This window comes from Loktanella sp. PT4BL (genome assembly GCF_003201935.1).
Classification (GTDB): Bacteria; Pseudomonadota; Alphaproteobacteria; order Rhodobacterales; family Rhodobacteraceae; genus Yoonia.
The window spans coordinates 855,417-913,087 of sequence record NZ_QJJL01000001.1 but is presented as its reverse complement, the minus strand read 5'-3'; the positions used below and the strand labels follow the sequence as shown (position 1 = coordinate 913,087).

Below are 57,671 nucleotides of genomic sequence, written 5' to 3'. Positions count from 1 at the left end.
GCACCTGCGTGATGCCATAGTGATCACGCAAATCAATGAACAAGATGCCCCCGTGGTCGCGCACACGATTGACCCAGCCCGACAGGCGGACAGTTTCCCCGACATTAGCGGCGGTCAGATCGGCACAGGTATGGCTGCGATAGGCGTGCATGGGTCAATTCCTCAAGGCATTAGGACGGTGCGGTTGGTCGGCCCGATACACCCCTTTGCCCGGATGAAGTCAACCGTTCCTCATCATCTTGCAAGAAAAACTCCCGCCGGAGGCACCAAAATGCGCCGAATTTTGGTATCAAGGTGCCTGACCCTAGCCCCGGTTCAGAACAAACCGGCACGCAGGCGCACCCGTCGCACAACAGCTTTCCTCGACACAGCGCAGACGCGGGTCCACCAAGCTGCGAAAAAGCGTCTCGAAGACCGCAGCATGCCAATGGCACAGCGGCGTTTCACTGACTTCCCCGCGCACGATGGGATTGTCCCTGATCTCGAAAACCAAAGGACCCGTCACCGCAAATTCACCTGACCCCGCAAAGGTCCATGCATGTTGCGCAATCGCCTTTGACAGGACCGGCCCAGCCAGCGCAGCGGGCAGAACCCGCAACAACAGCTGCGCAGGTTTCGGAATGCGCCGCGCCATAATATAGCGCGCCGTCCGCTCACCGGCGGCCCAGGCCAGCGACGGGGCCATTTCCGGTTCGATCGCGCGCAGGGCCTGATGCATGCGCGCGGCAGGCCCCTCCGGCATCATTCCCTCATCGCTTGGCGGCGCAAACACCCCTGCAGCGGCCATCACCTGATCACGCAAAGGCTGGCCACCGGCGCGTTCCAGCACGGGCAACAGTTGCAGGATCGCGTTCGGCCCGATCAGGCCCGCACCGCGATTGGCATCGTCAGGCGTCCTCCATTTGTTCGGACCCGCCGCCGCAGGCCTTAATCTGGGCACCATTCGGCATCTTGAAATCGGCCGCACGTTCCGCAGCCCTTTCCTTGCCCTGCGCACGGATCGCGGCACGGCGCTCGGCTGCTCTCGCGGCCTTATCGGCGCTGGCCTCCCAATCCTCCATCTGTGCCTCGGCAATCGTGCGGGTCTCATCGAAATGGAAATCAAGGTTCTTCTTGGATTGCGGCCCCGTATAGCCCACCTTGCCCAGATCATAGAAGGTCCGCGCAAAGCCCGCCTTCATGAACGCCTTCAGACATCCAAGCAGATAGCGCCGCCGGAATCCCGTGCCGCGCCAAGGATAATGGAACAGCGCCTTTTTCATATAGAACCGGCGATAGTTGTTCATCACACCGTCCAGCAATTCACCGCGCGTCATCGCTGCCGGTTTCATGATCGGGGTCACAAAGTTGTAGCGGCTGAAGTCGAACACCTCGACCTGATCCTTCAACTCCTGAAACAGCGGCGTGAACGGCCAGGGCGTGTACATCGCCCAGTTGGCAAGATCCGGCTGCCAGTCCCATGCCATCTTATAGGTCTCGTTCAGGGTCTCGGGCGTCTCGTTGTCCAGCCCCACAATAAACTGCGCCTCGACCAGAATATCGGCCTCGCGCAGCAGGCGGATGGCCTCTTTATTCTCTTCGACCTTGGTTTCCTTGTTGAACTGGTCCAGCTTCATCTGCGCTGCGGCCTCGGTCCCCAGACTGACGTGAACCAAGCCCGCCTCGCGGTAGAATTTCAGCAATTCGCGGTCACGATAGATGTCCGTCACCCGTGTATTGATGCCCCATTTTACCTTATCAGGCAGCCCCCGCGCGATCAGCTCCTCACAGAACTGGATAAATTTCTTGCGGTTGATGGTGGGTTCTTCGTCGGCAAGAATAAAGAACCCCACCTGCTGTTCGTTTACCAGACGCTCGATCTCGTCGACCACCTTTTTGGGGTCACGCACGCGGTAATCACGCCAGAACTTCCACTGGCTACAGAACGAACAGGTAAAGGGACAGCCGCGCGCCATATTGGGAATAGCCACGCGCGTGTTCAGCGGAATGTAGATGTATTTCTCCCACTCCAGAATGGTCCAGTCAGGGTCGATCCCGTCCAGATCCTTGACGGTGCTTGCCGCAGGGGTCGCGACAATCTCGTCCGCATCAATAAACGCAAGCCCCTTGATCTTCCGCTTCTCGGCGGGCCAGCGGCCATCGCGCACCGCAGACATCAGCTCGGTCACGATCTCCTCGCCCTCACCCCGCACGATCACATCGACCCACGGCGCCTCGGAGAGCACTTGCTTATACATAAACGTCGCATGAACCCCGCCCAAAACACGCAAAGCGCCGGGCGCATGCTCTTGCGCGATGCGCAGCACCTCTTCGGCCTTATAGATCGACGGCGTGATGGCGGTGACCCCGATAACATCGGGCTGCAACGCCGCAATTTTCTCGGCCAGAAATTCATCGCTGTGATCGTTGGTCATCGCGTCGATGAAATGGATGTCATCAAACCCGACACGGCGGAGCGATCCTGTGAGATACGCAACCCAGGCAGGCGGCCAGCTGCCCGCAATCTCGGCCCCACCCGAGCGGTAATTGGGGTGAACAAACAGAATGCGCATGGACAGCTCCTTATTATGTAAGTCTAGCTTTACATATTTAGCTGTCTATTTTTGTTGACATAGATCAAACGGCCCGTTCCGCAATCCGGCGCATCAAATCGGCGACAAATTTGAACTGCCTCTTGCACACCGCGTCGCCATCCCTATAACCCACGACAATTTGCAGATATAGGGGGCACTGCCATGCCAAAGCGTACCGACATCCAGTCGATCATGATCATCGGCGCGGGCCCCATTATTATCGGACAGGCATGCGAGTTTGACTACTCCGGCGCCCAGGCCTGCAAGGCCCTGCGCGAAGAGGGTTACCGCGTCATTCTGGTCAACTCCAACCCCGCCACAATCATGACCGATCCGGGGCTGGCGGATGCGACCTATATCGAACCGATCACCCCCGAAGTTGTCGCCAAAATCATCGAAAAAGAACGCCCTGACGCGCTCTTACCGACGATGGGCGGACAGACCGGCCTGAACACCTCGCTGGCGCTGGCCGACATGGGCGTGCTGGAAAAATTCGGGGTCGAGATGATCGGCGCGAAACGCGAAGCCATTGAAATGGCCGAAGATCGCAAGCTGTTCCGCGAAGCCATGGACCGCCTCGGGATCGAAAACCCCAAGGCAACCATCATCACCGCTCCCGAGGTCAACGGCAAACGCGACATCAAGGCGGGCCTGCAACTGGCCATCGACGCCATCGAATACGTGGGCCTGCCCGCCATCATCCGCCCCGCCTTTACCTTGGGCGGCACTGGCGGCGGCGTGGCGTATAACCGCGAAGATTACGAATACTATTGCCGCACCGGGATGGAGGCGTCCCCCGTCGGCCAGATCCTTGTCGACGAGAGCCTGCTCGGCTGGAAAGAATTCGAGATGGAGGTCGTGCGCGACAAGGCCGATAACGCCATCATCGTCTGCGCCATCGAAAACGTCGATCCCATGGGCGTGCACACGGGCGATTCGATCACCGTCGCGCCCGCGCTGACGCTGACGGACAAAGAGTATCAAATCATGCGGACCCACAGCATCAACGTGCTGCGCGAAATCGGTGTCGAAACAGGCGGCTCCAACGTGCAATGGGCGGTCAACCCGTCAGACGGGCGCATGGTGGTCATCGAAATGAACCCCCGCGTGTCGCGGTCTTCGGCGCTCGCATCCAAGGCCACGGGTTTCCCGATCGCCAAGATCGCCGCCAAACTGGCGGTCGGCTATACGCTCGACGAACTCGACAACGACATCACCGGCGTGACCCCTGCCTCGTTCGAACCCACAATCGACTATGTCGTCACCAAGATCCCGCGTTTTGCCTTTGAGAAATTCGCAGGTTCCGAACCGCACCTGACAACGGCGATGAAATCCGTGGGCGAGGCGATGGCCATCGGCCGCACCTTCCACGAGAGCATGCAAAAAGCACTGGCCTCGATGGAAACCGGCCTGACGGGCTTTGACGAAATCGACATCCCCGGCGCACCGGATGCCGCAGCCATCACCAAAGCGCTGGCCAAACAAACCCCCGACCGCATCCGCGTGATCGCCCAGGCCATGCGCCACGGTCTGTCTGACGACGATATCCACGCCGTCACCAAATTCGACCCGTGGTTCCTTGCGCGCATCCGCGAAATCATGGACGCCGAGGCCGACATCCGCAAAAACGGCCTGCCCGTCACCGAAGACGGCCTGCGCGCGGTCAAGATGCTCGGCTTCACCGATGCCCGCCTTGGCAAGCTGACCGGCCGCACCGAGGATCAGGTCCGCCGCGCGCGCCGTAACCTTGGCGTTAACGCGGTCTTCAAACGCATCGACACTTGTGCCGCCGAATTCGAGGCGCAAACGCCCTATATGTATTCGACCTACGAAAGCCCCGTCATGGGTGAGGCCGAATGCGAGGCCCGCCCCTCGGACCGCAAGAAAGTGGTCATCCTGGGCGGTGGCCCCAACCGCATCGGGCAGGGGATCGAGTTCGATTACTGCTGCTGTCACGCCTGTTTCGCCCTGACCGATCAGGGCTATGAAACGATCATGATCAACTGCAACCCCGAAACGGTGTCCACCGATTACGACACCTCGGACCGTCTTTATTTTGAACCACTGACATTCGAACACGTCATGGAAATCCTGCGCGTTGAACAGGACAACGGCACGCTGCACGGGGTGATCGTGCAATTCGGCGGGCAGACGCCCCTGAAACTGGCCAACGCACTCAATGACGCGGGCATCCCGATCCTCGGAACCACGCCCGACAGTATTGATCTTGCCGAAGACCGCGAGCGTTTCCAACAGCTTGTGCAAAAGCTCGGCCTGCGCCAGCCGCACAACGGCATCGCCTCAACCGACGAAGAGGCGCTCGCCATCGCCGAAGGCATCGGCTTCCCTCTCGTGATCCGCCCCTCCTTCGTGCTGGGTGGCCGCGCGATGGAAATCGTCCGCGATATGGACCACCTGCGCCGCTACATCTCTGACGCCGTCGTGGTTTCGGGCGACAGCCCCGTCCTGCTCGACAGCTACCTTTCGGGCGCTGTCGAAGTTGACGTCGACTGCCTCTCTGACGGCACCGCGACCCATGTCGCGGGCATCATGCAGCACATCGAAGAGGCGGGCGTCCATTCGGGTGACAGCGCCTGTTCGCTGCCGCCCTACTCGCTCTCGGACGCGATGATCACGGAAATCCGTGACCAGACCGAAAAGCTCGCCAAGGCGCTCAACGTCGTGGGCCTGATGAACATCCAGTTCGCGATCAAAGACGAAACCGTCTACCTGATCGAGGTGAACCCCCGTGCATCGCGCACAGTGCCATTCGTGGCCAAAGCGACCGACAGCGCCATCGCCTCAATCGCGGCACGGCTGATGGCGGGTGAGCCGCTGTCAAACTTCCCGCTGCGCGCGCCCTACCCCGCGTCCGAGAACCCGATGGACGTGCTGCCCATGGGCGACGCCTTCACGCTCGCCGATCCGCACACCCCGTGGTTCAGCGTGAAAGAGGCTGTCCTACCCTTCGCCCGCTTCCCCGGCGTCGATACGATCCTCGGGCCGGAAATGCGCTCGACCGGTGAGGTCATGGGCTGGGACCGCTCCTTCCCGCGCGCCTTCCTCAAGGCGCAGATGGGTGCCGGCACCAACCTGCCCACGGAAGGTACCGTCTTCATCTCGATCAAGGATATGGACAAAACGGCGGATATGATCGAAGCCGGAAAAATCCTCCTGCAACTTGGGTTCAACATCGTAGCGACTCGTGGCACGGCCGCATGGCTGAGTGAAAACCAGATTGATTGCGAAATCGTCAACAAGGTCTACGAAGGCGGGCTGACCATCGTCGACCGCCTCAAGGACGGGCACATCGCACTGGTCTTCAACACCACCGAAGGCGCGCAGGCGGTCGAAGACAGCCGCGAAATCCGCGCCGTCGCCCTCTACGACAAAATCCCCTACTTCACGACAGCCGCCGCGTCACATGCCGCCACGCTGGCAATGCAGGCACGGGAAGAGGGTGATGTTGGGGTGCGAAGCTTGCAGGGATAATTCCCGACGCGAAACAAAGGGCAGCGCCCGGACCTCGGGGAGAAGCGAAGCGCCCTCCCCATGGGGGAGGTCCGGGCGCTGCCCGGCAAGGCCGGGCGGGAAAGCCGATCTGACTTGCCTCAGCATCAATTCAACGATGGTTTAGCGGCCGCAACTGCAATCGCCCCTCACTTCCCCATCTCCTTCAAAAGCCGCGCCCGCCGCTCTTCCAGATCCGCTTCCAACTTTTGCAAGCCGCCCCAGCCGGGCCGTTCCATAAGTGTCTTGTCCAGCCGCTCGGGGTGCAGCACGTAGTCCGTGGTGTCCGGTCCGTCGATAATCGCGGCCAGCCGGTAGTGCATATAGGCCCGCAGCACGCGGTTGATGCGCGGCTGATACCCCGGCCCCATCGCCTTGAAGAACTTTACCACATCCGCGTCCAACCGGATTGTCGCCCGCACGCGCTTGGGGTCGCGACGGTCCTTGTCCTGCCAGATCTCGTCCCACTCGCGGGGCAGGCAGCGCAGTTTCAGCGCCACCGAATGCAGATCATATTCTATCATCCGCAGCGCATCGGTGGCATAGCTCCAATGGATGCGCTGCGTCTTGGTCATGTCTTTGGGGTCGGTCATGGGCCTGTCCTCCGCTGGCCTTCAAAATGCCGGTAAAAGGTAAACAGCGGGATGCCCAAGCGTGCGCACAGGATGTGTACAGCCTGTGCACGCATTGTGTACGCAGCGTTCCGGTAGACTTTATCCCCCCACCCACCCTAGTCTGTCGGCAACAATCCAAGAGGCCAGAATGCACAACGTCGCCATCACAGGAACAGGGGTTTTCACCCCCTCACAGGTTATTACCAATGATGAATTGGTCGCCGCGTTCAACGACTACGCGGACCTCTGGAACGCCGAGCATGCAGATGCCATCGCCGCCGGCGAAGTCGAGGCCAAACCCCATTCCTCCAGCGATTTCATTGTTGCAGCCTCCGGCATCGAGCGCCGCTATGTTCTTGATAAGGCAGGCGTTCTTGACCCCACCCGCATGTTCCCCAAGCTTGAAAAACGCCCCGATGACGCCCCCGGCTATATGGCCGAGATCGGCGTGGATGCCGCGCAAAAGGCGCTGTCCGAGGCGGGCGTTGATGCTGCCGATGTCGATCTGGTGATCTGCGCTGCCTCGAATATGGAACGCGCCTACCCCGCAATTGCTGTTGAAATTCAACAGCTTCTGGGTGCGGGCGGCTTCGCCTTCGATATGAATGTCGCCTGTTCCAGCGCCACTTTCGGCATCCAGACCGCCGCTGATATGATCCGCGCAGGCTCCATTCGCCGCGCGCTGGTGATCAATCCCGAGATCTGCTCGGCCCACCTCGAATGGCGCGACCGCGACTGCCATTTCATCTTTGGCGATGTGGCCACAGCGACGCTTCTGGAACGCGACGAAGACCTCGAAGGCCAGCATTTCAAAGTTCTCTCCACCCGTTGCGCCACCCAGTTCAGCAATAATATCCGCAACAATAACGGCTACTTACGCCGGACACAGGATGCCATGGAAGACAGCCGTGATATGCAGTTCATGCAAAACGGCCGCAAGGTTTTCAAAGAGGTCCTCCCGCTGGTGAGCGCCCATATTGCGGATCACATGGCCGAAGAAAACATAGCCCCCGAAGACCTGCGTCGGCTCTGGCTACATCAGGCCAACAAGACCATGAACGACTATATCGGCAAAAAGGTTCTGGGACGCGCCCCGACGCCAGATGAACAACCCAACATCCTGCAAGACTATGCCAATACATCCTCGGCCGGGTCCATCATCGCGTTTTCCAAACACTCCAGCGACCTGGCAACTGGCGATAAAGGTTTGATCTGTTCCTTCGGTGCAGGCTATTCTGTGGGATCTGTCATCGTTGAGCGCGCATAGAACCAGGATCGCCCCATGAAGCTGCTTATCACCATCTTACTGCTGCTTACTCTCGCCGCCTGTGGTGTACCGTTTGTTCCGCTGATCTAGCCGGCCGCGTCCAATGCGGTGATCTCCGTCACGACGTCTCTTCCAGATGCAGCTTCATATCCAGCAACACCTGCTGGAGCGCTGTCGTTTCCCGCAGCATCCGCTTGGCCTCGTTAATGGTAATGACCCCGTCCGCAATGGACTGGTTATACTCTGCCATCAGCATGGCAAAACGCTGGCTCAGCTTGATAACATCGGTGTTGATTTCACCCGTGCTATTGGCGCGATCTGTGTCGTAGGACAGGGTGACACCCTTCAGTTCGGCCAGCGCTGATGTGACGTGCGGATAGGCCGCCGCCGCTTCGAGAGCGGCCACAGCATCGACCGGCATGAAACGATCCGCGTGCTCACTACTATCCGAATAGTAGCGCCCCAATGTCGCTTTGGATTTCCCTGTCAGCGCGCAGGCAGCTTCGATACCGACATCTTTGACCAGGGCCTCGGTATGTTTCTTCAAATAGCCGCCATAACCCGCCATAGGTGTACTCCGTCATCGTGCTGCTGCCTCTTGCGGCAGGGGAAAATCATTTCGCTATTCCCATACAACGCCAATGCCCCGTGTGACAGAAATAATTCAGTCTCGTGTTTTGGGGCTGGTTAAAGAGTTGTCGCGCTGAGCGGTGCGATATGTTTGGACCGCGGTCCGTTATTCTTGGGGGTCATTTACTTCCAAAGCTCAACTGACGCCAATTTGCGTTGCGTATCGGTCTTGCCAAGTTGGCAAGACCGGCGCTAATCACTTTTCATGGCAAAGCTCTATTTTAACTACTCCACCATGAATGCGGGCAAATCGACCGTGCTCTTGCAGGCGTCGCACAACTACATCGAACGTGGGATGCAAACCTACCTGCTGATCGCGCGCTTTGATGACCGTGCAGGCGTTGGCCGCATCGGAAGCAGGATCGGCATCGGCGCGGATGCCGACACCTTTAGCGCCGACGACGACCTCTTCGAGATGATCGCTGCCCGCCTGAACGAAGGCCCCTGCGCTTGTGTGTTCCTCGACGAAGCTCATTTCATGACGCCCGCCCATGTCTGGCAACTGGCGCGCGTGGTGGATGATCTGAATGTACCCGTCATGACTTACGGCCTGCGCGTCGATTTCCGTGGCCGCCTGTTTCCCGCCTCTGCATCCCTGCTGGCGCTGGCCGATGAAATGCGCGAGGTCCGGACCATCTGTCATTGCGGCAAGAAGGCCACGATGGTGGTCCGCCGTGACGAGAACGGCAATGTGCTGGCAGCAGGCGATCAGATCGTCGTGGGCGGGAATGAACGCTATGTCTCGCTCTGCCGCCGTCACTGGCGCGAGGAAATGGGCGACTACGCCGATCCGAATATCGTCTAGCGCTATCATCTTGCCCGAAATACTCCCGCCGGAGGCTCCGATGCGCTAGTAAAAACTCTGCGGGTCGATATCGATCGCCATGCGCAGATTTGCAGGCAGACGGAACTGCCCCGCCCATTTGGCAAGCGCCTGCTGTAGCGGCGCGGATTTTTCTGCCTTCACCAGCAGCCGCACCCGATGCCGCCCGCGCACCCGTGCAATGGGTGCCGGTGCCGGCCCAAAGACCTGCGCCCCGATCTGGCGCAACGGCCCATCCATGCGCGCCATTTCCGCGCCCAGATCAAAGACCTCCTGCACATTCGGGCTGCTCAGGATGATCCCCGCCATCCGACCATAAGGCGGCACGCCTGCGGCTTTGCGCTCTGCCGCCTCAGCGGCCCAGAAGCTTTCCTCATCGCCCGCCAGAATAGACCGGATCACTGCATGTTCCGGCTGATAGGTCTGCAAGAGTGCCTCGCCGGGGGTCTCCGCCCGCCCTGCACGGCCCGCAACCTGCCGCATCAGTTGAAAGGTCCGTTCAGCCGCGCGCAGGTCCGATCCTTGCAGGCCAAGGTCGGCATCAATCACACCGACCAGCGTAAGCAACGGAAAGTTATGGCCTTTGGCCACCAGTTGCGTGCCAATGACAATATCCGTGCCACCTTCGGCAATCTCTTCGATATGCGCCTTCATCGCGCGGGCCGAGCCGTAAAGATCAGAAGACAGCACAGCAACACGCGCGTCAGGGAAAAGTGCTGTGACCTCCTCGCCCATACGCTCCACGCCGGGACCAACAGCACTGAGCCGGTCTTCGGCATCACAGCTTGGGCATTTGGTAGGCAAAGGTTTTGTTTCGCCGCACTGATGGCACATCAACCGCTTGAGAAACCGGTGCTCGACCATCCGCGCATCGCAATGATCACAGCCAATCTGGTGCCCACAGGCCCGACAGAGCGTGATCGGCGCATAGCCGCGCCGATTAAGAAAAATCAGCGATTGCTCGCCCTTCTCAAGCCGCTTCCGCATCGCGTCCCGTAGGGTGGGTGAAACCCACGTCCCCGCGGGCATATCCTCAACCCGCATGTCAATCGCCGCCATCTTCGGCATCACCGCCGCCCCAAAACGCGATGTCAGTTCCAACCGCGTGTATTTGCCTGCCTCGACATTCGCCCAGCTCTCAAGGCTGGGTGTGGCCGAGGCCAAGACCACCTGCGCCCCATTGATTGCCGCGCGCAGAACCGCCATATCGCGGGCGTTATACAGCACGCCGTCCTCTTGTTTGTAGGAGGTGTCATGTTCTTCGTCGACAACGATCAGCCCAAGATTCTGATAGGGCAGAAACAGCGCCGAGCGTGCGCCAACCACTAGTTGCGCATCCCCCTGCCCTACCATGCGCCAGCAGCGGCGGCGTTCTGTCATGGTGACGCCAGAATGCCATTCAGCCGGCCTCATCCCGAACCGCGCCTCGACACGGTTGATGAATTCGCCCGACAGCGCGATTTCCGGCAACAGCACAAGCGCCTGACGGCCCATGCGCAGACATTCGGCGACCGCCTCAAGATAGACTTCGGTCTTGCCTGATCCGGTGACCCCTTTCAGCAAGGTGGTGCCGTAAGTATCACTGCGCAACGCGGCGCGCAGCGTTTCGGCACCTGCTGCCTGATCCGCGCTCAACGCCTTGCCGCCATAGTCGGGATCAAGCTGCGGATAGGGCACATCACGCGGGGCCTCCTCCTCGGATACCGCGCCCAGTTTGACCAGCCCTTTGACAACGGACGTGCCCACCCCCGCCATCTCGGCCACTTCGCCCAAGGTAAACGACAGCCCGCCATAGTCGCGCAAGACGCCCAGCACCTTTTCACGCGCATCGGTCATACGGGCGGGTGTCTGATCGCCCAAACGGTAGATTTTGCGCATCGACTGCGCCTCTCCAAGGCCCGGTGCGCGGGTCGCAAGGCGCAGCATCGCGGTCATTGGCGTCAGGGTATATTCGGCAGCGCGCGTCAGGAAAACGCGCATCTCCTCGCGCATCGGGGCCACATCCAGCACGCGGATGACCGACCGGATTTTGGCGCGGTCATAGTCGCCCTTGCCCGCACCCCACACGACACCCAGCACCTTGCGCGGGCCCAGGGGCACCTCGACAAAGGCACCAAGGTGGCATCCGCCCTCAGGTGCTTTGTAGTCAAGCAGGCGATCAAGCGGTTGCGCTGTCAAAACACCAACAAGATCACCTTCGTGGAAAAAGCTATCGGTCATATCCGCCTTTGAGGGTTTCCGCCGCCTTGCAGATCAGGTAAATGCTGCATCATCAAACACCAACCCCGCTTTGGAGTGAACAGATGAAGTTTTTCGTAGATACCGCCGAGATCGACCAGATTAAAGAACTCAATGACCTCGGGATGGTTGACGGGGTCACGACGAACCCCTCGCTGATCGCCAAATCGGGCCGTGACATTCTGGAAGTCACGAAAGAGATTTGTTCCATCGTGTCCGGCCCCGTCTCTGCCGAGGTTGTGGCGCTGGACGCCGACACCATGCTGGCAGAGGGCCGCAAGCTGGCCAAGATCGCTGACAATATTGCAGTCAAAGTACCGCTGACATGGGCGGGTCTGAAAACCTGCAAGACGCTGTCGGACGACGGGATCATGGTCAACGTCACGCTGTGTTTCTCCGCGAACCAGGCGCTTTTGGCGGCCAAGGCGGGTGCGACTTTCATCAGCCCCTTCATCGGACGGCTGGATGATCTGAACATGGACGGTCTGGAACTGATCGAGGATATCCGCACGATCTATGACAACTACGGGTTTGACACGAATATCCTTGCCGCCTCGATCCGGTCCGCCAACCACATGAGCGAATGTGCCAAAATCGGTGCGGATGTCGCGACGGCACCGCCAAATGTGATCAAGGCAATGGCAAACCATGTCCTGACGGACAAAGGTCTGGACGGGTTCATGGCGGATGTCGCCAAGGCCGGTATCAAAATTCTCTAAAGACAAGTCAGGTAAGGTGGATCTTGATCCACCTTACCTTCAGCAAACTAGGGCAAAAGTGCCACGCCCTTTGACTTGTCCGCAAAAACCCTGCGACAAGCCCCCCAACCCTCTGCTAGTTTATCAAAAAACAAAGCAGAGCAGGCTCATGAATAAAACACTGATGGCCGATGACCTTCGCGAGAAGATCATCGCAAACCCCGATGTTCTTTTGGACGATGTGGACGTGATGCGCGCCCTCGTGGGGGCGAAGGCAGACCAGAATGCCGGCAATATCGTCGATCTCCGGTCGGTCGCCATGGAACGGCTCGAGGCGCGGTTCGACCGCCTTGAAGACACCCACCGCAGTGTTATTGCGGCCGCCTATGACAATCTTGCAGGCACCAATCAAATCCACCGCGCGATCCTGCGGATGCTGGATGCAAGCACCTTTGAACGCTTCCTCGCGGATCTTTCCGGAGAGGTCGCGGATATCCTGCGCGTTGATGCGGTCCGCCTTGTGCTGGAAAGCAACCTGCAAGACACGCAACGCGCCACAGGCGACGCTATAGCAATCATGCCCGAGGGTTATGTGGACGGATATATCACCCTAGGTCGCAACATGCCTGCCCGCCAGATCACCCTGCGTGAATTCCACAAAGTCGGCGGCAGCCTTTATGGTGCGCGCGCAGAATACATCAAATCCGAGGCCTGCCTGAAGGTTGACCTCGGCCCCGATCGCCTTCCCGCCATGCTGGTCATGGGCAGTGAAGACCCGCAGCAATTCACACCGCAACAGGGCACCGACCTACTGACCTTCTTTGTTGGAGTCTTTGAACGGGTCGTCCGCCGTTGGCTGGCCTGATGCGATGATCGCGCCTGCGCTCTCAGACGCCTTGGGCGCGTGGCTCGCAGGCCAGCGTGCGCTGGCCGGGGCCGCCGAGAATACATTGAAGGCGTATCAAACCGATGTGCTCGGGTTTCTGGCGTTCATGACCGCGCATAATGGTGGCAGCCAGGGTCTTGCTCCCATCGCCCGCGTCACGATCCGCGACATGCGCGCATGGATGGCCCATGAGCGTGCCCGTGGTGTCGGCGCGCGCTCTTTGGCGCGGTCCTTGTCGGCGGTGAAATCCTTCTACCGCTGGCTCGCAGAGCGCGAAGGGTTCGAGCCCACAGCCGTCCTGGCCACCCGCGCCCCGAAATTCCAGCGCAAACTGCCGCGCCCGCTTGAAATAGACGCCGCCTCGGAGATGATCGAGACGGTTGAACTGCAATCGAACGATCCTTGGATTGCCGCGCGGGATGCTGCGGTTGTGACACTCCTTTACGGCTGTGGCCTGCGAATTTCCGAGGCCCTGGGCCTTACGGGCCGCGACGTGCCCTTGCCTGATGTGTTGCGGATCGTCGGCAAAGGGAACAAGGAACGGATCGTCCCCGTGATTGCCCCTGCGCGTGATGCAGTGGACGCCTACCTGCGCCTGTGCCCCTATCCCGTCGCCGACGACGCCCCGATATTTCGCGCCACCCGTGGCGGCGTCCTGTCACCACGCGCGATCCAGAAGGTGATGGAAAAGGCCCGCCTGCAACTGGGCCTGCCTGCCACCGCAACACCCCATGCGATGCGCCACTCATTTGCCACCCATCTTCTGGCCGCAGGCGGCGATTTGCGCACCATTCAGGAGCTGTTGGGCCATGCCTCTCTTTCAACCACACAGGCCTATACGGCAGTCGATGCGGCACACTTGATGTCTGTTTATGAAAAGGCACATCCAAAAGCCTGAGAATTGGTTGCCCCTCCACTTGTTTTCCCCCATGACGGTTTCATGACACTTCGCGCAAAAGCTCTTCTCGTTCACCTCCTCACTGCAACCGGTGCCGTTTTTGCCATGCTGGCCATGCTAGCCGCAGTCGAAGAACAATGGAGCCTGATGTTCCTTTGGCTCGTGGTTGCGTTCTTTGTCGATGGCATTGATGGGCCGCTGGCGCGCAAATATGACGTCAAAACCAACGCGCCCGCCTTTGATGGTGTGCTGCTCGATCTGATCATTGATTATCTGACCTACGTCTTTGTACCCGCCTATGCGCTTTTCAAATCCGGCCTTTTGCCCGGTTGGACGGGGTGGTTCGCGATTATCATCATCACCTTTGCGTCCGCCATGTATTTTGCTGATACACGCATGAAAACTAAAGATAATTCATTCTCCGGCTTTCCCGGATGCTGGAATATGCTGGTGCTGGTGATCTTTGCTTTGCAGCCCAATTTCTGGGTGTCCCTTGTACTGGTCGGCAGCCTTGCCATCACCATGTTTGCGCCGCTGAAATTCGTCCATCCGGTCCGGACCGAGCGTTGGCGGGTGGTTACCTTGCCGATGGCCTTGGGGTGGACGTTCTTTGCAGGCTGGGCCGCTTGGGTGGATTTCCATCCCAACAGCTGGGCGCATTGGGGCTTGGTCCTGACTTCGGTCTACCTGCTTTTTGCAGGGGTTGCCCAGCAGGTCATTCCGGCCCGCGAAACCGCCTAAATCAACAAACCGGCTGCACCTTCAAGCCGCAGCAAGGCGACCTTCGCCTCAATCCCGCCAGCACCGGAATATCCGCCCAAACCATCCGCCGCCAAGACCCGGTGACACGGAATAATGATCGCGATCGGATTGGCCCCGCAGGCCTGCCCGATGGCTTGCGCGGAAACATCAAGCTCTTTGGCCAGATCGCCGTAGGTGCGGGTTTCGCCATAGGGGATGGCGCAGAGTGCCGCATAAAAGCGCTGTTGAAACGCACTGCCTCGCGGCGCCACCGGCGTGCGGAATTGCCGGAGCGTTCCTGCAAAGTAAGCCGAGAGTTCATCGGCCATCTGCTGGTGTAGCGGCCCTTCGGTCAGCGTACCCTCGCGCCCCCAATGCAATGCCGTCACGGCACCATCAACCGCATCTGCCCCCAACGCGCCCACAGGCGAATGAGCGCAAATCACGGCTTGAGTCCGCGCACCGCCATCATCGTGGCCGTGATCGTGGCGATCGTCTTTTCCTGCGTTCCGTCGATCGCGATGGCGCGGCCTTCGGTGAAGGTCAGCGTGCGGCCGGACTTGAGCACATTGCCCTCAAACCGGAATGACTGGCCCTTTGCGGGCGCCATGAAGCTGCATTTGAATTCCACGGTCAGCACTTCGCTTTCCGCGTCCATCAACGTCAGCGCGGCAAAGCCGCAGGCGCTATCCATGCCCGATGTGACCGTGCCTGCATGGATGAATCCGTGATGCTGGGAAAACGCCGGATTGAACGGCATTTGCAGGATCACGCGCCCTGGTGCCACATCCGCGACGGTGATCCCCATAGTCTGCATCGCACCCTGACGGTCGAAATCCGCCAGCATGCGTTCCACAGACTTGGGATCACCATATTCCATCAGCCGAGTGCTTCGTTACAGCGCCCGCAGACACCTGCGTGTGTATGGGTGCCGACATCGGGCAGGATTTTCCAGCAGCGCTGGCATTTCTCGCCTTCCGCACGGCCAAAGACCACCGCGACATTGGCCACTTCGTCCAGCGTGAACGCACCTTCTGGCGCGTTATCCGTTGAAACAACGATGCCTGATGTGATGCAGAGATCATCAAAGCTGACGGTCTCCAACAGCTTGGCGGTGTCGGCGTTGACATAGACAGTCGGTGCCGCCTCAAGCGAGGCGCCAATGACCTTTGCGGTACGCTCGACCTCCAACGCGCCGGTCACAACGCGGCGGACCTTACGCACCTCGGCCCATTTCGCAGCCAGCGCATCGTCGCGCCATTCGGCAGGGGTTTCGGCAAAGTCCTCAAGGTGGACCGAGCTGTCGTCCGCCCCGAACCGCTCCAGCCAGACCTCTTCCATCGTGAAGGTCAGCATCGGGGCTAACCATTTGGTCAGGCGGTGGAACAGGATATCGAGCACAGTGCGCGCAGCACGGCGACGGGTCGTGTCGCCGTCGCAGTAAAGCGCGTCCTTGCGGATATCAAAGTAGAAGGCCGAGAGTTCAACGGTGGCAAAGGTAAAGACAGCCTGGAACACGCCCTGGAAATCATAGCGCGCATAGCCTTCGCGCACTTGGGTATCCAGTTCCGCCAGACGGTGCAGAACCCAGCGTTCCAGCTCGGGCATCTCGGCAGGTGCGATCCGGTCACTTTCGGTGAAATCGGCCAGCGAGCCCAGCATATACCGCATGGTGTTGCGCAGGCGGCGATAGCTGTCGGCCACACCTTTGAGGATTTCATCCCCGATCCGCAGGTCGGCCGTATAGTCCGACTGCGCCACCCAGAGCCGCAGGATATCCGCGCCATATTGGTTGACCACCTGCTCGGGTGCGATGGTGTTGCCGATGGATTTGGACATCTTCATGCCCTTCTGATCCAGCGTAAACCCGTGGGTCAGAACCCCGCGATAAGGTGCATGGCCCATTGTGCCACAGGCCTGCAGCATGGATGAATGGAACCACCCGCGGTGCTGGTCTGTGCCTTCGAGGTAGAGATCGGCCATGCCGTCCTCGGACCCGTCGGCGCGATCGCGCAGGACGAAAGCGTGGGTCGAACCGCTGTCGAACCAGACGTCAAGGATATCGAACACCTGCACGTAGTCCTCGTGATTCACCGTGTTGCCCAGAAACCGCTCTTTCGCGCCCTCTTTGTACCAAGCATCTGCACCTTCAGTCTCGAAAGCGTCCAAGATCCGTGCGTTCACCTCTGGATCACGCAGCAGATAATCAGGGTCTGTGGGCTGCGTGTCCTTCTTGACGAAACAGGTCAGCGGCACACCCCATGCGCGCTGGCGCGACAGCACCCAGTCAGGGCGCGCTTCGATCATCGAATAAAGGCGGTTGCGGCCTGTTTTCGGGGTCCATGTCACCAATTCGTCGATAGACCGCAACGCGCGCTCGCGGATCGTCGTGCCGTAGTCGTCCTGACCGTCACCGACGGGTTTGTCGATGGCGGCAAACCACTGCGGGCGGTTCAGACGGATCACAGGCGCTTTGGAGCGCCAGCTATGCGCGTCCGAGATCGTGATGCGTTTACGCGCCAGCAGCGCGCCGACCTCGACCAGTTTGTCGATGACGACCTTGTTCGCACCACCGGGTTTTCCGTTGGGTTTCAGGATGCACTCGCCCGCAAAGAACGGCAGGTCATCGCGGTAAGAGCTGTCATCAAGGATGTTATAGGTCATCGGCAAGCCGTGCTTGACCCCGATGGCATAGTCATCGTCACCGTGGCTGGGGGCTGTGTGCACAAAGCCGGTACCGGCGTCACTCGTGACATGTTCGCCAGCAAGCAGGGGTACATCAAAGTCCCATTCACCGCACGCGCCTTCGGCGCCGCGCAGCGGGTGGGCGAGGGTCAGCGCCGCGAGTTCCTCAGTCGACACATCGCGGACGCGGCGGATCATCTCGTCACCGACCAAACGACCAGCAGCAAAAACCTCTTCAGCGAGCGCGTCGGCCACGAGGATTTTCTCTCCGATAGTCGCCCAGCATTCCTCGGGACGGCCGATGACTTCATAGAGGCCATAGGCGATGTTGGGGCCAAAACAGACCGCGCGGTTCTGCGGGATGGTCCAAGGCGTTGTCGTCCAGATCAGGACTGTCGCGTTCTTGAGATCGGTTGCGATATCGAACAGAGCGTCGTCAAAATCAGTGGCTTCGTCGAGCAGCGCCAGTTCCTCACCCGCAGGGGCCACAGGAAACCGCACCCAGATCGCATCGGTCTGGCGGTCGTGGTATTCAACCTCGGCCTCGGCCAGCGCGGTTTTCTCAACCGGCGACCACATCACGGGCTTGGAGCCCTGATAGAGCGTGCCGTTCATCAGGAACTTCTGGAATTCCTCGGCGATCACGCGTTCGGCGTGGAAATTCATCGTCAGATACGGATCGGCCCAGTTGCCGGTGATGCCCAGACGCTTGAATTCCTCGCGCTGGATATCCACCCAGCCTTCGGCGAACTTGCGGCATTCCTGACGGAAATCGACGACGTTCACGTCATCCTTGTCACGGCCCTTGGCGCGGTATTGCTCCTCGATCTTCCATTCGATCGGCAGACCGTGGCAATCCCAACCGGGCACATAGCGGGCATCGCGGCCCATCATCTGCTGGCTGCGCACGACCATATCCTTGAGGATCTTGTTCAGCGCGTGGCCGATATGCAGATGCCCGTTGGCATAGGGTGGGCCATCGTGGAGGGTGAAAGGTTTGCGTCCTTCGGCCTTTTCGCGCAGGCGGTCATAGACGCCGATCTGCGCCCAGCGTTCCAACCACTCGGGCTCGCGCTTGGGCAATCCGGCGCGCATGGGAAAATCGGTGCGGGGCAGGTTCAGGGTTTGTTTATAGTCGGGTGTTTCGGCGCACATGGGTGGCGTCCTTTAGCAGTCATATGGATTTATCACGTTGGATCGGTGCGCGCACGCTGACACCTTTTCCCGGCAGGCGTGAAAGGTTTCAGGCCGCCGGGCAAATAATGCTTATGATCATCTGCCGCAACATGTGTGCGCTTATAGGCCTAGCGTTCAAAAGGGTAAAGCACGACTTGGCACGGATCAGCGGCAGAACGACCCGCTGCGATAGCGTGCGGTGTCAAAATGAAAGTGATCGCGGTGGAAGCGGTTCGCCTCGGGGCCAAGCACTGTCCCAAATGGTCCGCACGCCGCCCGCCACATTGCGCGCAATTGCGCCCCATGATCAGCCGAGTTCCAATCTGTCAGCAGCGTCATCTCGCTGCCATCGCGCAACTGGATGCCTGCAATATCAATCGCCCGTCCAAAAGCATGTTCCGAAAGGCGCCCACCAGGTTGGTTGTTCCGCGTCCGGCAGGCATAGTGTGACACAACGCGCAAAGAGGACACGCCACCACCCTCGCCGCCCACTGCAGGCAGAACGCCACGTTCGACCCACGTATTCAGCGCACGCGCTGTGCGGCAATCAATCGTCGGCTGCGGCCTGAGAGAGACACCGGCAACAGAGCGTAGTTTCACCGCATCCGTCACCCCGCAGGCCCCTGCCCCGTTGATCGTGCCGACAACTGTGCCTTGGATCGCGGGATTGCCACAGACCTGTCCGCGCGCGCGCGCAAGACGCCGCTCTTCCGCGGCGGCTTCGATGGAGGCGGGGCGCACCGCAGGGCGCAAAGACAGCGCGATGGCATTCGGACTAAAGGCGAAAAGGTTGCGCTCGGCGCGGAACACTGGTCGCGTCTGCGCGCCATATTCGAGAAGCGGGCGCGCAACGGGGCGCGCAACTGGCCTGACGGTATTTTCAGGCAGCGTTTCTGAAACAGGGCGTGCCACAGGGCGAACGATATCCTGCGCAATCACTGGGCCAGACAGGACCATGGCGATACAGAGGATCGCCCAACGCTTCACTCTTTGCGCACTTTCACGCGGCCAAAATCAGGTGCGTCGGTATCCTGGCCTGCCTCGATAATGCCGCGCCGGATCGCGCGGGTGCGGGTAAAGTAATCATGCAAATGATCCCCGTCCCCTTGGCGGATGGCGCGTTGCAAGGCAAAGAGCTCTTCCGTGAAACGTCCCAGAATTTCCAGTGTCGCTTCTTTGTTGTTCAGGAAAACATCGCGCCACATCACAGGATCCGAGGCCGCGATACGGGTGAAATCGCGAAAACCGGCAGCAGAGTATTTGATGACTTCGCTATCGGTGACACGGCGCAGATCGTCGGCGACACCAACCATCGTGTAGGCAATCAGGTGCGGCGTGTGGCTGGTCACCGCCAGCACCAGATCGTGGTGCTCGGCGTCCATTTCATCAATCAATGCGCCCATGCCGCGCCACAGGTCAATCAGCCGGTCAACGGCGGCACGCTCGGACCCCTCAATAGGAACAATGATGCAGAAACGGTTGTCAAAAAGCTCTGCAAAGCCAGAGCGCGGACCCGAATGTTCGGTGCCTGCCAGCGGGTGCGCGGGAACAAAATGTACGCCCTCGGGGATATGCGGACCCACGGCCTCGATCACCGTGCTTTTGACGGAACCGACATCACTGACCGTGGCACCTTGTTTCAGGACCGGAGCGATTTCCTGCGCGACGCTTTCCATGGCGCCGACCGGCACGCAGAGCACCACAAGGTCTGCGTCCTTGGCGGCCTCTGCTGCCGTGTCATAGACATGATCGCAAAGCCCGATCTCGCGCGCCGTATCGCGTGTTGCATCAGACCGTGCATACCCCACGATCTCACCGGCCAGACCTGCACGACGCATGGCGTGGCACATGGAGGAGGCAATCAGGCCAAGCCCGATCAGCGCAACGCGGTCGTATACCTTGGCCATCACTTGGCCCCTTTGAACTGCGCGACCGCATGGGCGACGCGGCGACAGGCGCTTTCATCACCGATCGTAATCCGCAGGCAGTGCGGCAGGCCGTAGCCCGCAACACGGCGCACAATGATCCCATTTGCACGCAGATGCGCGTCGCAGGCTGTCGCCTCGGCCTCATCGGCAAACCGCGCAAGGATGAAGTTGGCAGTAGAAGTATCAGATGGCACGCCCAGTTCGGCCAGAGCATTCGCCAGCCAATCACGCCATTTGGCGTTCTCGATACGGCACTTTTCGGTATGCGCGGTATCGCGCACCGCTGCTTCCGCTGCAGCGAGTGCAGCTGAAGAAAGATTGAAAGGCCCTCTGATGCGGTTGAGCACATCAATGATCGGCTGAGGGCCATAGCCCCAACCCACACGCATGCCGCCGAGGCCGTAGATTTTCGAAAACGTGCGCGACATGAAGACATTCTCGCGGGCTTCGACCAAGGCTTTGCCTGCATCGAACCCGTCGACAAATTCCGCATATGCGCCGTCCAGCACCAAAAGCGCTTGCGGCGGAAGACCCTCGGCCAGACGTGCCACCTCGGCGCTGCCGATCATTGTGCCCGTGGGGTTGGCCGGATTGGCAATAAAGACCAGTTTCGTCTTGTCCGTGCAGGCCGCAAGGATCGCATCCACATCAACGACGCGCTCGTTCTCGGGCACCACGACGGGTGTCGCACCGCAGGCGTGGGCATAGATCGGATACATGGAGAAGCCGTGTTCGGTAAAGACAACCTCATCACCGGGGCCGGCATAGGCCTCGGCCAGAAGTTTCAGGACATCGCCAGAACCAACGCCACAGAAAACGCGTTCGGTATCGACATGCCAAACCTCTGCAATCGCTGCACGCAGTTTCGCGTGGTCTGTTGGCGGATAGCGGTGCAAATCATGGGTTGCCCGCACGATCGCCTCTTTGACGGCGTCGCTTGGACCTAAAGGATTTTCGTTTGACGACAGCTTGAGCACATTGCTGACGCCGTCCAGATGTGCATCGCCACCTTTGTAAAGTGCGATGTCCAGAATGCCCGGTTGGGGTTGAATGCCGTCCGCCATGAAAGTCCGTTCCCGTCTCGTTTCGCCCGTTCTATCGCCCCGCAGGATGCAAAGCCAGTGGATTGGTGGGCCTTGGAAATGAAAAGGCCGCCCCGGATCGGAGCGGCCTTGAAGAGTGTGCTCCGGCATATCGCCGAAGAATTGCCAGGATTAGTTCTTGGCGTAGAATTCGACGACGAGGTTTGGTTCCATCGTGACCGGATATGGCACATCGCCTAGGCCCGGTGTGCGCACGAAAGTCGCTGTCATCTTGTTATGGTCGACGTCCATGTAATCAGGCACATCGCGCTCTGGCAGTTGGGACGCGACCAGAACCAGCTCAAGCTGCTTGGACTTCTGGCGCACTTCGATCACGTCGCCTTCCTTTACGCGGTAGGACGGGATGTTGACGCGCTTGCCGTTCACTGTGACGTGGCCGTGGTTCACGAACTGGCGCGCAGCAAAGACGGTTGGCACGAATTTGGCGCGGTAAACAACGGCATCCAGACGACGCTCGAGCAGACCGATCAGGTTTTCACCTGTATCGCCTTTTACACGCTCGGCTTCGCCATAAATGCGGCGGAACTGCTTTTCGGTCAGGTCGCCGTAATAACCCTTCAGCTTTTGCTTCGCGCGCAGCTGTGTTCCGAAGTCGGACAGTTTGCCCTTGCGGCGCTGACCATGCTGGCCGGGGCCGTATTCACGACGGTTGACGGGTGATTTTGGACGACCCCAGATGTTTTCGCCCATCCGGCGGTCAATTTTGTACTTGGCAGCGGTACGTTTAGTCATACGCTGATCTCCTTCTTTTATATTGCGAAGGGCGTTGTCCTTTCCCCGGATTTGGCCGGGACGACAGGGTTCCGCTTGCGCGGGCCACCAACACCAATGAATAAGCGGCTTATAAAGCGGCTGCATGAGGTGTCAACGACGAAACAACATATTCATCTTCTGTTATCTGAACGACTTGGGAATGTACTAATTAAGACGAATTATCGACAAACGTGTACTACATAAGGTATCGTGGGGCAGTAAAATGGATCGGTGTTGCCAGTGAGTATTTTGTTCTTGTTCATGAGTGTTGTGGCAATCTGGCTTTTTGGTCATCAATTGGTGCGGCGTCGCTTCGCCAAGTTGAATCATCAATTGGCTGACCGGTATCTCACAACATTTGCTGCCCCAACTCTTGATGACGCGGAACAGAGCCTGATGGCGCTTTGTGTTGACCTGATGCGCAGGGAAACCTGTGAGGTGCCTTTTGACCAGTTGACTGCGCAGGAAAGAAAGATGGTCCTGCATGCCCATGCGGTTGAAGAGCTGCCCTCGTGGATGTCGCGCTATGCATCTTACGGGCTGCCCAGGGCCGGGCGGGAGCTGATCCGCAAACTGCGCGATATCAAATCGTCACGTCCCGAGCGGCCCAAGCAATATTTTGGTGCGATAAAGCGCCAACAGCAATTGCGTTCCCGCGTCTAAAGAGTGACACCTGCGACTATGTCGCAGCCTGAGCTTTCAAATCATCCACTGCATTTTGCCGCCGCCTTTGGCACGGGCGGGTTGTTATCCTTTATGGTGCTCTTCAATGGCACATTGGCCGCCTACGGGTCGCTGTTCTTTGCATCATGGGTGCCCCATCTAACGGGCAGTGTCGCGGCGCTGCTATTTTTGCTGGTCTTGCGTCCGAAACGTGCGCAGGCGGCGCGCCCGCCGCTTTGGGTCTATCTGGGGGGTGTGTCGGGGGCGGTAACGGTTATGTTAACATCGGCGACGTTGAATTCAGCACTGGCCCTGTCGGGGACCATCGCGCTGGGGCTGGCGGGCCAGATGGTATTTAGCCTGTTTGCAGATATGCGCGGGTTGTTCGGCCTGCCCCAGCGGATGCCGATGTGGCGCGATTTTGTGGCCTTGGCACTGATCATCGCGGGCAGTCTGATCCTGATCTTTTTTGGCAGCAGCACATGATCTTTTTTGCTGCCCTCGCCATTCTGGCTGGCGTTCTGGTGTCACTCAGCCGCCAAATTAACGGGCGGCTGGCACTCTCGACCTCGGCAATGGAATCGTCGTTCTGGAACCATCTTGTGGGGCTGGTCTTTATCACCTGCGTGGCGCTGGCAGTGGGCGGGTTATTCGCGGGCGAACCGGCGCAGGCTCCATGGTGGGCCTATCTGGGTGGACCTGTGGGCGTGGTCTTTATCGCGGCCGGCAGTTGGTTGATCGCAAGGATCGGGGCAGCCCAGACCGCGCTGATGATCATCGCGGGGCAGATGATTTCAGGTGTGGTACTGGACATCATTATGGGCGCGCCCGGCAATATGTGGGCGCGCACACTGGGGGTCGCGTTGATCCTTGCGGGCATGTGGGTCGCGCAAGGGCGCAAGCCTTAGGTCTCCTTGCGGTCATCCACCACGCCAAGGGCGGCCACGCCGGAGTTGCCCAGTTCCACCGTCGCGAAAGGCCCGCCGATGCACAGATTTGCAAGATCCTTGTTGTCCAACGGCGGGGTGTCGGCAAAGACCGCTTTGGCAAAAACCTCGGCGTTGTCTTTGGGGCGATACCCCAGATGGCCCGCCTTGCTGTTATCCACCACCGCGCGGTCATTGTTGGAAATGCCGTAGACTACGGTGAACCCCACCACGGGGCTGTCGATGGACCGCTCCACAAGATGGATCAGATCGTCATAAGACAGCCAGGTGCCGATGCTGCGGGCGTTGGTGGCCTGCGCACAAGAGAAAATGCGCATGCACACGCTCTCGATCCCGCGTTTATCCCAATAAAGGCTCGCCAGATCCTCGCAGAAACACTTGGCCAGTCCATAGTAGGTGTCAGGGCGGTGGGGTGCGTCCAATCCAATGGTGTCTGTTTTCAGGTGCATGCCCACCGCATGGACGGAACTAGCATAGACCACGCGCTTGACACCACAACGGTAGGCCGCCTCCCAGACATTATAGGCACCGATGATGTTGGATTGCAGGATATCGTCCCAAGGGGCCTCATCCCCGATGGCCCCGAAATGAACGACCATATCGGCCCCCTTGATGACCTCGAGCATGGCATCAAGGCTGGAAAGATCGGCCTGCACATAGCTTTCACCCGGATAAAGCGTGCCGATATCATCAGCGCGATCGGTCGAGACAAGCTCATCGCACATCTTTGTCAGCGGCTCGCGCAGATATGATCCAAGGCGGCCCGCGGCCCCTGTGAGAACGAGTTTTTTCATGTGTTTTCCTTTTCTGTCGTGGCGCGTATCTGCGCCAGCAATGCATCGGCCCCTTTGGCCAGCAAATTCGTATCGGTGCCGCAGGCCACAAACGTGAAACCGTCAGAGAGCAGCTTTGCCGCGAACACAGGGTCCGTCACCAAGGTGCCCACAGGAATGCCCGCATCCATCAGCTTGCGCGCCGCAGGCAGGATCAGGTCCCAGACCTCCTGCGACATATGTTTCCCGAGCAGCCCCATATCGGCGGCGATATCGGCGGGACCAAAGAAGACGCCATCCACACCGCCGACCTGACCGATCTCTAGCGCCTGCGCCACGGCCGCGCGGGTTTCGACCTGCACCAGCACGGCTGTTTCATCGCCTGCTTTGGCATAATAGTCGGTGATCCGCCCAAAGCTGTTGGCGCGGATGGACCCGGCCACGCCCCGCACACCTTTGGGTGGATAGCGGCAGGCGGCGACTGCGGCCTGCGCTTCCTGCACCGACTGGACCATCGGGAAGAGCAACCCTGGCGCGCCCATATCCAACAGGCGCTTCACGATCACAGCGTCGTTCCATGGCGGGCGCACGATGGCGGTTGAACCATGCGGCGCGATTGCCTGCAATTGGCCCAGAACAGTCGCTATATCGCTTGGTGCGTGCTCCATATCGACCAAGAGCCAATCATAGCCCGCACTTGCCACCACCTCGGCGGCATAATTGTGCGACAGGCTGATCCACAGCCCGATTTGCGGACAGCCTGCGCGGATTGCGGCCAGAAAGGCGTTGGGCGCCATCTTCATATCACGGCCTTCTCGACAAAGCGGGCACCCTGCGCGATGCGGGTAAAGTTCAACGGGGTCAGATCCAGCGTGCGGTATTCCCCATAAGTGATCAATTCCGCCGTGCCGCGCCCGATGGCGGGGGACTGCTGCAAACCATGGCCCGAGAATCCGTTCACAAAGACAAAGTTCGCGACCGCGTCATGTGCCCCCAAAATCGCGTTCTGGTCGAAGGTGTTGTAGGCATAATGCCCGACCCATGAATTGCGCAGCTTGATCGCCTCGAATTGCGGGATACGGGTTGCGAGGATCGGCCAGACCTTGTCTTCCCAGATACTATGGTCAGCGGCAAAATCGGCATAATCGACAGGCCCGTCGTCATCGGGCGGACAGCCCGCCATATAATAGGCGCCGTCGGTACGCATGTGTACGCCCGAGGGGTCAATCGTCAGCGGCAGATCGCGGTCCAGCGGCTTTTCGGCTGCAAACACAAAGGTGTAACGTTTGCGCGGCTCGACAGGCATGTCGATACCCGCCATACGGGCAGTGAGCAAAGCGCGCGGGCCCGAGGCGTTGACGACCGTGCCGCAGCCCACAACCTCGCCTGATTTGAGGATCACACTCTCCACGCGGGTGCCTGCGGCGTTGCGGTTCATCGCAACCACTTCGTTGGTCAGGAAGGTCACGCCGCGCTCTTTGGCCATGCGCCGCCACCAGTCAAAAAGCGTGTGACCGTCGAAATACCCTTCATCAACTGTATTGTGGTTGCCCGCGATGATGTCATCGAGCTGATAGAACGGATAGGCCTGCGCAATTTCATCACGGCTCATATGCTGTGTGCCCGCACCGCAAGCCGCCTGAATTTTCTGGGCTTCGCGCAGCGCTGCGGCAAAACCTTCGTTATCGGCCAGATAGAGATAGCCGAAACTATGGATCAGCGGTTGCGGGATGCGGGCATCGCCGCCCAGATAGGCGCGGAAATTCTTGATGTAATCTACCGCGAACTGGGAAATCCGCACGTTGATTTCCTCGCTGAACTGCTGGCGGATGCAGGAATTGGTGTGCGAGGTCGAGGCGAATTCATAGGTCGGGTCGCGTTCGACGACCAAGATCGTGCCGTCAAAATCGGGGTTGTCAGTCAGGAACCAAGCGACGGCCGATCCGTAGATCGCCCCACCGACGATGACGACGTCATAGTTTGCGTGCTCAGGCGCTTGCATCACACGGTTTCCCCTTTGCTGACAGCCGCAAGAACAGCCGCAATTTCGTCCGCGCTCAGACCATAATCATCACGGGCAGATGTCGCCGAAATATACCCACGCGCAAGATCGCGTTTCACAAGCGCGGGATCGCGTGCGGAGGCGAGGCCATAGCCTGCGCCTCCGGGCAAAGCCAGCATGACGCGTCTGCCTTCAGGGACAAACTGCTTCCCCTTACCTTGCATGACGCTGCCATCATCCTGTGCAATTGCCGTCGGCGCGCCATCCTGCCCGCCCTGCCGTCCACGGGCGGGGTGATGGACACGGTCGAACATGGCCGAGAAATCAAATTCATGCCCTGCCGTGGCACCGACCTCCATATATTGTCCCAGACCGCCGCGGTACTGCCCGGCGCCACCGCTGTCAGGACGCAGTTCCTTGCGCCAGATGATGACCGGGCCGGTGTGTTCTGTCGCCTCGATCGGCATGGTCATCACGCCCGAAGGAAAGGCCGTCGCATTCAGCCCGTCCACGGTGGGCCGCGCACCTGCACCGCCGGAGTTGAAAGTCAGCACCTCGGACCTGCGCCCTTGGTGGCCGGGAGCGGGGCGCAAAGAGACCTGGAAATTGCACAGACACCCCGCCCCTTCGGCAGGCACAGTGGCAGGCAGGATTTTATCCAGCGCATCATACACCGTATCGGGGATCATATGGCCGATGATATGGCGCAAGGCGACAGGCGCAGGATGGACTGCGTTGACAATACTCCCTGCGGGGGCCGTCACTTCGAACGGCGCCAATGATGCCGCATTGTTGGGGATTTCCGGCGCGATAGCGCATTTGAGCGCATAGCAGGCATAGGCTTTGGTATAGACCATCGGCACGTTGATGCCTTTTTTATCCACTCCGGATGTGCCCGCGAAATCACATAAAATGCGGTCCCCGGCGATCTCAAGCCTGACTTTGAGATCAATGGGCCGGTCAAACCCGTCGATCCGCATCGCACCCTTCGCGGTTTCGCGGGGCAAGGCTGCGATCCGTTCCAGCGTCGCGCGACGCGAGTTTTCGAGGATGAAATCACCGATACCTGTCAGGTCGCTGAGGCCGAATTCGTTCATCATTTCGGTCAGCCGCCGGTGCCCGATCTCGTTGCAGGTGGCCAGCGCATAGATATCACCGATCAACTGATCGGGTTCGCGCACATTGCCGCGCAACAGGCGGATCAGGGTCTCATCCACCTTGCCACGATCCGCGAGTTTCATGATCGGGATATAGATGCCCTCTTCGTAAACGCTTGCCGCATCCGCGCCAAAACCCCGCCCGCCGATATCAACCACATGGGCTGTACAGGCGAAAAAGCCCACATGGTGACCGTTATGAAATGACGGCGTCACGACGGTGATATCATGCAGATGGCCGGTGCCTTCCCATGGATCGTTGGTGATATAGACGTCGCCCTCTTGGATATTCTCACGGCCAATCCGGCGGATGAAATGGGCGACAGCATCGGCCATCGCATTCACATGGCCAGGCGTGCCTGTAACCGCCTGTGCCAGCATCAGGCCGTCAGCATTGTAAACGCCGGCAGAAAGATCACCTGCCTCGCGCACAGAGGTGGAAAACGCGGTGCGGACCAGCGCCTGCGCCTGTTCCTCGACAACCGAGATCAGGCGGTTCCACATGACCTGAAATGCAACGTTGCTCATGTGCGTTTCTCCGTAATGTCGATGGTGCCATCGGGGCGTGCTGTGGCGGTGCGGCTTGCGGGGACGACAATGGTCGTCTCATCCTCGGTGATCAGCGCAGGGCCCGCGACCCAATCACCCGCAGAAAGGGCCGCGCGCGGGACGATGGCCGCGGCGGAAGGCGCGCCTTTGATCGGGTCGAAAAGTGCACGGCTGTTCAACACCTCCGCAACCTTGCCGCCCGGTGTTGCGCCAATCGTTTCAACCGCCGCCACCTCGGTCGTGGCATTCACCGCCCAGACGGTGATTTCAACATCCATCCCTGCCACTGTGCGCCCGAAGAGCGTGGTATAATCCGCCTCAAAAAGTGCAAGGAACTCTGCCGCGTCAGGGTTCTGCGCTTGCTCGGGCGTCAAGCTGATCGGGATTTCCCAGCCTTGGCCAGTGTAGCGCATATAGACCTTGTATTCGGCTTTGATCGGCGCATCAGCGTCACAGGTGCGTACGAAACCCGTGGCCTCGGCCTCCATTTCAGCAAGCAGTGTCTTGACCACCTGCGGCGCAAAACCGGAAAGCTTCATGTAAACACTGCGTGTCGCCTCAAAACTGAATGGCGCGCGCAGGAAACCGATGGCCGAGCCGACACCTGCGCCCGTTGGCACCAGCAACCGGTCGATGCCAAGTTTTTCACAAAGCCGTCCCGCGTGCAGCGGTGCCGCGCCACCAAAGGCAATCATGGTGTAGTTGGCAAGATCTTCACCGTTTTCCACCGCATGTACGCGCGCAGCATTGGCCATGTTTTCATCTACGACTTCAGCCAGCCCGAAGGCCGCCATTTGCGCATCCATTTCGAGCGGCGCACCCAATGTGCCCAGCGCCTGCGACGCGGCAGCAGCATCAAGTTTGATCGACCCTCCTGCGAAATGGTCGGGATCCAGCTTGCCCAGTGTCAGGTCCGCATCCGTTACCGCAGGGCGCGCGCCGCCGCGTCCGTAGCAGGCCGGACCCGGCTCTGATCCTGCACTTTCAGGGCCAACACGGATCTGGCGCATCGCATCGACATGGGCGAGGCTGCCGCCCCCCGCCCCGATCTCGACCATATCAATGACAGGGATCGAGATGGGCATGCCCGAGCCCTTCTTGAAGCGATAGGTACGCGCGACCTCAAAGACGCGTGCGGTCTTAGGGGTTTGATTCTTGATCAGACAAATCTTGGCCGTTGTCCCGCCCATATCAAAGGACAGTACCTTGTTCAGGCCATAGCGGGCCGCAATATCGGCGGCAAAGACCGCACCGCCCGCAGGCCCGGATTCCACCAGCCGCACAGGAAATTCCGCCGCACTCTCAAGGCTGATGATCCCGCCCCCCGAGTGCATCAGGAAGATTGGGCAGTCCGCCCCTTCGTCGGTCAATCGGCCCTTCAGGCGACCCAGATAGGATTTCATCAGCGGCTTGATATAGGCGTTGGCCACGGTGGTATTGAAGCGTTCATATTCGCGCATCTGCGGCGACACTTCGGACGACAGCGATATCATCACGTCGGGCAGTTTTTCGGCAAAAACCGCACGGATCATGCGTTCATGGCTGTCGTTCAGATAGGCATGAAGCAGACCGATAGCGATACTCTCAAAGCCGTAAGAAGCCATCTCATCAGCCAGCGCTTCGATGTCCGCGCGGTCCAGCGCGACGAGCACATCGCCCCGCGCGTCAATGCGTTCCCTGAGCGTAAAGCGATGTTGGCGCGGCAACAGCGGTTCGGGCAATTGCAGGTTCAGATCATATTGTTCAAAGCGGCTCTCGGTGCGCATCTCGATGACGTCACGGAAACCTTCGGTGGTAATCAGCGCTGTTTTCGCGCCGCGCCGTTCGATCAATGCGTTGGTGGCAAGGGTTGTGCCGTGGATGATCTGATCAATCTGGGAAGGCTTGATGCCTGCCTTGTCACAGACCTGATGCATCCCGTCGATGATCGCGTTTTCGGGGGCGGCATAGGTAGTCAGTACCTTGGTGGAATAGCGCGCATCCCCCACCTCAAGCACCACATCCGTAAAGGTGCCGCCAATATCCACACCCATACGTATGTGTTGCTGCATTGCGGGGCTCCTTCACGTGCAAATTCTGCGTCAGCTTAGAAGCGATATTTCGGCGATACAAACGGCTTTGACGCACTTGGCGGAGAATTTTTTACCGGCGCACAATCCGCGTTTACGATTGAAAATCGTATCACTCTTTGGCCTGCGTTCACTGTTTGAAAACAGTTTTGCGCGAGAACGGCGGCCAGACTGTAAATCCGGAGTACGCCGCATGCGCAATTTCCTCTCGAACATGTCACTGCGTGGTCAATTGATCATGAGTTCGGTGATCCTTATCGCCGCTCTTTTCGCGATGGTGATCGGCGTTCTGCAATATTCACAGAAACAGACGTTATTGGAAAAAGCGCAGTTGGAACAAAATACAGGGCTGCGCATCCTGACATCAACTTTCATGGATCAATTCGACGATATCACAGTGACTTACGGGGCAGATGGCGCTGTCACATCCGTGAACTGGGATGCGATTCCTGCCTTTGATGACCACCGTTTGATCGACCGCGTGGGTGCGATTTCAGGGGAAACAGCCACCGTGTTTGTTTGGGATCAGAACGCAGGTGATTTCATTCGACGCACTACAAACATTATCAAACCTGACGGGGAACGCGCAGTGGGGACTGCCTTGGGGACTGCCAATCCGGTGTTCGATGTCATGAGAAACAAGCGGACATTTCGTGGCGAGGCGGTGATTCTCGGCAAGCCCTATCTGACGATCTACGAACCCGTCATCGATAGCCGTGGCGACGTGATCGGGATTTTCTACGTGGGCGTCGAGCGCACGCGGATCGACGCGGCACTTGCATCAAGCTTCTGGTTGGGTTCCGGAACGGCGGCAGCGATTATTTTGCTCGGAGCAGGTCTTTTGGCAGTGTTGATTTCGTGGCTTTTACGCCCGCTAAGCATTTTGGCAGACCGGATTTCACAAGTGGCACAGGGCCAGTTGCATCAGACAATTCCCTTCATCACACGCAAAGACCAGATCGGTGCGATCGCAAAAGAGATTTCAGGATTTCAGGACGAATTGAAACGCGCGGAAGCCGTCAAGCAGGCCTCTGATACCGCACAAGCGGAGCAGGCCTTCGCTGTCAGCGCCTTGCGCGATGCACTGGAAAAGCTGGCGAAACAGGATCTGATGGTGCGGGTCGCTGCGCGTGATGGCGAAAGTTTCCCACAGGACTATGCCGCGCTGCGTGATGACTTTAACCATTTCGTGACACACCTGTCGCGGACTATTTCAGACATTGGAAGCATTGCCGATGAAGTCGAAAGAATTGGCCAGTCTATCGGTTCGGAATCCGCTGAACTGGCAGCGCGCGTCGACAGTCAGGCCAAAACACTGGCGGACTCCGCGACATCGCTGAACCGCTTGACCGAAGAGACAACGCAGATCGTAGAGAAAGCGGATCAGGCTGATGCGGCGGCAACCCGCAGCCAATCGCTGTCGTCGGATAGCCGCACGGCGTTGGAAGCCGCGATGCAATCGATCGGGCGCATTGAGGCGTCCTCGGGTGAAATCACCAAGATTATTGGCGTGATCGAAGATATTGCCTTTCAAACGAACTTGCTTGCATTGAATGCAGGCGTTGAAGCGGCGCGCGCCGGTGATGCAGGTCGCGGCTTTGCTGTTGTCGCCTCCGAAGTGCGCGGGCTTGCCAAGAACGCCACGGATTCGGCAAAGGAAATCAAGGCGCTGATATCAACCAGTGCTGCGGAAATTCAATCCGGCAATAAACTGGTGCAGAACACGGGGCTTAAGCTTGGTGAAGTGTTGGAGCATGTCGAATCCCTCGGCGGGCTCGTATCGGATATCGCGCAATCCGTCCGCCGGCAGGCCAGCGATCTTGATGAAATCAATGGTAGTGTCCGCACCCTTGATAATATGACCCAGAAAAATGCGTCGATGGTCGAACAGACGGGCACTGCGGTGCGCTTTTTACGTGACGAATCTCTGCGATTGTCCGATTCCCTGAAAGGGTTCCGCACGCCAGAACGGCTTGGCAGTGAGCAGAATATCGGGCGTTTTGCAGTGATCGAAAACACGCCACGTTTGGCGACAGGGACCTGAACCATATTGAGCTAGTGAAAATCCCGTGATTTCGGGATGACCCGCACGTCGCGCGGATGCCCGCCCCTCGGGTCATGTGGGATGGCCTTTCTGACCTCATCTGCGCGGGCCAATGGCGCCTCCATCCGGTCGTGCGACAGCCGTTCCAACGCATCACTGCGGTCGGTCAGGTGATGGGCGACCACATGGATTACATCCGCATCGCGCTGGATGGTCCCGCGTACGTCAATGACGCGGGCCCGCATGATCACCTTGCGGTACGCTGCCATCACTTTGGGCCAGACCACCAGATTGGCAACACCGGTTTCATCCTCAAGCGTGATGAAGCACACGCCCTTGGCACTGCCCGGGCGTTGCCGGATCAATACGATGCCAGCCAGTTTGATCTGCCGCCCATTGCGCATGTCCTGCAGGGCACGGGTCGGGGCATAGCCCTGTTTGTCCATACTGCGGCGCAGGAAGGACATCGGATGCGCTTTGAGTGACAGTCGCGTCGTCTGGTAGTCCGCCACCACATGTTCGCACACAGGCATCCGGGGCAGGTCAAAACGCTGTTCTTCGCCCTCATCACGGGTGCCGGCAAAAAGCGGCAGGTCCGGCGCGTCACGCAGAGCCCGCGCGTCCCAAAGCGCTTGTCGCCGGTCAAGTGCCATGGATCGCAACGTATCGGCGGCGGCGAGTTTGCGCATTGTGCCCGCATCAAGCCGTGCGCGTTCTTTAAGGTCGGTCAAATCGGTGAAAGGTGCGGTGCGGGCATCCATCAGACGCTGCCCCATCTCCTGCCGCATCCCGTCAATCTGGCGCAGACCCAGCCGCACGGCAAAGACACCAGGGCTGACGGGTTCCAGCGTGTTGTCCCAATCCGAATAATTCACATCAGCCGCCCGCACGATCACCTGATGTTCGCGCGCATCGCGCACGATTTGGGCGGGGGCGTAAAACCCCATCGGCTGGGAATTGAGCAAGGCCGCACAGAATACATCCGGATAATGGCATTTCAGCCAGCAAGAGATATAGACCAGATGCGCGAAACTGGCGGCATGGCTTTCGGGGAAACCGTAGTCGCCGAAGCCTTTGATCTGGTTGAAACAGCGTGCCGCAAATTCCGGATCATACCCGCGTTTGATCATGCGGCTGACCATCTTGTCCTCAAGCGCGCCAATCGTGCCGCGGGACCGGAAGGTGGCCATGGCCTTGCGCAGTTCATTGGCTTCTTTGGTGGAAAACTCTGCCGCGACCATGGCGATCTTCATCGCCTGTTCCTGAAAGATAGGCACACCAAGGGTGCGACCGAGCACTTTGCGCAGCTCATCAGGGTCATGCCCCGGACCGGGGGATGGGTATTCTGGCGGTTCCTTGCCACTGCGGCGGCGCAGGTAGGGATGGACCATGTCCCCCTGAATGGGCCCGGGCCGGACAATGGCGACCTGGATGACCAGATCGTAGAATTCACGCGGTTTCAGGCGCGGCAGCATGTTCATCTGTGCGCGGCTTTCCACCTGAAAGGTGCCCAGACTGTCCCCGCGACACAGCATATCATAAACCGCAGGGTCCTCTTGCGGGACAGTGGCAAGGGTGAAGCGTTTGCCGTAATGGGCATCAATCAGATCAAAGGCCTTGCGGATACATGTCAACATGCCGAGCGCCAGCACATCAACCTTGAGGATGCGCAACGCGTCGATGTCATCCTTGTCCCATTCGATAAAACTGCGATCGGGCATCGCGCCATTGCCGATGGGCACAGTTTCCACCAGCGGCTTTTCGGTCAGGACAAAGCCCCCCACATGCTGCCCCAGATGCCGCGGCATGCCGATCATCTGGTCGGCCAGTTTGATGGTACGCGCCATCAGCGGATCGCGCAGGTCGATCCCTGCCTCAGCCGCTTCGCGCGCACCCACTTCGCGCCCCCATGACCCCCAGATGGTTTTGGCCAATGCGGTTGTGATATCCTCGGACAAGCCCATGACCTTGCCCACCTCGCGCACCGCCATGCGGGGGCGGTAGTGGATCACGGTCGCACAGAGGGCGGCACGGTGGCGCCCGTATTTGTGGTAGATATGCTGGATCACCTCTTCACGGCGTTCATGTTCGAAATCAACGTCGATATCAGGGGGTTCGCGGCGCTCTTCGCTGATAAACCGCTCGAACAGCAGATCGTTTTTATTGGGGTCAACAGATGTGATGCCCAGCACGTAACAGACAGCGGAATTGGCCGCAGAGCCCCTGCCCTGACACAGGATTTCCGGCGTGGTCTGGTGGCGCGCGAAATCAACAATCTGTTCGATGGTCAGGAAGTACTGGGCGATATCAAGCTTGGCAATCAGGGCCAGTTCTTTACGCAGGATTGCCGTGATCTCGGGCGGGACACCGTCGGGATAGCGGGTGGCGGCCCCTTTCCATGTCAGCGCTTCAAGGTGTTCTTGCGCAGTAGCCCCATCCGGCACCGTCTCGCGCGGGTACTCATAGGCCAGTTCGGTCAGGTTGAAATTGCACGCATCCGCCACTTTGCGCGTCGCCGCAATCGCATGGGGCCATTCCGCAAAGAGCCCCGCCATCTGTGCTGGCGATTTGAGGTGTCGTTCGGCGTTGGCATCCAGCAGAAACCCCGCTTTGTGGATCGTGGTTTTATGCAGGATGCAGGTCATGACATCCTGCAAAGGGCGCCTGTCAGGGGCGTGGTAATGCACGTCATTCGTGGCCAGAATAGAGAGCCCGTTGGCACGCGCCAGCGCATCAAGCTGATTGATCCGCGCGCGATCATCGCCGCGATAGAGATAACTGGCCGCGATATGTTTGAGTGTTGGCAGTGCACGGATCTGCCGCCGCAAACCGGCACTGAAATGGTCGATATTTTCGCCCGGCAGCGCGATCAACTGCACCCCTGCGCTCTGTTTGGCCAGATCGTCCAGCGTGATATCGCAAACACCTTTGTCCTGCCATGCGCCATCAACCCCGTGCATTTTACCCTTGGACAATAGCGTACACAGCCGCCCATAGGCAGCACGGTCTGTAGGATAGGCAAGGAAGGCCTCACCACTGACAAGCCGGATGCGGCACCCAATGACAGGGCGGATATTCGCCTTGGTTGCTTCGGTATGCAGGCGCACAACACCGGCCATCGTGTTGAGGTCCGCACAGCCCAAGGCATCATAGCCCAGCGCCCAAGCGGTCGCGGCCAGATCCACCGCGTCAGAGGCCCCGCGCAGAAAGGAAAAACAGGTCGTCACCCCCAGTTCGACAAAGGATGCCCGGGGGTTTGGCGGAAAATCATCGCCATCCAGCGTACGTCGGGGGTGTTGGTGGTCGTTTTCAGGCATTTTCCACCCCCCGATCCGACAGGCTTATCATCTTGCCAAATGGGCTCCGCCCGTTCGCGGCTGAAACTGTCCACTGGACAGTTTCCAAGACGCCACTCACCCCACTGCCGGAGGCATCCCAAGCCCACAATATGCACCACAGGTTCATGCGAAAAACCCATGCACAAACCAGCGCGGATCCCCCCCGCGCCCATCCTCATGCAGGCCTTCGCGATACAACCACAACCGCAGACCCGTCTGGTTCTCAACCTTGAAATAGTCACGCAACCGCGTGCCGGGGCGGTCCTTCCACCACTCGGGCGCGATCCGTTCGGGCCCTGCATAACGGGCCACACGGTGAGTTTGCCTGCGCCAGACAAATTGTGCAGGCGGGCCTTCGGGCACGGCGTAGAGCACGCGCACCTCTTCAGGATGATCAAGCAGGCGCAGGGGGCGTTCCTTGATCAAAACCGTGCCCTCGCCAGGTGCGTTTGCAAGCGCTGCGATCTGCGCCTCGGCCCGTTCGGGCAGATGGCTTTGGCGCAAAATGGGGCGGGTCACTGCACACGGGCCGAATTTCGCGCTGAGCCGGTCAATCAGCTGTGTCAGGCGCAGATCATCGTCCGCCCCACCCTCCAGACGGGTCTGGCGGTCCTGCATCTCCTCCAACGCCCCCGCCGCCAGCGTGATCAGGTCAAACCCGAAACCGGGGTTGATACGTTCCAGCTTATCCCGGAAAAGACCATGCAAATGCGCAGGATCGCGTGTTGGCGCAGAGGTCGCGACATCAACATGGCTGACATCGCCGTCGGTTCTATAGACCGTCAGATGCAGGCGGCGGCACCCCTGTCCGGTCTGTTTCAACTGATCACAAAGATCATCACAAAGCTCCGGCAGATAGGGGGTTGGGTCAAAAACCGGCTCGGCCAAACGGGCCTGCGCGCGGATCACAGGCTTGGCATCGACGCTGGAAACCGGTTCAGCCAATTTGCCCATCAGCTGGTCCAGCCGTATCAGCGGGTTGGCCTGCACCCCCGCCTTTACAAAGCGGCGGGTCAGGGACAGGCGGGGTACATCCATGACAGCACCAATGGTTTTCAACCCCAGGCGGCGCAGCAAAAGCAGCGTCGGCGCATCAAGCCGCAAACCGGCCACCGGCAAGGCCCCCAGTTTGAAATAAATCTCGTCCGCCCCGCAGATCGCGCGCACCGGACCGAAACGCGCAAGCGCCCAGGCCGCCCCCCATGTGGGCGCCACCGCCAACCGCGCGGTCAGACCCAGCAAGGATAACTGCGTTTCCATCTCGACCAGCATGGCCGCCTCACCCCCCCAAAGATGGTCGGCCCCTGTGGTGTCCAGAATGAGCCCGTCATTGCCATCCCGCACCGTCCACGGGCACCACCGGCGCGCCCAAAGGACCAGTCGGTCAAGGGCTGCACGATCGCCCGCCTCATCGGCATATGCGACCTGCAGTTCGGGGCAAATCGCGCGCATATCGACCACCCGCGATCCCGGCGTGATCCCCTCAAGCCGCGCAGTCCGGTTGGCGGCGTGAATAACCGGACCATGCTGTCCTTCGCGGGCCAGTACCACGGGGATATTATCCGGCGGTGCGTTCCCCTGCCGTTCCATCACGCGCATCCACCGCTCGATCGCGAACTGGGGCAGCGAGATCGACACGATCCGTCGCGCGGTCATAGCTGGCCACCCATTGGCCGGGCCTGGTATGGCGTGCCCGAAACAGATCGAGCGCCCAGCGCGGCGCGCCGGGGGCCTGCGGATCGTGCGGGTGGGGGGCAGAGGGGATACTGGCGACACGCCAACGTTCGCGCGCGGCGCTCAGATCGGGGCTGGCCGCCCTGCGGATCAACCAGCAGGGCACGTCGCCGGCCTCTGCGCGCAGGGCCAGTCGTTTGGTGGCGGTAAAATCCAGACAGGGCGGATCGCCCCAAATCTCGCCAATCACAGCGCCAAGGCTGCGACAGCGCAACCCGTCCTCCATCGCCCAAAGCACGTCCACGGCACGCGAAAGACCGACCATAATCACCGGACGATCCGCGCGCATTCCCGCCAGCGCAGGACGCCCCGCCTCTTTGCGGGACAAACGATCCTGCACCCACAGGACCGGTGCTGTACCGCGCGGCAGCCGCGAGAGAGCAAAACCCACAGCACTGGCGTCTGCGGGGTGGTTCGGAAAAGCCTCTGACAAGGTATGGGCGATTGGCGCAGCACGCGGCCCCTGCCCTTCCAGACCTTTGTGTAAACGAAGTGGGGTCACACACGACACACCGAATCCCTCTTTATGTTCACTATTTGTTCTAATTCATTTTATCCTTTCTCGCAACGTCCGCCCCGCTGCGAAATAGGCAAACCTCACAGCCAAGACGCAAAGGCCCCAAAATCCAAGATTCTACTTGTGATCGGCAGTTTGTTCCTGCTAGACGCGTCGGCGGAGACGTGGCCGAGTGGTCGAAGGCGCTCCCCTGCTAAGGGAGTAGGCGGGAAACCGTCTCGAGGGTTCGAATCCCTTCGTCTCCGCCATTGCCAAAAATAAGGCATTGGTAATAAAGAATTAATACAAATATTGCTTCCAGGTCGAATTTCGGGGACCCGAAATATACGCGATATCAAACCGACATTTTCCTACTGCCGCTGTGAATTTTCATGTCGTTTGCAGGAAACTATCCTGCGTGAGAAGTGCAATATCGGTCTAAACCGATCAGTTCTGGACGGTGCGCGAAAACACTTTCCGGCAAGCCGGAGGACTTGCCACTGGACAAAGCCCGTCAGCTTGTTCGGTTGATACGCCGGCTGCGCCTTAAGGGCGGAATAAGTACACTGGATCACCTGTAACGTCCGCCTGTGGCGCAGAAATTATGGCGCCGGTCAGGAAAATCGTTTTAGGGCCTACCTGCTGGGATACATGTATCACAGCAGATAGACTAGCCACCGCGGGATGGCATACACCCGCCCTGATCCTAACCTAGGCGCCTGCGGATCACGGGTCTTATTCCTCGTCCATATAGATCGGTGCCACTGGCCGCACCGGAATTCCCGGTTGCCATGCTTGATTGAAGGATGGCGCTGCATAGGGGAATTTCTCGTCATTGAGCGCCTGATCAGAGCTGCGCGGCAGGAAGCTGTCGGGGGCCTCGTAGCGGAACGGGTTGATGTCCGTGATCGTCCAGTAGATCGCATCTTCCGCAAAACTGCGCCCGTTGGGATAGCCTGCAGGTTGCGAGGGGTCCCATGTCAGCATATCGGGGGCATAGAAGGCCACGGTGTCTTTCAGCTTGTCCTCTTCGACCTCAAGCCGGTTAAAGCTGAAGGTGAACTGATCGCCGAAGCGTGAAAGACCTTCATCCGGGTTTGCGGCGTTATAGGCGTTGTTGAAGTCACCAACGGTGGGATATTCGGGGTCGACGGGCAGATAGCGTGCCGGGTTGTATCCGACGGGCGGATCGACAAAGAAGATGCCCTGCACACCCGCGCGCCCCATCCGGTCAACAGATATGCCGTTACTGTCCGCGACCACCGCCCAGTAGTTGAGCGCCTGATCGGCCAGACCGGGGATTTCAAGAACGATCAGTGTCATATCCGAAATCCCGAAGGCACCGATAGAGGTGGGTTCGGCTGGCAGGTTGTCGCCACCGGCCAGTGCCTGTTTAATCGCAAGGGCGGCCGGGGCCTGCACAGTTGAGAAGTCAAAAAAGAATGGATCACGCCGTGGGCCGATGAACAGCAGCTCGCCGTTATCGCCTTCGACTACTTCAAGCGCGCGATTGAGCGCAGTCGTATAGCCGCGTGCAATTTCGCGGCCGTTCCAGCGGTTCGAACGAGCCTCCTCGCCTTCGGCTACCCGAAGTTCGACTGTTTGTTTCTGTCGCTCGCCATCGATATCCCGGACCCTGACTTTATAGGCAATGTCGGCGCGCGCGTCATCGTCGAGATCCAGCCGGAACATATAGATCAGATCCGGATCAAGCTTGATATCCTCGGACCCGAGCGTGCCCGGCGCGCCGCTGCCTGACAGCGGGTTGAGCGTATAGGCCATCGTCAAGCCACCCGTCTGGGCGCCTCGGAACAGGAAATTATCACCGATATCTGACATCGGATAAAGCTGCGTCAGGGGCGCATCGCGGTGATCGGAGGCGCTGACGGCGGAAGCCTGAAAGGCGGCGCAGAATAAGGCGGAGACGAATGCGAGATTGCGGCGTAACACTATGTTTCCTTTCAAAATATGTCGCGTGGGACAAGCCAGGATATCCCAGCTTGTCCCTTGTGTGAGGATCGCTGACAGTTCTAGTTGCGCGACGGGAAGATCCCTTGCAACGCGATGATATAATTAATGCAGAGTGTTGGCTGCATGTTTTCGTGCCGCTGACTGCCTCCTGCGCTGCCGATTGTGCGACTGTTCAGTACGATAGAGGGCTGGGTCGTCGGGTCTGAAGGGTCATTGTTAACATAAATGTCGGACCGTCCGATGGCATCGTCTGCGGCACGGTTGTTTGCTGCCGCCGCAGAAGCCACCAGCATTTCATGGCTGTGGGACGGCATCTGCGATGCAACGAGTGCGACATCTTCTACACCGATGCTTTCACCGATCCGGCGGGGCGACAAACCCGGGCCGGTCCCAGCGTGCATTGGCACCCGTCCGCGCAGATCAGGCAAAGCAAAAGTTGTGCGCCCATCACCACCAAAGGCTGTGCCGATGATAGAAAAGAGGGCGGAATTGCTCGAAATCGGCAAAAGCTGCCCATCACAAAAAGCCCAGCCACGCGGGGCAAAATTACCCCCGAAGAGCATGATTTGCGCGATAAATGGTTCCATTGTTACTCCAATCAATCTGTATAAGCGGGGTGAGTGGAAACCTGATCGGTCTGCCCGCCTTCGTATGTTCACAGTGACCGGTCGTGGGCTTCGCAATCTGTATCCCAACGCACATTTCAAACGGCGCAAATCTGCCATTGCCTGTCTCATATCGGTGCCCTGAACGGCACAAGCGAATTTGAAAGGCGAGCAGATGCAGAAATTAATTAGAGCTTTGGGTGCGACCATGATGATATTGGGTGTCAGCACGCCCGCATCGGTGAATGCGTTCGGGGGATCGTTCTTTGATGGGCCCGCCTTCAAACCTGTCGGCGTGACGGGCGGCTCTACTGTTTGCGCGTTCAACCCCTACAATGATCCAGGTTTTGGCGAAGCCGAGATCAGCTTTCTTTCGAGCGCGCTCGGCAACACATCGGTCGGCGGCACCTGGTGGAGTTCGGCGAATAATACGACAACTTTCAACGCCGTCACCGTCACTGATCTGGAAACCGATTGCCCGTTTTCGAATGTCGTCATTCTTTCACAGGTCGGGGCCGATGCGGCCTCCTACACTGCCGAAGATCTCTATGAGCTTGTATGGTCTGCGACATTCAATGGTGATGGTCAAAGCTATACCTACCGCGTCGCACTTGAGGGTGTCACAAATACAATTGTTGTGAACACCCGCACCCTCAATACGGCGCCCAATGTCGCGCCAACCGCGAATGCAGGATCGAACCAGTCGGTCCAATCCGGCACGCAGGTGACACTGGATGGCTCCGGCAGCACAGACAGTGACGGCGCAATCGTGTCTTACGCATGGACGCGGACAGGCGGCACCGGATCGGGGGCCAACGCTGTTCTGAATGATGCAACGGCTGTGAGCCCGACGTTTACCGATAGCTCGCTGACCTCCAATGATACGTCGGTTACGCACGAGTTCTCTTTGGTTGTCACGGATGATGATGGCGACAGCTCGGTTGCTGATACCGTGACTGTGACGATCACGCCTCCCCCCAATGCGGCGCCGACCGTAACCGCATCGGCGGTCGCGACGAGTGTCACGTCGGGGACGCAGGTGCAGCTTTTAGGGACGGGCAATGATACCGACGGAACCGTTGTGTCCTATGCATGGACGCGCACAGGCGGCACCGGTTCAGGCGCCAATGCGGTTCTGAGTGATGCAACTGCACAGAACCCGACCTTCACCGACAATTCTCTCACGACCGGCAGTTCATCGGTCACGCATCAGTTCTCGGTTGTTGCCACGGACGATGACGGCGCGACCTCGAACCCGTCTGTTGTGACAATCACGATTGTCGCCCCGACGAACACAGCGCCTACCGCGGTCGCGGGTGCCACCCCAACCACCGCCGCAGCCGGGCAATCCGTGACGCTGAACAGCACTGGATCAAACGCAAATGATGTGGGTCAGACACTGACCTATGCTTGGTCGCAGACCGCAGGCACGGCTGTCACATTGTCAAGCTCAACGGCAGCAGCACCGACCTTTACCGCACCAACGCTGGTCCCCGGTGTGCCGCCCGAGACGCTGACGTTTTCATTGATTGTGAATGACGGTTTTGAAAATTCTGCGGCATCGCTGGTCAACATCACCGTTAACCCACCTGCAAACGTCGACCCAACGGCAAATGCTGGCCCTGATCAGACGGTTGCGTCTGCGGCATTAGTTACGCTGGATGGCACGGCCTCTGATCCCAACAATGCAGGACAAGCCCTGACTTTCGCGTGGAGCCAGACCAGCGGACCTTCGGTAACTTTGTCGAGCACTACTACTGCGCAGCCGACATTTACGGCCCCGACCCTTGCGGTTGGCGCTGCGGATGACACGCTGGTGTTCAGCCTGATCGTGAATGACGGGGTATCCAGTTCGGTGGCTGATACAGTTTCCATCACGGTTGAGCCCCCTGCAAATACAGTGCCTACCGCCAACGCGGGCCCAGACCAAGCGGTCACCTCTGCGGCGTCGGTGACGCTGGATGGATCGGCCTCCGATGCAAATGATCCGGGTCAGACCCTGATCTATAGCTGGATGCAACTGTCTGGCGGCGCTGTTGTTCTCAGCGGAGCGGATACCGTGATGCCCACATTCACGGCGCCGACCCTGCCGATTGGGGCCGCTGACATGTCGCTGACCTTCCAGCTGTCGGTTTTCGACGGTTTTGACACCTCTGTCGCTGATACGGTGGTGATCACGGTTCAAGCGCCGGGGAACACAGCACCTGTCGCAAATGCCGGGGCAGACCAGATCGTGGCAACAAATAACACGGTGACCTTGGACGGGACCAGTTCCATCCCCAACGACGCCGGTCAGAGCCTGACATACGCATGGACGCAGACAGGTGGCACATCTGTTACACTGTCGAGCCCGTCGGCTCCTTCTCCGCTATTTACCTCACCCAATTTGGAAATTGGCGATAGCGACGCGGTCCTGACATTCAGTCTGACGGTGAATGATGGTTTTGATACATCGGTTGCCGATACGGTCACGGTGACCGTCACCGCACCACCGAACACACCACCCACAGCCAATGCCGGAGCGGATCAAAACGTTGCGGATGGGTCATTGGTCACGCTCGACGGCAGCGCATCATCCGCAAATGACGCGGGTCAGGTGCTCACCTATACGTGGAGCCAAACAGGCGGGACCGCCGTCAGCTTTGATACAACGGTCGCACAGCCGTCATTCACAGCCCCCACCTTGAACATCGGCGACAGTGACGCGGTACTGACATTCAGCCTTACGGTGAATGACGGATTTGACACGTCAGTGGCGGATACGATCGTCGTCTTTGTCCGTGCGCCCGGGGATATGACTGCACCGGTGATTACGCCACCCGCCGACATCACGGCAGAGGCAGGGCCGCTCGGTACAGCTTCGGTAACCTTTGCCGCGACCGTGACCGATAACGTGGATCCCGTGGTCATGCCCGTCTTCCGTCTGGGTAGCGATGTCATCACCAGCCCGTATGACTTTGGCGTTGGCGCCAACACTGTGCTGGTGAACGCGACCGATGCGGCGGGCAACGTGGCCACGCAGCAAAGCTTTGTCGTGACAATCACCGCAGCAACGGCACCGGATGCGCCATTGATCACGACGGCTGCCATCAATGCAAACCGGTCGCTGACGATCGGGGGGACGGCAGAGGTGGATGCGACTGTCACCGTGACCTTCCCCGACAACAGCACGCAAACTGTAACAGCAACAGGTAGCATCTACGCCGTCACATCAGCGGCTGATATGGCGGGGGGCACCGTGACCGTCACGGCAACGGATGCCGTCGGCAATACCTCGGCTGCGGCTACCGTGGATCTGTTCCCTGACTTCGATGGGCCAACAGTGACGATCAGCGGCGCCCCCTCCAGCATCAATGATGCCACGCCCTTCATGATCACAATCACCTTTTCCGAAGCCGTTACGGGCTTTGTTCAGGGTGATCTGAGTGTGACAGGTGCGGCTATCACCAGCTTTGCGGGAGCAGGTGCGGTATATACCGCGCAGATCACGCCATCGGGCACCGAAGCTGTCACAATAAGCGTAGCGGCGGGCGTGGCAGAGGATGACTTTGGCAACCTCAACGACGCATCTGGGGTGGCATCAATCGGACTTGGTGCGATGACTGCGACCGAAGAGATGATCACCCAAGTGGCGCGGCAACGAACCACGCAGCTGATCCGTGCACAGCCAAAGCTCAATGCCTTCCTGCTGGGTGACAGCCTTGGGCGGTTCAACGTCAATGCCACGCAAGGTGCAGGCAATTTTGATCTTGGCACATCGCCTGATCGCCCCGTCTGGCTCTCTGCACAAGGGCAATGGAGCACACAGGACGATATCGAAAGCACCTATGCCAACCTGAGCCTTGGCTCGCATTACCGGATCAGCGAAAATCTGTTGATCGGTGCCATGGCGCAGTTCGATACGATGACGTCTGACAACGGGCCGATGGCCTTCGACAGCACCGGCTGGTTGGCAGGCCCCTATGCGGTGGCACGCCTGCCGGACCAAAAGCTGGTCTTCTCGGGTGCTTATCTTTTCGGTCAAAGTGACAACACGCTATCGCCGCTGGGCACCTATGAGGACACCTTCACGAGCGATCGCAGCGTTCTGACACTCGATGTCGCCGGTGAGGTTGCGTTCGAGCGCTTCATGCTTATCCCGATGTTGGATCTTGCCTATGTCAGCGATGAAAACGAAGCTTATGTCGACGGGGACGGCTTTGATGTCCGCGCAATGACCGTCACGACAACCGAGGCGACGCTTGGTCTGGATGTTGTTGTGCCCATCGCTGTCAGTAAAGGCGCACTTGATCTGCTGGGCGGGTTCGGGGCCAGTACATCGATCTTTGATGATGGATTCACCCAGACAGAAAGCAACCAAGGCCAGGTGACACTGGGCGCGCGTTATGCATTTGGCGCGGCAAACCAGTTGTCGCTGAACATGCAATATGATGGCATTGGTGACGACGACTATGAAGCCTTTGGCGCCACCGCACGGGTTGAGTTCAGCTTCTGATCTGGCCCGATGACGATTGGGCAATGAAGCCCCCCGCACCGTTGAGTGCGGGGGGCTTCATTGATGCTTGGGTTCGAGCCATCGCACGACCCTTCAAGAGATGCAAAACAGGTCGATCATACCGCGCCCTTTGGCATTCACCTGACCGCAGGATGCAAAACCTGTTTTGTCAGTCAGCAAGTTGATGCTGCTGCGTGACAGACGGATTTCATTGGGTGCGCTGGCATTGACGATCCGAGAGGCGATGTTGACCGTATCACCCCAGACATCAAAGCTCAGTCTGTCCTGCCCGATCACCCCCGTCGAGACAGGCCCCGAGTTGATCCCGATCCTGATTTGCCACAGCGGGGCTTGCGGATCGAGACTGGGTGGTCTGGCTTGCGCGACAAAGCAAAGGAACTCTTGCGCTGCGGCGATGACATGGGCGGTAGACGCTGGATCATCGTCCAGACCTGCCACGCACATGTAGGCATCACCGATCGTTTTCACCTTTTCGATGCTGTGGCGGGCCGTGATGCGGTCAAACTCGGAATAATAGTAATCGAGTACCCGCAAAAGCACCAAAGGATCGAGCGTTTCCGATCGCGCGGTGAACCCCACGAAATCGGCAAACATGACCGTCGCATTTTCGCAACGCCGCGGGGTGACGCCGTTATCGCGTTTCAACTCGTCCGCGATTGAATTGGGCATGATCGAGCGCAACAGCCTGTCACTGCGTGCTTGTTCTTGTTGCAATTGTTCATTGAGCTTTTGTAGCTCGGCCTTGGCCTTTTCGACCTGTGCGAGCACGCTGCGCTGAAAGGCCTGACCGGTGTCGATCAGATGCTCGAGCTCGGCCCTGCGCATATCCGATTTTGCCAACCGCCGTTGGAGGCGCAACACCTCATTGTTCTGTGGTGTCGGATGATGGGTCATGGATCTTTCTTCTTGGCTCAGGCTGTTGCGTCGCTAAGAAATACCGCAACGAAAGCGTTGGTATGGGTCAAGGACGGGCCCCCTGCTTTTTCGGGACCGATCTCGCCGTAGCAATAGAAGCCAGCAATTGGCACATCCTGTCCGATGATCGTGCGTACGTTTTCGTATTCTTCGCGGGTGCGTGTGCCCAGTGTTGCCCGACGGCCAGCACAGGAAAAGAGCAGCGCTGCATCGACTTGGTTGTCCTTCATTCCTGCCGCAGCCTGACCGACCGCATTGCGCGCGGCATCGATAATTTCCTGCCGCGATGCTGTTGAAAGCTGCACCACGCTACCCTGCGCGACAGGATTGACCAGATGCAGCGCACCTGTCTCGGCGTCGAAATTCAAAGGAGAGCTGAGGACCAGCGATTGCCGTGTTTCATCCTGCACAGCGAGCGGATAAAAGATTGATGGCTGTTGCAGGTAGTCGGCATATAGCTCGGCTGCGGGGCGGTTGTCGATCTGGTGAACCACAGCACCTTCAGCCATTGTGACGTGATGCGGCTGACCAAGCGGCGTATAGCCTGTGGCCACGCCGACAGAGACATTCACAGCCCCATGCATGGTCAAGATCACCACAGCATCGCTTGTCACGACATCATTGCAGATCTGGCGGGTGCCCTGGAACCGGAGCTGATCGGCCGCTGCGCCGCCGACAATGGGCACACCTGCGCCAAGGGCGTCTTGCAGCCCGCCGACAAGGTCATGGATATTCGTGCCCAGACCTTCCAGCATGGCGATACCAAGGTTTATTTCCTTGTCTGATCCGGCGCGTGCCATGGCAACGGCATCGGCCGTGGATTGGGCAGGCTCTGCGATGGCATTCGGCCCGACCCCCACTGAAAATTCAAGGCTGTCTGACGCAAAGAGCATAATGACAAGGCTGTCCTCCAAAAACCCTTCACCGCCAGCGATTTCGCCATCGGTTGTGCCGCCTGCCACCAAGACATCAGGATAGCGCGCGCGCAGCGTTTTCCCGATCACGGAAAGGTCCTGATCAATCGCCGCGTAGACCAAGGCGGCTTTCGGGACATGGCCGTCCAAAATTGAGACGGCCATGTCGAGGGCCTCTTGCACCGCAGTTGTACTCTCGGGGTCGTCGGACCAACCTGTTGCAACTTTCAGCATAGAGACCCTTTCATTTTCTTTATCTTTTTCAGCCGTGTGTCAGCCCATGTAGCCGCAGCACATCGTCCACGGCTGTTTTAGCAGCCGCCTTGAAGGCCGCAACAACTTTGGGGAGATAATTCCCCTCTGCTGTTGCCGAAACCCACGGATCCTGTGTGGTTGAAATCAGGAATGAGATCGCGGTTCCTTGCGTAGGGGCCAACCCGGCGCGTGCGCCGAAGGCATCCACAAAACTTTGTCCATAACTGGGCACATCAAAGGCAGAAGACGTCACAAACATCGGATTTTCCGGGACGGTGCCACCGTTGAAGGTGCTGATCGACAGAGCCTTGTAGATGGCGGTGTTCACGGCGTTCATGAGCGCAACATCCGTATTCCAGCCATTCGAGGTTTTGAAGTTCACCGCATAGGTGACAATATTCTGATCGGAGCCCAGCTCCTTGAACAGATCCAGTGCTTTTTGATCATTCAGCAGGAATGCGACCAGATCATTGTTTTCGCGGGGTACAAAATTCTTGCGGATATAGGCGACCTCTTCGGCGCGTGCGTGATCGCCCTTGCCCGCCTTTTCACAGGGCAGTCGCTGGAAAGGGACCACTTTGATGTAGTCGTCCGTGCCATCAATCGAGACAAGTTCGGCATAAAGCCGTTTGGAATTGAAGATACATTTGCCCAGCAGTTTCCCATAGCCTGACTTATCCGGTCTGATCATGGCATGGGAGAGATAGACACCCGCCGCCGCCGCCCCGGGTTTAGAACCTTCGATACCGTAAACGCCGACCGTGGGATCAACTCCGCCGTGATAGACCACAGGCGCGGTGAAGGTGATCATGTCGCGCATCGCCCCGTTGCGATAGCAAAGTGCACCCGCAGGATAAGGGATAAAGCCTGCCTTATGCGGGTCAACGGTTTGCGTATCAGCGTGCCGAAAGGCGCGGTACTGGCGCATGACATAATCGCTCATGATCATAGCCGGTGTCTGTTCGAGTGCTCCGCCCTGGTCGGGATCAACCGGTTCCTTGCTGTCGCGCAGCATCGAGGCAAAGTAGCCGCCCCATGCCCCGTCCACGTGGAGCGAGAATTCCAGCCCCTTCCTGCGGAATTCATCGCGCAGTTCAACAATATCGGCCAGCGGGTCAACGGCACTCTCTTCGGTTGAGCCAATGACGGCGACCACTTCGAGGATCGGGCGCTTGTTGTCCAGACAGTCAGTTAGGGTTTCGCGCAGGTGATCCATGCGCATACGTCCGTCCTGATCAACGTGGATCCGCCACAATTGGTTGGCCCCCAGCCCGATTAGGGCCGCGCTTTTCGGCCATGAATAATGCGCGGTTGAAGGCGCAAGAACGACCGGCAGGTGCTGCGTGTCTTTTGCGATGAACCGTTGCTGGTACTCTGCAAGGCCAAGGTTCTGGACAGAGTATTTGTCCAGGGCCGCCTTGATCGCTTCGGGTGTGATCCCGAAATCCGATTGCAGGCGCGGGGACAGGGCGATGACGTCATCAAGTGCGACGTTCAGCAATTCCCAACAGTCCAGATCGAGCAGTTTGACCGAACGTCCATCGGCGAGGGTGACTTTGACGTCCCTTCCGCCTGCCATATCGGGTTCATTGCGGATCGCCTCAGCCATGGTGATGGGCATGTATTTGAGGTTGCGCGCCGCCCACATGGATTCGCCATTCGCGACAGATCCGTCACAGGTGATATGTGCCCATGGTGTCAGCGCACCTTGGGCGATCTCCGCGTCGCTGGGCACATGATAGCCCAGCATGCGCGCCAGATCCTTGCCGACCTCGATTTCAAGCAAGGTGGTGACCGGTGACGCTTCGGCGGCGACGTTGTTCTGGTTATAGAGCATCGCCGCAAAGTACCCGATGGCACCGGGCATCGTGATATCCCAATACATATGCGACTGGTTGCGATAGCTCGACAGTGGGATGGAGCCATGCAGCGCGCCCAGCAGATCCTCCAGCTTGTTGTCCAGTGTGGCGATGGTTTTGCGATATTCGTCAGAGGCCTTAATTTCAGACGTCACAAAGGGCGGATCGCGAAACTGCGCACCGTATTCGCGCCGTGCGTCGCAATGCGCGGCAATCGCCTTGGCGATGGATTTGTCCAGCACCTCCTGGTTTTCGGCCAACGGGCCCAGAAACCAGCCAGCGAGGGATGTTGAGCCCTTGCTCTTGTCGAGATCCATGCGCCCTTCGTCTTTCTCGCGGGCGTGAAAATCTGACAGTGTGGCGACGATACTGCGGTTTCTTTGATGACGGTCCATGGGAATCCCTTGATTGATATATGTTTTTGAAAAGCGCGGCACACAGCCCCGAAACAAAGGGACCTCCGCTTAATCGGTCCCGGCACTCAATCACTTGCACAGGTGGTTCGATGTGCGCCAGCGCACGTCAGAACTAGTCTTCGGTATCCATTAAAGCATCGACATCATTAATCGTGATCACACCGCGTTTCGACATGATCACGCCGTCGCGGTTGAGCTTGGCAATGACACGGCTGACCGCCTCGCGGTTGGCCCCGATGAAATTCGAGATCACTTCGTGGGTTGGGGCATTGGTGATCACACCGCCGTTGACCAGCTGTTCCTGCTCCTGTGCCAGTTGCATCAGCCTCACGCGCACCCGCGTCTCGACGTTATGGACCACGAGCCCGAAGACCCGGTCATTCATGCGCCGCAAGCGTGTGCCAAGATCCGTGGCCAGATTGATCGCCAGTTGGGGATACATACGCAGAAGAGCGAGGAAATCCGCGCCCTGAAGTCTACCCAATACGCAGTCCGAGTGCGCGGAAATTGTAATTGAACGGGCATTGCCATCCAGAGAAGCCAGTTCCCCGAAATACCCTCCCTGAGCAATTTCGGTAAACAGAATTTCGCGCCCGCTTGCAGCCACGACCTGACCTATGACCGTCCCAGACAGCAGGAAGTATGTTTCGGTTGTCTCGTCGCCGTGCATCATGATCAGCTTGCCACGCGGGATGTGCAAAACAGACATCTTCTGGATGACCGCATCCAGCGCCTGCTGATCTATGTCGCGCATCAGGCCACAGTGTTTCAATGCATACGCGGTCGCTTCGTCTACGGACATCTTTGCCCCAAAATTTATGGTGTCATGACCCTAGCTTTACATTCCACGAGAGCCAACCGGCAATAGAGAGCAAAATTGTCGGAAAATGTGTCCGTCCGCACATCAGAGTGACACGCCACACCCTAAAACAGCGGAGCCGAACGGCAGTTTGACTGGCCCTTGGCGCAATTGTTTTGAAAAATGAAAGGATTTTAAAATGTGTATTAAAGTTGGATTTACAGCAGGTTGTACTTTTGGCGATGTTGCAGAAGCGACCAAAGCTGCAACCGCAGCAGCACCCGTGGCGGCTTCTGATGACTGTGTCAGCATCGCGTTTACCGCCGGCTGCACCTTTGGCGATATCGCCGAAGCGCAGGCCGCTGCAAAGCCCCATCTTGACGCATTTGGCAGCACACAATTGGGCTGCGGCAGCGTGCTCTTCACAGCAGTTTGTAGCGTTTGAATTAGGAGGCAGCGTGTCCCGCGCTGCCTTCAACAAGACTTTTAAGTACTTTCAATGAGGAACCTGTGGAACCTATCGCTCGCAACATTATCCAGACGCTTCGTGCACGAGGGCTGGTGTCGCAGCGTGATCTTGTCGATGGCTCAAGTGTGTTGTTTATGGGCCGCCAACGTAATCGTTTCTTTGTCTTCAAGCAGCTCCACGGTTCCTCATTTTTTATCAAACAAGCGCACGAAGGCGAGCCCGGAACGGTTCAATCCGTCACACTTGAAGCGCAGATTTATCAAGCGGTCGCGAGGACCGGTGCATTCCGGCATTTACAAAGCGTGATGCCGCAACTTCTGCACTTTGACCCCGATAGCGCGACAATGACCCTTGCCCTGATCAAGGATGCCGAAGACCTTGGCGCGCGGGCGCGGCGTAGGGGCCACAACAGCCTTGAACACATTGTCCAGATGGGACGGATCGCAGCGCAATACCATGCCGTTCCGCAAACGGCGATCGACGCACTTGATGTGGAATTCACCGTTAGGCCGCACTGGATTTTTCGGCTGGAAGAAACCCCGAGTCCACTGACATACTTGCGTGGCCGCAGCCCTGCCAGTGCCGCGTTTATTGATGCAATTCGCGCGAACCCGGAATTGAAAGCCACCCTGAAATGGTGTCGTGACCATTGGGTAGCAAATACTTTGATCCACGGGGATTTCAAACTTGAGAATTTTCTTATTGAGTCAACCGATTCAGATCAAAAACTGCGTTTGATTGATTGGGAACGTGCTGATCTGGGCGATCCTGCCTGGGATGTGGGGTGCGGGCTTGGGGCGCTTGTGATCCATTGTGTCATGCAGCGAACCCCAGATGTTTTGGATGCAGCCTTACCTGAAATGCGCGCGTTTTGGGCAGCATACAGTGCTGCCGCTCATCTGCTCGACACAGCCTTTCTGGACAAATGCATCGCGATGATGGCGGCCCGTCTCTTGGTTGCGGGCTATGAATACTGCTTTGCGCAGGACAGCCTGCCTGACATGTCTCAGACCTTGATGCAGATTGCGCGGCGCATAACGACGCGGGAAGGACAAAGCAAAATCTGCGCCGGTCTGGCTGCGCCTTCCATGCAGGCCGCGTCATGAAATCTCTTTTGGAATTTGTGGCGCAGGTGGGGATTGATCCGCAGGATCAGATTACTTTCCGCGGGCGGCCCGTGCAGCCCGCCAGCCAGCCAGAAGCGCCGTTTGAGCGACAGTTGACCGAGTTTGTTTACAAGTATTTCTATACGCACCCCGGCGGCAACATCGGCGATGCATTCGGTGAAGGTGCACCAAGTGAGGCGCTGATCGCTGACATCTCTGCCGCAAATGATACCACGGCCAAGGTACAGGACGGGTGGGTCGTGCGCAGCCTGCTGTCTGAAGGGGCGGTCATCGCGGAACGTTATGGCAAAGTCTGCAAGTTCATATCCGGCCAGTTCTTGGCGGCACCTGATGCAGCCCCTGTCCGCCCCGGGTCCGAGATTGTGGTGACCCATCTGGCCGGGTCCAAAACGGCGCAGCCAGGGTTTTTTCACATCTTCGGGCAGGCACAATTGGATGCCGCCGAGGAGGTCAAGAATATCCGCCTTTATTTCAATCTGGTTGGGCCTGGCGCCGCTGCACCTGTTGCCGGTCTGGTTTCGCAAGTGCTGAACCGCTATCTGGTGCCGTTCAGGTACAAGACAGCTACGCGGATTTGCGATTATTCACGGGCGGACACAGCGGTGCTGTATATTCCCGAGCGCGTTTTCACGATGGCTGCCATGGCGCTGGCCACGCAGTTGCCGCAGCTTGCGCTTTACCTCGATGATGCGGTTCCGGCTTTTACCATGCGGGTTGGCAAGGGGCTCGGACTGGCCGAAGATATGCCTGACGCCGGCAGCTTTGGCGCAGCACGCTGCAAAGTGGTTGCGCAGGCGATGATGCAGGCGCGCGCGGAAAACCACATCGTTCCAGAGGCGTTTCAGGCGGCATTTGAGGCCGTTTGTAGGTCGGAAAATTTGGATATTGACAGGTTGTACCTGAATGCTGGGTCTGTCGCCTCCTATCGGCTTTGCACGCAACCTGCGGCCCATGCAGCATGACTGACGCGCAGCTAAAGGACATGGCGTTGCAGGTCGGTCGCATGCTGGCGCGCGATGCGATTTGGGACGGCAGGCGGTGCAACTGGCTTGGCCCTGCCAATGACATTTTTTGGGGTGCCACGATGGCAGGTTACGGCGTACTTGGCCCAAGCGTTTATGACGGAACAGCGGGCATCGCACTGTTTCTGGCGCATCTGGGAGAGCTGACCGATGACACGGTGGCACAGCAGACAGCACTTGGCGCGATCAATCATGCAGTGTCGCGGTACAGGGATTGCCCCGCCAGTGTTTCCCTATCGTTTTACACCGGACATGTCGGGATCGGCTACGCTGCCATCGTGATCGGGCAGATGACAGGGGCGCCGTCTTTAATCACCCAAGGCAAGGAGATCCTGCTGGACGCACTTCACACCGATACTGCGGGCAGATGTATTCTGGATGTGATGCTGGGCGTTGCTGCGTCTATCCCCGCAATCATCGCGGTGCAGGATGTGCTGGGTCGCGACCGCATCGAAAGGCCGCTGTTGGTGTGGGGTGAAAAAATCCTCGGACATGCTGTTGAGGGCAAGGGTGGTCTGTCATGGGATACCACCGCTGAAATGCGCACCAATGCGGGTGAGGCCGCCTGGCTGCAACCAGACGCGCCCGTGCCGCCAAACCTTTTGGGCTATGGGCATGGGGCCAGCGGTATCGGATTGGCGTTGCTGGCGCTTGGCACAGCCTTTGATCAGGATCAGTTTACTGCCGCGGGAAAACGGGCGTTTGCCTATGAGGAGGCCTGGTTTGACCCCATCCGCGGGTGCTGGCCCGATTTGCGCTATCATGGGCAGGCAGAGGCAAAGGGCCGAACCGAAGTTGCGTGGTGCCACGGGGCAACCGGCATCGGCCTTGCACGGCTGCGCGCGCATGCACTGACCGGTGATCCTGCATTCTTGGAACAGGCCAGGACAGCCGCAGAACTTACAAAGAAGACGCTGCTGACCCGGTTAACACCAAAGACAAACCTGTGCCTGTGTCATGGTGTCGGCAGCGATATCGAGCTTTTGATGCACCCAAAAGCGGCGGAAACTGTTGAGAGTGGTGACGTTTTGCAAGCGGTGCAGGAGTTCATTCAGGTGTCCTATCTGGATAGCGGGCGACCGCTGCCATACGGCGGCGGCAACAAACACCAGCCACCAGGCCTGATGCTGGGGTTGGCAGGGACGGGATATGCCCTGCTGCGTTTCATGAAGGCTGATCGACCGCCGTCATTGGTCTGTATAGGAGCAGGCTGACGACAGCATTCCAGGTAATATGACAGAAAATTCTTCTTTGCCCTGCGCAGTAGTCGCAGCGTTGGTGAGATCGGCCACCTGCCCGCCGAAGGTCGCATACTCGGCGACCGCATCCAGCAGGTTCGCCTGCCCCGCGACGTCGTTTTTCCACCCGTTGTAGACGGCGAAATATTCGTCATCCGACTGCCTGGGCTGCTGCTTCGGCGCGCCCTCCTGCAGCCCCGCAAAGACCGACTGCGCGATGCCCGCTGCAGCCCCTGACGCACAGTTGCCGCCCAGTCCCTCTGCCGCGGCACAGCCCACGGCGCCGTGAAGCAGCGCGTGGGGAACGCTGCCCTCGCTATAAAGCCCGTCCTTGACCCCGTCACCAACACCCGTCTGCAAGTCAGCCATGGTGACGGCACCCACCCCCGCTGGGCCGGCGAGCGTCAGCAGCCAGATCAGGCAGTTGGTCAGGAAAAGGCGGGCGGTTCTCATGGGGGCAGAGTGGCACAGCAATGGGCCGATGACCATCTGGGTCGCCTCAAATAGCGTGCAGAGTATTCCGACGAGAACCGCCTCTTCATGGCAGAGATTACCGATACGCTGGCGCGGCCCTATACCCCCCTTGTTCCTGTATACAATTACTGACAGCGCAAAACTGTAACAATTGCACCCGCAACCCTCCAAACGCCTGCATGACCAACAGGGAATTCGATCACATCGCGCAGGATAAAAAGGGGCGAACGCGCTATCCAGGTGCCACAGGATCAAGCCGATGTTTGGTTTGCCTGTCTTTGGCTCAGCCAATCCAGAAGCTCTTTCGCTACCTTCGTAGTTTCAAAGGCTTGTTGCTCCGCTTCAACAGTGAACTTTATCAGTTCAAGCCTCCCTTCAACGTCCGTCAACTTGGCGCGTATGTCCTTTTCCTCTACAGCGATAATCACGTGTTCTGCTCGTTGCACAAGACGTTGAAGATCATCCGCTGATGTTGTCCCAACAATATGCAAATCAGATGTTCGGCGAATTTCATCAATAATCTGTGGATAGATGAAACCAGCGTCCGTCATTGGGAACTATTCCTCAAAATCGTGACAATCGTGTTCCCACCATTTTCGGTCACCACGCTAACACTACCAGCAGTGAAAACAGTCCTTTCAACGCCTCCCACAGTAGTTGTGGTTGACGTGCCATTAGCGATCACATCTTCAACCATGTTCGGCGTCACATTTCGGCCCGGTCCATCCGCTCCAGCTGGTTATCCCAATCCACTTGGTTGCATACGATCAACTGCATGGTGCGTGTAGTTTCGGCCACCAATCTGAACATATTCTCGCCCGCCAATTGAAACTTTGGGGTAATCGTTCCAGCTGCCCCAAAGCAGACCGCCTGCATTATTTGGGGCACCACCGCTCAGAAAGTTACTCCGCCGCTCTGCGCCAAACGCGGCCAGGCGTTCCGATAGCGTCGTTCTAAAGCTGCTGCCGCTTGCAACTGCAAGCCCCAACTTAAGCATACTCCCCCGCTGACCGAGAATAAAGGCGCCAAGATCTTCGTCGCTGAGTGCACTGACCTGTCCGATTAAGGCCGGTCAGGTAGGTGTGGAGCCGCAACGTCATGGGTCAATCATAGCCAGAGGCAATGCGTTTTGGGAAGTCGATTTGCGCCGTCCGGGCGGCGGCGCGTTCTTTGCCGCAAAAGCAAACATCGAACAGGGCAATTTCACCCAAGCCATCAACCGTATCACCCAAGACACCGACGCCGGGTGGTGTGATATCGCGCGCGGCCAGATCGCCCCCGGCTCCGAAGGTTCCGCTTTCTGCGCAATACACATGCCTCAATATCAAACGCCAGAAGAACCGGCGGAGTAAGGATCAGGTCAGCTTGAATCAAACCCGCATCAAGCAAAAGACTGTTTGCTTCACTGGGCCTCGAACGCCTTCTCAGAAACTAAAAAATCCATGGGCAAAATTGATGACGTCAGCCTTTTCTCTAACAGAGCTTCCAAAAAGTCCTGAGTGTTTAGATACGTCATTTCTTCCTGTGCTGGATCAGATGACTGCACACATACGTGCCATTCATTTGGATCGCCATCATCTGTAACCCAAACAATCGCATCGCCATTGTCAGTGAAAGCCCAAGGCAAAAAGTCATTCGGCTTCCTAGGGTAGTACTGTGGAAAATCCTCTTGCAGGCTCTGGTACGCATCCCGAAAGTAGCGCGCTTGGTCCAAGTGTAAGCTTGAGTTCTTAGAGAACGGATTCAGAACCCATAAGAATGCTCCAATTGATCCCGTGCCATAAGTGGACACAAAATCTACGTAGGTGTCAGGGAAACGGCCACCAAACTCTTCGGGTAATGCACCCCAATTGCCACGTCCTTGTTCTGACGTATTAGTTGGTGGTGGGAGTAGTTCAACTATTCTGGATAGCGTCATTGGGCTAACCCGTTGATATTCTGAATTGACACATCAAGATCAAAGCCACCGGAACCACGCGCGGTCATGGTAACTCCAACAGGTACTGGATTATTGCCGTCGTAGATCGGAATAGCCCTGAAATTTACCACTTGGCCACCATCAACAGCATTTCTTACCTGCGTTTCGAAGTGACGCATATTTGGCGAGTTGGCATTCCTTTGGAAAAGAGTAACAAGTTTTCATGCATCAGTTCCAGAACCGCCAAGTATATTGGCAAACAGATGACCACGTGAATGGTTGTTCGCCCCACCTTCAAACCCTGGAGGACGAAAAGATGAACTGGCTGAAGACCCAGTCCCAATCATATCTTGGGTTATCGTCGATGTTACGCCCGTCGGACGCCCTAAATCATCGAGATCACCAAGAATTACGTTGCCTTGAGAATTCGCATTAGGCCGCGCCAATGGTGGGTAGCTTGCTCCTCCATTTGGGGCGCCACCGCTCAGAAAATTACTCCGCCCTTGTGCGCCAAACGCAGCCAGGCGTTCTGATAGCGTCGTTCTGAAGCTGCTACTGCTGGCAACTGCAAGCCCGAACTCATGGAGACTCCCCTGTCGCCCAAGAATATATGCGCCGAGATCTTCGTCGCTGAGCGCACCGACCTGTGCGATCAAGGCGTCATGCCCGCCGGCATGCAGGCTATTGATCGCACCGATCGTAAAGCCGGACAGGTTGAACATCTCGGCCGCCGCCCCCTCGCCCGCGCGCATCATGGCCTCCACAAAGGCCTCTGTTGCTGTGGGGAAGTGCTCGTTTGAGAACAAAAAGGCCTCTTCGGCACCGGACAACACCATGCTGCCGATCAGGTCCTCGCCCCGCCCGATAACCCGCAAGCC

At 58.6% G+C, this 57,671-nt stretch carries 48 protein-coding genes and 1 tRNA gene (1 of these 49 only partly in view); 18 read left to right on the top strand and 31 right to left on the bottom strand.

The genetic code is table 11. From position 1 onward, the window contains the following. The 3 genes from aspS to bchE form a co-directional block, all read right to left on the bottom strand. Window positions 1-151, bottom strand: partial view of an aspartate--tRNA ligase gene (aspS, locus tag C7964_RS04365; RefSeq protein ID WP_110278396.1) — the 5' portion only. Its footprint begins 1,703 nt before the window's first position; 151 of the gene's 1,854 nt are visible here — the first part of the coding sequence; it begins with the start codon at window positions 149-151; the stop codon falls past the left edge of the window. Between the two features lie 153 nt (window positions 152-304). Then, entirely contained in the window at window positions 305-943 is a 639-nt protein-coding gene (gene bchJ / locus C7964_RS04360) for a bacteriochlorophyll 4-vinyl reductase (RefSeq protein ID WP_110278395.1), read from the bottom strand. After that, on the bottom strand, window positions 888-2,552 hold the full coding sequence (gene bchE / locus C7964_RS04355) for a magnesium-protoporphyrin IX monomethyl ester anaerobic oxidative cyclase (RefSeq protein WP_110278394.1): 1,665 nt from the start codon (window positions 2,550-2,552) through the stop codon (window positions 888-890). The genes bchJ and bchE overlap by 56 nt, the downstream gene beginning before the upstream one ends. Window positions 2,553-2,735: 183 nt before the next feature. On the opposite strand from bchE, the gene carB reads away from it, so the two are divergent. Beyond that, complete coding sequence (gene carB, locus C7964_RS04350; RefSeq protein WP_110278393.1) at window positions 2,736-6,065, top strand: carbamoyl-phosphate synthase large subunit; 3,330 nt, start codon at window positions 2,736-2,738, stop codon at window positions 6,063-6,065. A gap of 167 nt (window positions 6,066-6,232) precedes the next feature. Here carB and C7964_RS04345 read toward each other — a convergent pair whose 3' ends face one another. Further along, window positions 6,233-6,676, bottom strand: a complete 444-nt coding sequence (locus C7964_RS04345; protein ID WP_181417099.1) for a BrnA antitoxin family protein — start codon at window positions 6,674-6,676, stop codon at window positions 6,233-6,235. Between the two features lie 169 nt (window positions 6,677-6,845). Between C7964_RS04345 and C7964_RS04340 the strand changes: the two genes are divergently transcribed. Continuing rightward, window positions 6,846-7,964, top strand: coding sequence for a beta-ketoacyl-ACP synthase III (locus C7964_RS04340; protein ID WP_110278392.1), 1,119 nt, complete (start codon window positions 6,846-6,848; stop codon window positions 7,962-7,964). 118 nt (window positions 7,965-8,082) lie between these two features. On the opposite strand, the gene C7964_RS04335 is transcribed toward C7964_RS04340, so the two are convergent. After that, window positions 8,083-8,532 (bottom strand): hypothetical protein, encoded by a 450-nt coding sequence (locus tag C7964_RS04335; protein ID WP_110278391.1) that lies wholly within the window; start codon window positions 8,530-8,532, stop codon window positions 8,083-8,085. A 267-nt stretch (window positions 8,533-8,799) separates the two neighbouring features. On the opposite strand from C7964_RS04335, the gene C7964_RS04330 reads away from it, so the two are divergent. Further along, the gene (locus tag C7964_RS04330; RefSeq protein ID WP_110278390.1) at window positions 8,800-9,399 is read left to right on the top strand and encodes a thymidine kinase; all 600 of its coding nucleotides are present in this window, start codon (window positions 8,800-8,802) and stop codon (window positions 9,397-9,399) included. Between the two features lie 45 nt (window positions 9,400-9,444). Here C7964_RS04330 and C7964_RS04325 read toward each other — a convergent pair whose 3' ends face one another. Beyond that, window positions 9,445-11,637 (bottom strand): primosomal protein N', encoded by a 2,193-nt coding sequence (locus tag C7964_RS04325; RefSeq protein WP_110278389.1) that lies wholly within the window; start codon window positions 11,635-11,637, stop codon window positions 9,445-9,447. 83 nt (window positions 11,638-11,720) lie between these two features. Between C7964_RS04325 and fsa the strand changes: the two genes are divergently transcribed. The 4 genes from fsa to C7964_RS04305 all read left to right on the top strand — a co-directional run bounded on the left by fsa (window position 11,721) and on the right by C7964_RS04305 (window position 14,878). Next, window positions 11,721-12,374, top strand: coding sequence for a fructose-6-phosphate aldolase (fsa, locus tag C7964_RS04320; protein WP_110278573.1), 654 nt, complete (start codon window positions 11,721-11,723; stop codon window positions 12,372-12,374). A 148-nt stretch (window positions 12,375-12,522) separates the two neighbouring features. Next, on the top strand, window positions 12,523-13,218 hold the full coding sequence (locus C7964_RS04315; protein WP_110278388.1) for a DUF484 family protein: 696 nt from the start codon (window positions 12,523-12,525) through the stop codon (window positions 13,216-13,218). A gap of 4 nt (window positions 13,219-13,222) precedes the next feature. Further along, window positions 13,223-14,137, top strand: coding sequence for a tyrosine recombinase XerC (locus C7964_RS04310; RefSeq protein ID WP_110278572.1), 915 nt, complete (start codon window positions 13,223-13,225; stop codon window positions 14,135-14,137). A 42-nt stretch (window positions 14,138-14,179) separates the two neighbouring features. Next, window positions 14,180-14,878, top strand: a complete 699-nt coding sequence (locus C7964_RS04305) for a CDP-alcohol phosphatidyltransferase family protein (protein WP_110278387.1) — start codon at window positions 14,180-14,182, stop codon at window positions 14,876-14,878. Here C7964_RS04305 and C7964_RS04300 read toward each other — a convergent pair. From C7964_RS04300 to rpsD, 7 genes are all read right to left on the bottom strand, one after another. Continuing rightward, window positions 14,875-15,324, bottom strand: coding sequence for a methylated-DNA--[protein]-cysteine S-methyltransferase (locus tag C7964_RS04300; RefSeq protein ID WP_110278386.1), 450 nt, complete (start codon window positions 15,322-15,324; stop codon window positions 14,875-14,877). The genes C7964_RS04305 and C7964_RS04300 overlap by 4 nt on opposite strands. Then, window positions 15,321-15,758, bottom strand: a complete 438-nt coding sequence (locus C7964_RS04295) for a PaaI family thioesterase (protein ID WP_110278385.1) — start codon at window positions 15,756-15,758, stop codon at window positions 15,321-15,323. Before C7964_RS04295 ends, C7964_RS04300 begins: the two co-directional genes overlap by 4 nt. Then, on the bottom strand, window positions 15,758-18,718 hold the full coding sequence (gene ileS, locus C7964_RS04290) for an isoleucine--tRNA ligase (RefSeq protein ID WP_110278384.1): 2,961 nt from the start codon (window positions 18,716-18,718) through the stop codon (window positions 15,758-15,760). Before ileS ends, C7964_RS04295 begins: the two co-directional genes overlap by 1 nt. Before the next feature lie 186 nt (window positions 18,719-18,904). Next, window positions 18,905-19,726, bottom strand: a complete 822-nt coding sequence (locus C7964_RS04285) for an extensin-like domain-containing protein (RefSeq protein ID WP_286163754.1) — start codon at window positions 19,724-19,726, stop codon at window positions 18,905-18,907. After that, window positions 19,723-20,646, bottom strand: a complete 924-nt coding sequence (locus C7964_RS04280) for a prephenate/arogenate dehydrogenase family protein (protein WP_110278382.1) — start codon at window positions 20,644-20,646, stop codon at window positions 19,723-19,725. The genes C7964_RS04285 and C7964_RS04280 overlap by 4 nt, the downstream gene beginning before the upstream one ends. Further along, window positions 20,646-21,731, bottom strand: a complete 1,086-nt coding sequence (gene hisC / locus C7964_RS04275) for a histidinol-phosphate transaminase (protein WP_110278381.1) — start codon at window positions 21,729-21,731, stop codon at window positions 20,646-20,648. The genes C7964_RS04280 and hisC overlap by 1 nt, the downstream gene beginning before the upstream one ends. Window positions 21,732-21,881: 150 nt before the next feature. Next, entirely contained in the window at window positions 21,882-22,502 is a 621-nt protein-coding gene (rpsD, locus tag C7964_RS04270) for a 30S ribosomal protein S4 (RefSeq protein WP_055296059.1), read from the bottom strand. A 282-nt stretch (window positions 22,503-22,784) separates the two neighbouring features. Between rpsD and C7964_RS04265 the strand changes: the two genes are divergently transcribed. The 3 genes from C7964_RS04265 to C7964_RS04255 are packed head-to-tail and all read left to right on the top strand — an operon-like array spanning window position 22,785 to window position 24,094. Further along, a complete protein-coding gene (locus tag C7964_RS04265) occupies window positions 22,785-23,186 on the top strand; it encodes a hypothetical protein (protein ID WP_110278380.1) in 402 nt (133 codons plus the stop codon). A gap of 18 nt (window positions 23,187-23,204) precedes the next feature. Beyond that, a complete protein-coding gene (locus C7964_RS04260; protein ID WP_110278379.1) occupies window positions 23,205-23,672 on the top strand; it encodes a DMT family transporter in 468 nt (155 codons plus the stop codon). Next, on the top strand, window positions 23,669-24,094 hold the full coding sequence (locus C7964_RS04255) for a DMT family transporter (RefSeq protein WP_110278378.1): 426 nt from the start codon (window positions 23,669-23,671) through the stop codon (window positions 24,092-24,094). The genes C7964_RS04260 and C7964_RS04255 overlap by 4 nt, the downstream gene beginning before the upstream one ends. On the opposite strand, the gene C7964_RS04250 is transcribed toward C7964_RS04255, so the two are convergent. Genes C7964_RS04250 through C7964_RS04230 form a run of 5 tightly spaced genes read right to left on the bottom strand, consistent with a single transcriptional unit; the run spans window position 24,091 to window position 30,665 of the window. Further along, the gene (locus C7964_RS04250) at window positions 24,091-24,927 is read right to left on the bottom strand and encodes an NAD-dependent epimerase/dehydratase family protein (protein ID WP_110278377.1); all 837 of its coding nucleotides are present in this window, start codon (window positions 24,925-24,927) and stop codon (window positions 24,091-24,093) included. The genes C7964_RS04255 and C7964_RS04250 overlap by 4 nt on opposite strands. Next, entirely contained in the window at window positions 24,924-25,709 is a 786-nt protein-coding gene (locus C7964_RS04245) for an HpcH/HpaI aldolase family protein (RefSeq protein WP_110278376.1), read from the bottom strand. Before C7964_RS04245 ends, C7964_RS04250 begins: the two co-directional genes overlap by 4 nt. After that, entirely contained in the window at window positions 25,706-26,908 is a 1,203-nt protein-coding gene (locus C7964_RS04240) for an NAD(P)/FAD-dependent oxidoreductase (RefSeq protein WP_110278375.1), read from the bottom strand. Before C7964_RS04240 ends, C7964_RS04245 begins: the two co-directional genes overlap by 4 nt. Next, the gene (locus C7964_RS04235; protein WP_110278374.1) at window positions 26,908-28,593 is read right to left on the bottom strand and encodes a hydantoinase B/oxoprolinase family protein; all 1,686 of its coding nucleotides are present in this window, start codon (window positions 28,591-28,593) and stop codon (window positions 26,908-26,910) included. Before C7964_RS04235 ends, C7964_RS04240 begins: the two co-directional genes overlap by 1 nt. Beyond that, window positions 28,590-30,665 carry a hydantoinase/oxoprolinase family protein gene (locus C7964_RS04230; protein WP_110278373.1) on the bottom strand — a complete coding sequence of 692 codons (2,076 nt, stop codon included), beginning with the start codon at window positions 30,663-30,665 and terminating at the stop codon, window positions 28,590-28,592. Before C7964_RS04230 ends, C7964_RS04235 begins: the two co-directional genes overlap by 4 nt. Before the next feature lie 211 nt (window positions 30,666-30,876). On the opposite strand from C7964_RS04230, the gene C7964_RS04225 reads away from it, so the two are divergent. After that, window positions 30,877-32,727: a methyl-accepting chemotaxis protein gene (locus tag C7964_RS04225; protein WP_181417098.1), complete on the top strand. Its 1,851-nt coding sequence runs from the start codon at window positions 30,877-30,879 to the stop codon at window positions 32,725-32,727. Between the two features lie 11 nt (window positions 32,728-32,738). On the opposite strand, the gene C7964_RS04220 is transcribed toward C7964_RS04225, so the two are convergent. The 3 genes from C7964_RS04220 to C7964_RS04210 form a co-directional block, all read right to left on the bottom strand. Next, window positions 32,739-36,044 carry an error-prone DNA polymerase gene (locus C7964_RS04220; RefSeq protein ID WP_110278371.1) on the bottom strand — a complete coding sequence of 1,102 codons (3,306 nt, stop codon included), beginning with the start codon at window positions 36,042-36,044 and terminating at the stop codon, window positions 32,739-32,741. 144 nt (window positions 36,045-36,188) lie between these two features. Beyond that, entirely contained in the window at window positions 36,189-37,655 is a 1,467-nt protein-coding gene (locus C7964_RS04215; protein ID WP_181417108.1) for a Y-family DNA polymerase, read from the bottom strand. Further along, the gene (locus C7964_RS04210) at window positions 37,624-38,301 is read right to left on the bottom strand and encodes an ImuA family protein (RefSeq protein WP_110278369.1); all 678 of its coding nucleotides are present in this window, start codon (window positions 38,299-38,301) and stop codon (window positions 37,624-37,626) included. The genes C7964_RS04215 and C7964_RS04210 overlap by 32 nt, the downstream gene beginning before the upstream one ends. 173 nt (window positions 38,302-38,474) lie before the next feature. Here C7964_RS04210 and C7964_RS04205 point away from each other — a divergent pair. Further along, window positions 38,475-38,564, top strand: a tRNA-Ser gene (locus tag C7964_RS04205). 466 nt (window positions 38,565-39,030) lie between these two features. Here C7964_RS04205 and C7964_RS04200 read toward each other — a convergent pair. Beyond that, on the bottom strand, window positions 39,031-40,245 hold the full coding sequence (locus C7964_RS04200; protein WP_110278368.1) for a DUF4331 family protein: 1,215 nt from the start codon (window positions 40,243-40,245) through the stop codon (window positions 39,031-39,033). An 80-nt stretch (window positions 40,246-40,325) separates the two neighbouring features. Next, window positions 40,326-40,853, bottom strand: a complete 528-nt coding sequence (locus C7964_RS04195) for a phage tail protein (protein WP_110278367.1) — start codon at window positions 40,851-40,853, stop codon at window positions 40,326-40,328. Between the two features lie 193 nt (window positions 40,854-41,046). Here C7964_RS04195 and C7964_RS04190 point away from each other — a divergent pair, with 193 nt between their 5' ends. After that, a complete protein-coding gene (locus C7964_RS04190) occupies window positions 41,047-45,366 on the top strand; it encodes a PKD domain-containing protein (RefSeq protein WP_146214822.1) in 4,320 nt (1,439 codons plus the stop codon). A gap of 93 nt (window positions 45,367-45,459) precedes the next feature. On the opposite strand, the gene C7964_RS04185 is transcribed toward C7964_RS04190, so the two are convergent. The 4 genes from C7964_RS04185 to C7964_RS04170 all read right to left on the bottom strand — a co-directional run bounded on the left by C7964_RS04185 (window position 45,460) and on the right by C7964_RS04170 (window position 50,548). After that, window positions 45,460-46,281 (bottom strand): adenylate/guanylate cyclase domain-containing protein, encoded by an 822-nt coding sequence (locus C7964_RS04185; RefSeq protein WP_110278365.1) that lies wholly within the window; start codon window positions 46,279-46,281, stop codon window positions 45,460-45,462. A 17-nt stretch (window positions 46,282-46,298) separates the two neighbouring features. After that, on the bottom strand, window positions 46,299-47,450 hold the full coding sequence (locus C7964_RS04180) for an FIST signal transduction protein (RefSeq protein WP_110278364.1): 1,152 nt from the start codon (window positions 47,448-47,450) through the stop codon (window positions 46,299-46,301). Between the two features lie 28 nt (window positions 47,451-47,478). Continuing rightward, on the bottom strand, window positions 47,479-49,725 hold the full coding sequence (locus C7964_RS04175; protein ID WP_110278363.1) for a pyridoxal-dependent decarboxylase: 2,247 nt from the start codon (window positions 49,723-49,725) through the stop codon (window positions 47,479-47,481). Between the two features lie 133 nt (window positions 49,726-49,858). Continuing rightward, window positions 49,859-50,548, bottom strand: a complete 690-nt coding sequence (locus C7964_RS04170; RefSeq protein ID WP_110278362.1) for a Crp/Fnr family transcriptional regulator — start codon at window positions 50,546-50,548, stop codon at window positions 49,859-49,861. A 196-nt stretch (window positions 50,549-50,744) separates the two neighbouring features. Between C7964_RS04170 and C7964_RS04165 the strand changes: the two genes are divergently transcribed. The 4 genes from C7964_RS04165 (at window position 50,745) to C7964_RS04150 (ending at window position 54,377) form a co-directional block, all read left to right on the top strand. Then, a complete protein-coding gene (locus C7964_RS04165; RefSeq protein WP_110278361.1) occupies window positions 50,745-50,990 on the top strand; it encodes a hypothetical protein in 246 nt (81 codons plus the stop codon). Window positions 50,991-51,055: 65 nt separating this feature from the next. Beyond that, window positions 51,056-52,120 carry a phosphotransferase gene (locus tag C7964_RS04160; protein WP_110278360.1) on the top strand — a complete coding sequence of 355 codons (1,065 nt, stop codon included), beginning with the start codon at window positions 51,056-51,058 and terminating at the stop codon, window positions 52,118-52,120. Further along, window positions 52,117-53,103 (top strand): T3SS effector HopA1 family protein, encoded by a 987-nt coding sequence (locus C7964_RS04155; protein ID WP_110278359.1) that lies wholly within the window; start codon window positions 52,117-52,119, stop codon window positions 53,101-53,103. The genes C7964_RS04160 and C7964_RS04155 overlap by 4 nt, the downstream gene beginning before the upstream one ends. Then, window positions 53,100-54,377: a lanthionine synthetase LanC family protein gene (locus C7964_RS04150; protein ID WP_110278358.1), complete on the top strand. Its 1,278-nt coding sequence runs from the start codon at window positions 53,100-53,102 to the stop codon at window positions 54,375-54,377. Before C7964_RS04155 ends, C7964_RS04150 begins: the two co-directional genes overlap by 4 nt. Here the strand turns inward: C7964_RS04150 and C7964_RS04145 are convergent. Then, window positions 54,351-54,890, bottom strand: a complete 540-nt coding sequence (locus C7964_RS04145) for a hypothetical protein (protein ID WP_110278357.1) — start codon at window positions 54,888-54,890, stop codon at window positions 54,351-54,353. The two genes, C7964_RS04150 and C7964_RS04145, sit on opposite strands and share 27 nt — an antisense overlap. 236 nt (window positions 54,891-55,126) lie before the next feature. After that, complete coding sequence (locus tag C7964_RS04140) at window positions 55,127-55,426, bottom strand: hypothetical protein (protein WP_110278356.1); 300 nt, start codon at window positions 55,424-55,426, stop codon at window positions 55,127-55,129. Window positions 55,427-56,017: 591 nt separating this feature from the next. Here C7964_RS04140 and C7964_RS04135 point away from each other — a divergent pair. After that, window positions 56,018-56,227 carry a hypothetical protein gene (locus C7964_RS04135; RefSeq protein WP_110278571.1) on the top strand — a complete coding sequence of 70 codons (210 nt, stop codon included), beginning with the start codon at window positions 56,018-56,020 and terminating at the stop codon, window positions 56,225-56,227. A gap of 50 nt (window positions 56,228-56,277) precedes the next feature. Here C7964_RS04135 and C7964_RS04130 read toward each other — a convergent pair whose 3' ends face one another. Together C7964_RS04130 and C7964_RS04120 are read right to left on the bottom strand one after the other, a co-directional pair. Continuing rightward, a complete protein-coding gene (locus tag C7964_RS04130) occupies window positions 56,278-56,793 on the bottom strand; it encodes an SMI1/KNR4 family protein (RefSeq protein WP_110278355.1) in 516 nt (171 codons plus the stop codon). Between the two features lie 221 nt (window positions 56,794-57,014). Beyond that, on the bottom strand, window positions 57,015-57,671 hold a 657-nt coding region (locus tag C7964_RS04120; RefSeq protein ID WP_220000157.1), incomplete at its 5' end, for a DNA/RNA non-specific endonuclease.

Excerpts from the sequence above, each read along its gene's own strand:
- bchJ (WP_110278395.1), bottom strand. The coding sequence starts at position 943 with ATGGTGCCCAGATTAAGGCCTGCGGCGGCGGGTCCGAACAAATGGAGG.
- bchE (WP_110278394.1), bottom strand. The coding sequence starts at position 2,552 with ATGCGCATTCTGTTTGTTCACCCCAATTACCGCTCGGGTGGGGCCGAG.
- carB (WP_110278393.1), top strand. The coding sequence starts at position 2,736 with ATGCCAAAGCGTACCGACATCCAGTCGATCATGATCATCGGCGCGGGC.
- C7964_RS04345 (WP_181417099.1), bottom strand. The coding sequence starts at position 6,676 with ATGACCGACCCCAAAGACATGACCAAGACGCAGCGCATCCATTGGAGC.
- C7964_RS04340 (WP_110278392.1), top strand. The coding sequence starts at position 6,846 with ATGCACAACGTCGCCATCACAGGAACAGGGGTTTTCACCCCCTCACAG.
- C7964_RS04335 (WP_110278391.1), bottom strand. The coding sequence starts at position 8,532 with ATGGCGGGTTATGGCGGCTATTTGAAGAAACATACCGAGGCCCTGGTC.
- C7964_RS04330 (WP_110278390.1), top strand. The coding sequence starts at position 8,800 with ATGGCAAAGCTCTATTTTAACTACTCCACCATGAATGCGGGCAAATCG.
- C7964_RS04325 (WP_110278389.1), bottom strand. The coding sequence starts at position 11,637 with ATGACCGATAGCTTTTTCCACGAAGGTGATCTTGTTGGTGTTTTGACA.
- fsa (WP_110278573.1), top strand. The coding sequence starts at position 11,721 with ATGAAGTTTTTCGTAGATACCGCCGAGATCGACCAGATTAAAGAACTC.
- C7964_RS04315 (WP_110278388.1), top strand. The coding sequence starts at position 12,523 with ATGAATAAAACACTGATGGCCGATGACCTTCGCGAGAAGATCATCGCA.
- C7964_RS04310 (WP_110278572.1), top strand. The coding sequence starts at position 13,223 with ATGATCGCGCCTGCGCTCTCAGACGCCTTGGGCGCGTGGCTCGCAGGC.
- C7964_RS04305 (WP_110278387.1), top strand. The coding sequence starts at position 14,180 with ATGACACTTCGCGCAAAAGCTCTTCTCGTTCACCTCCTCACTGCAACC.
- C7964_RS04295 (WP_110278385.1), bottom strand. The coding sequence starts at position 15,758 with ATGGAATATGGTGATCCCAAGTCTGTGGAACGCATGCTGGCGGATTTC.
- ileS (WP_110278384.1), bottom strand. The coding sequence starts at position 18,718 with ATGTGCGCCGAAACACCCGACTATAAACAAACCCTGAACCTGCCCCGC.
- C7964_RS04280 (WP_110278382.1), bottom strand. The coding sequence starts at position 20,646 with ATGGCCAAGGTATACGACCGCGTTGCGCTGATCGGGCTTGGCCTGATT.
- hisC (WP_110278381.1), bottom strand. The coding sequence starts at position 21,731 with ATGGCGGACGGCATTCAACCCCAACCGGGCATTCTGGACATCGCACTT.
- rpsD (WP_055296059.1), bottom strand. The coding sequence starts at position 22,502 with ATGACTAAACGTACCGCTGCCAAGTACAAAATTGACCGCCGGATGGGC.
- C7964_RS04265 (WP_110278380.1), top strand. The coding sequence starts at position 22,785 with ATGAGTGTTGTGGCAATCTGGCTTTTTGGTCATCAATTGGTGCGGCGT.
- C7964_RS04260 (WP_110278379.1), top strand. The coding sequence starts at position 23,205 with ATGTCGCAGCCTGAGCTTTCAAATCATCCACTGCATTTTGCCGCCGCC.
- C7964_RS04255 (WP_110278378.1), top strand. The coding sequence starts at position 23,669 with ATGATCTTTTTTGCTGCCCTCGCCATTCTGGCTGGCGTTCTGGTGTCA.
- C7964_RS04250 (WP_110278377.1), bottom strand. The coding sequence starts at position 24,927 with ATGAAAAAACTCGTTCTCACAGGGGCCGCGGGCCGCCTTGGATCATAT.
- C7964_RS04245 (WP_110278376.1), bottom strand. The coding sequence starts at position 25,709 with ATGAAGATGGCGCCCAACGCCTTTCTGGCCGCAATCCGCGCAGGCTGT.
- C7964_RS04240 (WP_110278375.1), bottom strand. The coding sequence starts at position 26,908 with ATGCAAGCGCCTGAGCACGCAAACTATGACGTCGTCATCGTCGGTGGG.
- C7964_RS04235 (WP_110278374.1), bottom strand. The coding sequence starts at position 28,593 with ATGAGCAACGTTGCATTTCAGGTCATGTGGAACCGCCTGATCTCGGTT.
- C7964_RS04230 (WP_110278373.1), bottom strand. The coding sequence starts at position 30,665 with ATGCAGCAACACATACGTATGGGTGTGGATATTGGCGGCACCTTTACG.
- C7964_RS04225 (WP_181417098.1), top strand. The coding sequence starts at position 30,877 with ATGCGCAATTTCCTCTCGAACATGTCACTGCGTGGTCAATTGATCATG.
- C7964_RS04220 (WP_110278371.1), bottom strand. The coding sequence starts at position 36,044 with ATGCCTGAAAACGACCACCAACACCCCCGACGTACGCTGGATGGCGAT.
- C7964_RS04215 (WP_181417108.1), bottom strand. The coding sequence starts at position 37,655 with ATGGAACGGCAGGGGAACGCACCGCCGGATAATATCCCCGTGGTACTG.
- C7964_RS04195 (WP_110278367.1), bottom strand. The coding sequence starts at position 40,853 with ATGGAACCATTTATCGCGCAAATCATGCTCTTCGGGGGTAATTTTGCC.
- C7964_RS04190 (WP_146214822.1), top strand. The coding sequence starts at position 41,047 with ATGCAGAAATTAATTAGAGCTTTGGGTGCGACCATGATGATATTGGGT.
- C7964_RS04185 (WP_110278365.1), bottom strand. The coding sequence starts at position 46,281 with ATGACCCATCATCCGACACCACAGAACAATGAGGTGTTGCGCCTCCAA.
- C7964_RS04180 (WP_110278364.1), bottom strand. The coding sequence starts at position 47,450 with ATGCTGAAAGTTGCAACAGGTTGGTCCGACGACCCCGAGAGTACAACT.
- C7964_RS04175 (WP_110278363.1), bottom strand. The coding sequence starts at position 49,725 with ATGGACCGTCATCAAAGAAACCGCAGTATCGTCGCCACACTGTCAGAT.
- C7964_RS04170 (WP_110278362.1), bottom strand. The coding sequence starts at position 50,548 with ATGTCCGTAGACGAAGCGACCGCGTATGCATTGAAACACTGTGGCCTG.
- C7964_RS04165 (WP_110278361.1), top strand. The coding sequence starts at position 50,745 with ATGTGTATTAAAGTTGGATTTACAGCAGGTTGTACTTTTGGCGATGTT.
- C7964_RS04155 (WP_110278359.1), top strand. The coding sequence starts at position 52,117 with ATGAAATCTCTTTTGGAATTTGTGGCGCAGGTGGGGATTGATCCGCAG.
- C7964_RS04150 (WP_110278358.1), top strand. The coding sequence starts at position 53,100 with ATGACTGACGCGCAGCTAAAGGACATGGCGTTGCAGGTCGGTCGCATG.
- C7964_RS04145 (WP_110278357.1), bottom strand. The coding sequence starts at position 54,890 with ATGGTCATCGGCCCATTGCTGTGCCACTCTGCCCCCATGAGAACCGCC.
- C7964_RS04140 (WP_110278356.1), bottom strand. The coding sequence starts at position 55,426 with ATGACGGACGCTGGTTTCATCTATCCACAGATTATTGATGAAATTCGC.
- C7964_RS04130 (WP_110278355.1), bottom strand. The coding sequence starts at position 56,793 with ATGACGCTATCCAGAATAGTTGAACTACTCCCACCACCAACTAATACG.